The sequence below is a fragment of the Marinimicrobium sp. UBA4209 genome (assembly GCF_002381585.1).
Lineage (GTDB): Bacteria > Pseudomonadota > Gammaproteobacteria > Pseudomonadales > Cellvibrionaceae > Marinimicrobium > Marinimicrobium koreense.
The window spans coordinates 29,796-79,908 of sequence record NZ_DFTP01000107.1 but is presented as its reverse complement, the minus strand read 5'-3'; the positions used below and the strand labels follow the sequence as shown (position 1 = coordinate 79,908).

The following is a 50,113-nucleotide window of genomic DNA, read 5'->3' as shown; positions in this document are numbered from 1 at the left end:
TGATTGTCGAGCGGTTGCCGGAGGGGATACATCTGTTTCCGGAAGATCAGCTGACGGACAAAAGCTCGCGCTTCATGGCAGCAGAAATGGTGCGTGAAAAAATCACCCGCCAGCTGGGTGATGAGCTTCCCTATCAGATGGCGGTGGAAATCGAAGAGTTCAAAGACGATGGCCGGATTCTGCACATCTCCGCCGTGGTGCTGGTGGAGCGGGATGGCCAGAAGCGCATTCTGATCGGCGACCGTGGCGAGCGTATCAAGCAGATTGGTCAGCAGGCCCGACTGGATATGGAAAAGCTGTTTGATCAGAAGGTGATGCTCAAGCTCTGGGTCAAAGTGAAATCGGGTTGGTCCGATGACAGCCGCGCCCTGCGCAGTCTGGGTTACGACGACCTGTAAAGGCGGGGGCGCGATATGCGCATTGAGTTCCAGCCCGCCTATGTATTGCACACCCGTCCCTACCGGGATACCAGCCTGTTGCTGGATCTTTTGACGCCGGATTTTGGCCGGATTGGCGCCGTCGCCAAGGGGGTGCGCCGGGGTAAAAGCCAGCGTCGCCCCTTGCTCAACCCCTTCATTCCCATACTGGTCTCGCTCGGTGGCCGAAGCAGCCTGAAAACCCTCACGGCGGTGGAGGCGGATGGTATCGGTCATCGGCTGGCCGGCCTGTCGCTCTACAGTGGCTTTTACGTCAATGAGCTGATTGTGCGTCTGCTCGGAGAGCAGGACCCCAACCCGGATCTGTTTGACGATTACCGCTGGACGATGAATGCCCTGTCCACCAACCCGGCGGATGCCTCGCCGGAGCCGGTATTGCGTCAGTTCGAGTGGCGCCTGCTGGATGGGCTGGGCTACGGGATCAGCTTTACCGAGGAAGCGGACACCGGCGAACCGGTGCGCGCCGACGCTCTCTATCGCTTCGACCCCGAAGCCGGCTTCATTCCCACCTACAGTAGCCGTGACCCGCAGGAGACGCCCAAGCTGTTTGTGGGGTCGGACCTGCTGGCCTGCGCCCAGGCCGACTTTTCCGAGCCTCAGACTCTGATGACCGCCAAGCGCCTCAGCCGACTGATGCTGCACCCGCTGTTGGGGAGTAAGCCATTGAAAAGTCGGGACCTGTTCCGCCCGGCCTGATGGTAGCGGCATCGCTTTGGGCTGCTTTGCAACCGGTGCCAAAGCTAATTATTGTATTATAATAGGGCGTTTCGTAGAATGACCGGTACGAATAACGCTGATAACGACAACGATAGAAGGTATGGATTATGACGAGTATCTCTCCTCTGCGACAGCTGTTGGCCGGGGGCGCCCTGGTGGCTGCCGGACTGGGCCTGGTTGCCTGTTCCGAGGCGCCTGAGGAAACCTCCTCCGCCAACGCTAATGTCGACAACGGATTGCCTGAGTATCAGGTCCCCCTGGTCGAGTTCGGGGCCGATCCCTGGATTCATCGCACCGAAGACGGTCAATATTACTTTATTTCCACCGCGCCGGAGTTCGATCGGATCGAACTGGTCACTGCCGACACTCTCAATGGCCTGGCCGACGCCGAGCCCAAGGTGATCTGGCAGCGTCCGGACGAAGGACCCACGGCGGGGAACGTCTGGGCACCGGAGCTGCACCGTATTGATGGCGTCTGGTATGTGCACGTAGCGCTGGGTCACGGCGATCAACCATTCCGCATGCGGATGCATGTTCTGTCGAATCCCAACGAAGACCCGATGACCGGGGAGTGGACCGACGAGGGTGCTATCGAGACTCCCTGGGAGAGCTTCTCCCTTGATGCCACCACCTTTGAGCACAACGGCAAGCGCTATCTGATATGGGCCCAGAGTGATCAGCAGGGGCGCTACAATTCCGCGCTCTACCTGGCCGAAATGGACAGCCCTACGTCCATTACCGGACCGGTGATCGCCATTACCGAGCCCGAGCTCGATTGGGAGCAGGTGGGCTACAAGGTCAATGAAGGCGCGGCGGTGCTCAAGCGCAACGGCCGGATTTTCGTGACCTATTCCGCGGCGGCCACGGATCACAACTATGCGGTGGGTCTGGTATGGGCGGATGACGACGCCGATCTGACCGATCCCGCCTCCTGGAAGAAATCCCCCGAGCCGGTGTTCCACACCAACGAGTCTCTGGAGCGTTTCGGCCCCGGGCACAACAGCTTCACTGTGGCGGAAGACGGCGAGACGGACCTGATGGTCTATCACGCTCGCAGCTACAAGGAACTGAAGGGCAATCCGCTGACCGATCCCAACCGCCACGCCCGGGTGCGGGTGATCGGATGGGATGAGGACGGGTTTCCGGAGTTCTATCAGAACCGTCCGGACAACCACCACCTGAACTCCGAGCAGTACGAAGATTCCAGTGCGGACGCCTCTGAGTATGGCCGCGCCTACATCAGCAAGGAGTCGTTCGGCGAGCTGCCCGACGGCCGCGAAGTGATCCGTTTCACCCTGAACAATGGTGAAGGCATGGAGGTCAAGCTGATGAACTACGGAGGCATCATCACGCACCTGACCGTACCGGATCAGAACGGTGAGCTGGATAACGTGGTACTGGGTTTTGAGACGCTGAACGATTATCTGGAACAGAACCCGCCGTACTTCGGCGCGCTGATTGGTCGCTATGGCAACCGTATTGCCAACGGCCGTTTTGATCTGAACGGTGAGACCATCACGCTGGATCAGAACGACGGCGACAACCACCTGCACGGTGGGGTTGTGGGCTTTGATAAGAAGCTGTGGGACGCCAAGTTTGTCTCCGACGAGCGGGGTCTGGCGGTCGAGCTGTTCCTGCTGAGCGAAGACGGGGATCAGGGTTATCCGGGTAATCTGGAAGTGACCACCCGTTATGTCCTGACCGATGATAACGAGCTGATCACGGAATTCCGCGCGGAAACCGACAAGGCGACGCCGGTGAACCTGACCCAGCATACTTACTTCAATCTGTCGGGTGAAGGCAAGATTCTGGATCACACTCTGCAGATCAATGCCGATCGCTACACCCCCGTGGACAGCGGCCTGATTCCCACCGGCGAGCTGGCACCCGTTGCCGGTACCCCGCTGGATTTCACCGAGCCCAAGCCGATTGGCGAAGACATCAATGCGGATCATCCACAACTGATGCGCGTGGGCGGTGGTTTTGACCACAACTTTATTTTGAACCGCGAGGGTCAGGATGGGTTGATCGTAGCGGCTCGTGCCGAAGATCCGAACACTGGCCGGGTGCTGGAAGTGTTGACCGAGGAGCCGGCGATTCAGTTCTATTCCGGTAATTTCCTGGACGGCTCGCTGTCCGATGGCGAGCGCGAGTTTGTCCTCCACGGCGGCTTCTGCCTGGAGCCCCAGCACTATCCGGATTCACCCAACCAGCCGGAATTCCCGAGCACCATTCTGGAGCCGGGTGAGGTGTATGAAACCAGCATGAGCTTCCGGTTTGATGTGAAGTAAAACGTTCGAAAGAACGGAGCGCATGAACCGCCCTTGGCTGTAGGCCTTGGGCGGTTTTTTTATTAGGAGGTTTTTTTACAGGTGCTTCGTCGCGGAGTGCTGCGGAAGGGTACACCGCTTTGGGACACGCTGTGAATACATCCCTGTACGCTCGATCACCCGCCGTCCAGGCGGGTGACGGTCCCAAAGCGGTGTACCCTTCCTCCGCCAGTGCCGAATTAGGCCGTGTTAGAAATAGATCATTTGGAATGCTTGGCTCCCACCTCCTCATGCTGCGTAGGGCGGGTAAGCGAAGCGCACCCGCCGTTACCCTTGCGTTACGCCACATCAATGTTCTGTATGGGTGTCCAAGTGCGGGAACGGCGGGTGCGCGCTTTGCGCTTACCACGCCCTACGCAGCCTGAGGAGTTTAAAATCGACGACCTCGACCCTCTCTATTTCTAACACGGTCTAATCCGGCACTGGCGGAGGGAGGGTGTCCCCCTTTGAGACCGTCGCCTGCCTGGATGACAGGCGATCGAGCCCCCATGGATGGGTTTACGGCGTGTCTCAAAGGGGGACACCCTCCCGCAGCACTCCACGACGAAGTAACCAAACAAAAAAACGGCCCACCCCAAAAGGTGAGCCGTTTTCGGAATGTTCATCGGCATCCTTGCCGAACGTTCAATGCCTTACCAGAACCGCATGTAAATGAAGGCGGTGATGCCGAGAATGATAACGGTGTGGATGATATCCCACTTATCAATGCCGGCCTTGATTTCGGCACGCTGTTCCTTACTGATCGACCCATAGGTCAGGCCGGCCACCTGCTCATCGCTGGCCTGACGGGTGAAGAAGCTCACCCCGATGACCAGCAGCACAATGGCAATAAACAGGACCGAGCAGAAGTACAGCCAGTTCAGGTCAACCATGCCCAGCCAGATACTGCCCTCGGGCAGGCTGTCTTCGAAGATGGTCAGCACCAGGCGCGTCATGCCGATCACGAAACCGGCGACCAGACCGGTGATACCGGCGGCGGGGGTGATTTTGCGAGAGAACACACCCAGCAGGAATACTGCGGCAATACCCGGGGCAATCAGCGACTGAACCAGCTGCAGATACTCATACAGTACATCGGCGATGGACTGCATGATCGGAATCCACAGAATACCCAGTGCGACCACGGCTACGGTGGCATAACGGCCCACTTTCACCAGGTGCTGTTCGCTCGACTGGGGCTTGTACTTCTTGTAGAAATCGATGGTGAACAGGGTCGCCGAGGAGTTGAACAGCGAGGCCAGGGAGCTCATTAGCGCTGCGATCAGACCACCGATCACAATGCCCTTGATACCCGAGGGCAGCAACTCGGTTACCAGCGTGGCAAAGGCCTGGTCCGCACTGGCCAGGTTGATCTGGCCCTGCTCGTGCAGTGCGTAGGCGATCATGCCCGGGAACAGGAAGATGAATACCGGCAGCAGCTTCAGGTAACCGGCGAAGATGGTACCGCGACGGGCGGCCTGAATGCCTTTGGCGGTCAGCACACGCTGAACAATGTACTGGTCAGTACACCAGTACCACAGACCGATGATGATGGAACCGCCGATCACGCCCAGCCAGGGGAATTCCGGATCGTCCAGTGGCCGCATCAGGCTCATGCGCTCAGCGTTGATGCGCTCCAGCTCTTCCATGCCGCCGACTTTATCCATGCCCACAAACAGGATGACCAGAGAACCCAGGATCAGGATCGGCGTCTGAATGACCGAGGTGACCAGAATGGCCTTCATGCCCCCGGCGACGGTGTACAGACCGGTAATCAATACCAGGCCCATGGCCGCGATCCAGAAGAAGTCGATGCCCCAGAGGGAATCGATACCCAGTACGGTTTTCAGTACCACGCCACCGGCGTAGACCGTGACCGACACTTTGGTCAGAACGTAACTGACCAGTGAGATGAACGAGAGGAAGGTGCGTGAGCTACTGGAGTAACGGCGCTCCAGGTACTCGGGCATGGTGTAGACCTTGGCGCTCCAGTAGAAGGGCGCAAACACCCAGCCGAGAAGGATGATAATCCACGACTGCAGTTCCCAGTGGGCCATGGCCATGCCTGTCTGGGCACCGGCGCCGGAGAGGCCGACCAGATGCTCGGAGCCGATATTGGAGGCGAAAATGGAGGCCCCGATTACCAGCCAGCCCGCATTGCGGCCCGCCAGGAAGTAATCGGTGGTGTCTTTTTCCTTCTCCATGAAGGACCAGACCACTACCCCAAGAAGAATCAGGAAGAACAGGCCGAGAACGGCCCAGTCCAGACCACTGAATGGAATCATCGTTATCTACCACCCTGGTTTTTTTAGGCTAAGAAATAGCGTTATTGGATGGCTCCCAAGGAAGGAACCTACTTATTAAAGTATTATCATATCATTTAAAGCAGCGGTCTGAGAATCACCGATTGCGCCGGAATCGGTAAATTTACGGGTCGACGTCGAATAAAGCGCTGATATCCCGCTCGTAAGCCCAGCGTAAAATCTCGTCCACCTCATTGTCGAGCGCCCTGATCGGGCTGGCGACTTGATCATACTGACGGGCCTGCAGTATTTTGTCGAGAAGGCCGCTGATCCGTTTCAGGCGGGGCACGCCGCAGTAGCAGCAGCTACCGTACAGTCGGTGCACCAACTCTTCCAGCTGCTCGAAATCCTGGTTGTCGAAGGCCTGGTTGATGGCGTCCCGCTCACCACCCAGGTTCTTGACCAGCATTTCCAGCATGTCCCGGGCCAGGGTCGGCTTGTGGTTGGCGAGCTTGAGGCACAGGGGAATGTCCACCGGGCTGGGCTGTTCATCCTCGGCCAGTTCAATGGCGGGCAGCCTGGGTTGGGTCGGCGTGCCGTGAACCGGGCCCTCCACGGCCTGACGCCCATTGAGCGGTACCCAGCGATTGACGATATGGGCCAACTGGTTTTCGCTGACCGGCTTGCTGACGCAGTCGTCCATACCGGCGATCAACAGTTCCGCTTTTTGTTCGGTCATAGAGTGGGCGGTGAGGGCAATGATCGGGGTGCGCCGCCGGGGGTGATCGATGCGCAGCCGTTTGGTGGTCTCGATGCCGTCCATGCCGGGCATCTGGATGTCCATGAAAATCAGGTCGAATTCCTGTTTCCGACACCATTCCAGTGCTTCCTTGCCGCTGGTGGCCAGTACCACTTCGGTGTTCAGACCGCGCAGCAGCTCTCCGGCCAGTTGCAGGTTGGCGGGATTGTCATCGACCACCAGAATGCGGGCGGCGGGTTTGCCGCCGGCGTTCGGGCCTTTGCTCTGGGCGTCGCCCGGGCGCTTCAGGGGAATGTCCATCTGCCGCGCCAGGGTCTCCAGCAATGCCTCGTAGCTGATCGGTTTATTGATGAAGGTGGTGCTGCAGGTGTCCACGCCCTGGCGGAACAGGCGCTGGTGTGCCGGGGTGCAGCAGGCGATCAGAATGCAGTCGAATTCGCGCCGCAGCTGTTGGGTCAGGCTTTCCAGCAGGGGCGCCTGGAGCTTGCGCTCGCTCGGTGCGATATCCATGAACACCAGGCGAAACGCATCGTCCCGCTCCTGGGCTTTGCGCAGGGCCGGGAAGATATCGTGAATGGAGGAGATGGTGTCCGTGTCGGCCTGCCACAGGTGCAGCAGTTGCTCCAGTTGGTGGCAGGACGGGGGGTTGTCGCTGCAGATCAGGGCCCGTTCTCCCAACAGCAGACGTTCGGCCGGGGTCTCCGGCAGACTCTTGTCGATACCCAGACGGGCGGTGAACCAGAACCGGGCCCCCTGCTCGGGCTGGCTCTCAACGCCGATTTCGCCGCCCATGCGTTCCACCAGTCCCTTACAGATCACCAGGCCGAGACCGGTGCCACCGTATTCCCGGGTGCTGGAGGTGTCCGCCTGGTTGAACGCGCTGAACAGCCGCTCTTTCTGTTCGGCGGTGAGGCCAATGCCGTTGTCACTGACGCTGACCTTGAGGGTGAGCTGGGTTTCCTGGCGGTTGATCAGGGCGGTGTGCACGACAATGTTGCCCTGCTGGCTGAACTTGATCGCGTTGCTCACCAGGTTGGTCAGCACCTGTTTGAAGCGCAGCGGATCACCGAGCAGGTGCAGCGGCAGGTTGTCGTCGAGCAGGGTCACCAGTTGCAGGTTTTTCTCGTGGGCATCCGGCGCCAGAATGTGTACGGCTTCCTCCACAACTTTGCGCAAGGGCAGGGGGACATAGTCCAGCGTCAGTTTGCCGGACTCGATTTTGGAGAAGTCCAGAATGTCGTTGATCACGGTCAGCAGGTTCTGGGAGGAGTCCCGGATGGTCTCCAGGTACTCTTTCTGCTGTTCGTCCAGGTCGGTTTTCAGGGCCAGATTGGTGAACCCGAGAATGCCGTTGAGCGGGGTGCGGATTTCGTGACTGGTGTTGGCCAGAAACTCTGATTTGATCCGGCTGGCTTCCAGGGCCTCCTTGCGGGCCATGTTCAGCTCGATATTCTGGATCTCAATGGTTTCCAGGGTCTCGCGCAGGTCCTCGGTGGACTGGTCGATGTTCACCTGCATATCCCGGTGAGCCTGTTCCAGGGATTCGGCGGTGTCGTTCACCGCTCGGGCCAGCTCGTCCAGCTCACGGCTTCCCATACTCGGTAGGCGGCGGTCCATCTGGCCGCGGGCCATGCCCTGGATTGTTTCCCGGATCTGGTTCAGTGGGCGCGTTAAGTGCTTGTAAAGACGGGTGGAGAACCACGCACACAGCGCCAGGCACACCAGCGTCAGTACCAGGGTAATCAGGATGGTCTGGTAACGCAGCACCAGAAACGGTGAGGCCAGCAGCTCCACCTCGATCCAGCCGGGCGATGGCGCGCCGTCCCGGCCCGGGACCGGATGGGCAAAGCGGATCGATTTGGGGGTTTCCCGCTGTTGGGGCTGGCTCAGGTCCGCCGGTGCGGGATTGACCAGCGGCAGCATGCGAGGCCCGCTGTGAATGGTGGTGCCGCTGTCTTTGAGATACAGCTCGACGGCCCGGATGTAGGGCTCTTCCAGAGAGGCCTGAATGACCGAGCGCATTAGGTCCGGGTCATTCCGGCTCAGGGTTTCGGCGCTGATTTCGGCCAGTTTCTCACTCAACGCGCCTCCGCGCTGGCTGACAAACTTGTTCAATTGCGCCAGATACAGGTAGGTCAGAGTGAAGGCGAGGATCAGGGTGACACCCAGGGCGGGGAAGAGTACCAGGCGCCATATCTGGGTTTTGATGTCGGTCAGTCTCATGGGGCTTGTTATCGTTTCCGTTCCGTGTGCGGCCAAGTCCGCTGGTTTGGTTTCACCTTAGCATATTCAGCGGTAGAATAGCGGGCTTTTGCGGGGTCTGTGAAGCGGTTCCCAGCCCCGTCCCATCGATGGTTATGGCGTTCAGATTATGGCGGTATCCCCTTTTCCGACGATTGTGTCCTGTGTTGGCAATACACCGCTGGTGCGCCTGCAGCGGCTGCCCGGCGACACCAGCAACGAGATTCTGGTCAAGCTCGAAGGCAATAACCCGGCGGGTTCGGTCAAGGACCGGCCGGCCCTGTGGATGATCCAGCAGGCTGAGGCCCAGGGATTGATCCAGCCGGGCGATACCCTGATCGAGGCCACCAGTGGCAACACCGGCATCGCCCTGGCGATGGTGGCGGCGATCAAAGGGTATCGGATGATCCTGATCATGCCCGATAACAGCACTCAGGAGCGCAAGGATGCCATGACGGCCTACGGCGCCGAGCTGATTCAGGTGACCGAGGAGGAGGGCATGGAAGGCGCCCGCGATCTGGCGCTGAGGATGCAGGCCGAGGGGCGTGGTCGGGTACTCGATCAGTTTGGCAACGCCTCCAACCCCCAGGCCCACTACGAGACCACCGGCCCGGAAATCTGGCATCAGACCGACGGGCGGATCACCCACTTCATCAGCTCCATGGGTACCACGGGGACCATCATGGGGTGCTCCCGCTATTTCAAGGAGCAGAATCCGAACATCGAAATCATCGGCCTGCAGCCGGATGAAAACGCCAAAATCCCGGGGATTCGCCGCTGGCCGGAAGCCTATCTGCCGAAAATTTACGACGCGTCCCGGGTCGACCATATCGTCAATATGCCCCAGCAACTGGCGGAGGAGACCATGCGGGCCCTGGCCCGTCAGGAGGGCATTTTTGCCGGGGTCTCTTCCGGCGGTTCGGTGGCGGCGGCGCTGGAGTTGAGCCGACACGTCAGCAACGCAGTGATTGTGGCCATCGTCTGTGATCGGGGCGATCGCTACCTGTCGTCCGGCGTATACCGGGCATGAGCCGCCGGCCACCCGCGCGTCCCGGTCGGCGACCCCGCTCGGGGCGCAAACCCCGGTTCCAACCCCGACACCTGCCCGATGCCCTGACCGTGGAACGCCTGAGCCACGACGGCCGGGGCATTGTCCGCTGGCAGGGCAAGACCCTGTTTGTCGCCGGCGCTCTGCCGGGGGAGTCGGTCCGCGTGCTCCTGGAAGGGGAGCAGAGCCGGTACGCCGAGGGCTCCGCCGCCGAAGTGCTCGCGCCAGCACCGGAGCGGCAAACCCCGCCCTGTCCACATTTTCGGGAGTGTGGCGGCTGTCAGTTGCAGCACGTGCGGCCCGATACGCAGCTCACTTTCAAGCAGAAGGCCCTGCTGGACCAGTTGTCCCGGTGGGGCGGCGTCGTACCGCGCCAGGTCGCCCCCGCCATTGAATCCCCCAGCGAGGGCTATCGCCATCGGGCCCGCCTGGGCGTCTGGACGGACAAGCGCGGCCAGGTCACCCTCGGGTTTCGTCGACGGGGCCAGCGGGAACTGGTGAGTATCGGGCACTGCGATGTGCTGGCACCGGCGCTCAACGCCCTGATTGAACCGCTGAACCGGTGGCTGTCTGGCCTTCAGGCGCGCGGCGCCATCAGTCATATCGAGCTGATTCTGGCGAGTGAAGGGCCAGCGCTGGTTCTCCGGGAAATCAAAACGCTGAAAGACGCTGATTGCGAAGCGCTGGCCACCGCTTTGCCCGCCGTCCCGCCGGAGCGGATCTGGCGCCAAATCAACGACCAGAGCACGCTACTCACGTTGGGCGGAGAGCCCTGTGATCCCCGGCTGAGCTACGAGCTACCTGAGTTCGATCTCAGCCTGGCGTTTCATCCCCAGGACTTCACCCAGGTGAATGCCGAGGTCAACCGCCGCATGGTCCACCAGGCGATGGACTGGTTGGCCCCTCGGCCCGGAGAGCAGGTGCTGGACCTGTTTTGTGGCATCGGCAACTTTACGCTACCCTTGGCCCGCTCCGGCGCCCGGGTACTGGGGCTGGAGGGGGCCGCCAGCATGGTGAGCCGGGGCGAAGAGAACGCCCAGCGCAATCACCTGGAGGCAAGCTTCGCCCAGGCCAACCTGGCCGACCCCAGCCCCGCCATGCGCCGCCGTTGGGGCACGCCGGATGCGGTGCTGATCGACCCGCCGAGAGAAGGCGCGCGCGAGGTTCTGGACACAGTGATAAAACTCCGGCCGGGCCGCCTGGTCTATGTGTCCTGCAATCCCGCCACCCTGGCGAGGGATGCCGCCGAATTGGCCAAGTCGGGTTATGACTTGCAATCCGTCGGCGTGCTGGATATGTTCCCGCACACCGAACATGTGGAATCCATGGCGCTGTTCGAGCGCCGCTAACACCGACAGGACGATCTCCGGGCTTTTTGACGGCCGGGGGTCGAGGGTGAACAAGACCGATGGTAAAAGTTCGAGAAGACCATCCCGTTGCCGACGACGGCACCATTGACATTGACGCCTGGCTTGAGCGATTGCCCGGGGCGGCGGAGCGCTCAGAAGAAAGCCAGGCGCAGCTGCTCCGGGCCTGTGCCCTCAGCGCCGAAGCCGACCGGGTCAACACTCAGGTTGAGTATGACTGGGGCAGCAGTTGTCTGAGTATCGGGCTGGATATGGCCGAGTTGCTGGCGGATCTGCAACTGGATCAGGACACCCTGGTGGCGGCCATTCTCTACCGGGCGGTGCGCGAAGAGCGCCTCACCCTTGAGGCCGTCCAGAAAGCCTTTGGCGAGACGGTGGCCAAGCTGATCAAGGGCGTATTGCGCATGGCCGCGATCAGCTATCAGCGCGGCGATGGCGACGAGCGGGTGTTCGGTCGGCAATCCGAAGAGCAGGCGGAAAATATCCGCAAGATGCTGGTGGCCATGGTCGATGATGTGCGCGTGGCGCTGATCAAGCTGGCCGAGCGCACCTGCGCCATACGCGCGGTCAAGGACTCAGGCCCCCAGCGGCGGCGGCAGGTCGCCCGGGAAGTGGCGGACGTCTACGCCCCCCTGGCGCACCGCCTGGGCATTGGCCACATCAAGTGGGAACTGGAAGACCTGGCCTTCCGCTATCTGGAGCCGGCGGATTACAAGCGCATCGCCACACTGCTGGATGAGCGGCGGCTGGCGCGCCAGGAATACATCGACAACGTCCTGAAGGTGTTGCGCGATGAGTTGAAAGACGCCCATATTGACGGTGAGGTCACCGGCCGGGCCAAGCACATTTACAGCATCTGGCGGAAGATGCAGCGCAAGGGCATCAGCTTCTCCCAGGTGTACGACATTCGGGCCGTGCGCATACTGGTGCCCACCGTGCGCGACTGCTACACCGTGCTGGGTATCGTGCACAGTCAGTGGCGCAACATCCCCCACGAGTTCGATGACTACATCGCCTCGCCCAAGGAAAATGGCTACCGGTCACTGCATACCGCGGTCATTGGTCCGGACAACAAAGTACTGGAAATTCAGATCCGCACCTTCGCCATGCACGATGAGGCGGAGCTGGGGGTGTGTGCCCACTGGCGCTATAAAGGTACCGATACCGATGCCAGTGAAAAAAGCTACGAACAGAAAATTGCCTGGTTGCGTCAGGTGCTCGAGTGGCACGACGAGTTGGGCGGCGACGGCCAGCCGCTCAAGGAAGGCCTGCGCGCGGTAGATCAGGACCGCATCTACGTGTTTACCCCGGAAGGCCACGTGGTGGATTTGCCCAAAACCGCCACCCCGCTGGATTTTGCCTACCGCATTCACACGGATGTGGGTCATCGCTGTCGCGGTGCCAAGGTCAACAACCGTATCGTGCCCCTGAACTATCACCTGAATACCGCCGATCAAGTGGAAATTCTCACCGGCAAGCGGGAGGCGCCCAGCCGGGATTGGCTGTCGCCGGCACTGGGCTATATCAACACCGCCCGGGCCCGGGCCAAGGTGCAGCACTGGTTCAAGGTGCAGGCACGGGACCAGAACATTGCCGAAGGTCAGGCGCTGTTGGATCGGGAATTCAAACGGTTGGCGCTGCTGGATCTGGATTTCGAAGCCCTGGCCCACAAACTGAATATGCAGAGTCTGGACGACCTCTACGCCGCGGTAGGCGCCAGCGATATCGGTGTCGGTCAGGTACTGAGTGCCGCTCAGCGACTGCTCAAGGCCTCGCGCCCGGAAGAGCTGGTCATCCCGTTCAAGGCCAAATCCGGCAAACGCAAGAAAGATTCGGATGTCTACATCGAAGGTGTGGGCAACCTGCTCACCCAGATTGCCAGTTGCTGTAACCCGGTCCCCGGGGATGCCATTACCGGCTATATCACCCTGGGTAAAGGCGTGTCCATTCACCGACAGGATTGCAGCAACATCTTGCAGCTTCAGGCCGATGAACCCCAGCGGATCATCAAAGTGTCCTGGGGTGAGACGCCTCAGAGCAGCTACTCGGTGGATATCATCATCGAAGCCTACGACCGTCAGGGGCTGCTGCGGGACATCACCACACTGCTGGACAGCGAACGTATCAACATCAGCGCCATGCAGACGCTGTCCGACAAGCGCAAGAACACCGTGGATATGCTGGTCAGCGCCGAGATTCGAAGCATCGATGAACTGAGCCGAATCCTCACGCGCCTCAACCAGCTACCCAACATTGCCTCGGCCCGCCGCAAACACTAAGCGCTGGCACCAAAACAACCCGTAGGGCGGATAAGGCCAACGGCCGCATCCGCCGCAACCCAAACACTCGGGACCATCACAATCATGCCTCACACTGTAGACGACTTACTCTACCTCATGTCCCGCCTGCGCGAGCCCAACACCGGCTGCCCCTGGGACCTGAAGCAGTCCTACCGCACCATCGCCCCCTCCACCCTGGAAGAGGCCTACGAAGTGGTGGACACCATCGAGCGGGGCGACTATGACCATCTGCGCGAAGAGCTCGGAGATCTGCTGTTTCAGGTGATTTTCTACAGCCAACTGGGCAAGGAAGAGGAGCGCTTTGATTTCGGCCAGATCGTTGATGGCTTGGTGAGCAAACTGATTCGCCGTCACCCGCATGTCTTCCCCGATGGCACCCTGGACAGTCGCGTGGACGACCAGGCCTCATTGCCGGCGGATGTCAAACAGCGCTGGGAGGCCATCAAACAGCAGGAGCGGGAAGAGAAGGGCGTGCGGGGTGTACTCGACGACGTGCCCCTGAATCTCCCGGCCCTCAGCCGCGCGGCCAAATTGCAAAAACGCGCCGCCAACGTCGGCTTCGATTGGCCGGACGTCCGCGGTCCCCTGGGTAAAATCCGGGAGGAGACCGACGAGTTGACCGAGGCGCTGGAGGCCGGCGACCAGGCTCACCTGACCGAAGAGCTGGGCGACCTGCTGTTCGCCGTCACCAATACCGCCCGCCACCTGAAGATCGACCCCGAAGCGGCTCTGCGTCAGGCCAACCGCAAGTTTGAGCAGCGCTTCCGCTACGTCGAGCAGAATGCCGAGGGAAATCTGAACGATCACTCTCTCGAAGCCCTCGATACCCTCTGGAACCAAGCCAAAACCCAACCCCGTAGGTCGGATTAGCGCAAAGCGCGTAATCCGACAATCCCACCCGATCCCCACAACGTGGGCTTACGGCCTTCGGCCTAAACCAACCTACGAATCGGTAAGCCACTCCACCAATCGATTGCAACGCCATCTTATGACTCTGGCGCCGAAATCAGCCTTCTCCTTATAAACAAAAACTCTGTGACCACCCCAATGAAATCGGTTAACCTCCAATCCGTGAACTACAATAAAAGTGATGGAATCTCGGCCAGGAGAAGTAACGGTGAATTGGCAAGACGTCCAGCCGGATTCGATGGACCGGAGCACAAGCTCCATCAAAATCCACGTCTCCGAGCTCAGAGTCGGCATGTTCGTTTCCAAACTCGATCGGGATTGGCTCGATACGCCGTTCCTGGTGCAGGGCTTTATGATCGAAGGCCCGGAAGATGTCGACACCGTGGCCGAATACGCCGAGTATGTCTGGATCGACGCCGTGCCGACGAATTGGCGGCCCCCGGAACAGCGCACTGGCCTGAAAGCCGCCATCCGCCCCAAAACCACCTACATCAATAAAGTTTCGGCCCGGGAAGAGCACGGTCAGGCGATCAAGGTGTTTCGCCAGGCCCGCCAGCTCACCAAAACCCTGGTCGATGACATTCGCCTTGGGGGTGCCATCAATACCGAACAGGCCAAAGCCACGGTTCGGACCTGCGTCGACAGCATCCTGCGCAACCCCGATGCGCTCCTGTGGATGACCAAAATCCGCAATGAAGACGAATACACCGCCGAGCACTGCCTGAACGTCTGCATACTGGCCATCGCTTTCGGGCGGCACCTGGGCATGGAAGAGGCGGACCTGGAAAAGCTGGGTCTGTGCGGTCTGCTCCACGATGTGGGCAAGATGCGGGTACCGCCGGACATCTTGAATAAACCGGGCGCGCTCACCCCGAAAGAGTTCAACATGATCCGGGCCCATACCGTGCACGGCCGCAACCTGTTGCTGTCCACGCCGGGCATTTTCAACGTGGTGGTGGACGTGGCCTACACCCACCACGAACGCATCGACGGAACCGGTTATCCGCGCAAACTGCCAGCGGAAAAAATATCCCGCTTCGCCCGCATCATCGCGCTGGTCGACGCCTACGATGCCATGACCGCCAACCGCTGTTACGCGGAGGCCATTCCCACCACCTCCGCTCTGAAAAATATCTACAAGGATCGCGGCACCCATTTCGATGAGAAGCTCGCCCTGGAATTCATCAAAAGCATCGGCCTTTATCCCCCGGGCACTATCGTACAGCTGCGCAACGAGCTGGTGGGCATAGTGCTGGAAACCAGTAAGAAGTACCGCCACCTGCCCAAGGTGATTCTGATCAAGCGAGGCGAGCGACCACTCAAAAAAGAACAGGTCATTAACCTGGCGGATGTGGAGCGGGGTCAACTGAAAGACGATTTCCTGATTCAACGGGCCCTCAAAGATGGGACCTACGGCATCAGTGTGGCCGAATACCGGGAAAAGGGGCTGGTGTTTCGGGCGGCGACGCCATAGCGACAAGCTTCCCGGGTTTGCAAAAAATGTGAGATAGTGCACACTTTAGCCGGTGAATGGGCGGGCTTTGACGCAAAAATCCGCGTAAAGCAATAAACGTTTAAGGTAAAGATTTTTCTGGGCAGACCGGGGATATATGTCAATCTGACGTACTTAAACACGTCATTCTGACGCGATTAAGTACGTCAGATTGATGTTGAATATACTGTTATGGCAATGCTCAATCAAGAATAGGAAGCAACATCAATCAATTGGAGGCAAGATGAAGTTAGCGAAAGCACATATCAAAGAGTTCCGTAGTATTAACGACTCTACGGAGTTCGAAATTAATGATATCACTTGCCTTGTGGGGAAGAATGAGTCAGGGAAAACGGCAATTTTGCGAGCCCTGTACAAGCTCAATCCAATAATTGAAGAGGATGGTTATTTCGATGTTACGGATGACTATCCAAGAAGAGATGTTTCCGACTATGAAGAGGCTGTAGAAGAGGGCGAGCGTGAGCCTGCAGTAGTTGTCACTGCTACTTATGAGTTGGAAAACGAAGACATTTTGGCAGTCGAAGCTATCTATGGTGAGGAGTGCTTCGCCTCTAGCAACCCGATAGTATCACTTTCAAAAGACTACGATAATAAGCGAACATTCGGAGAGCTTAAGCTAAACCAAGAAAAGGCACTGCAATACCTGATAAAATCAACAGATTTATCCGCTACAGTAAATGAGCAAGCGCTGGCAGCTGGCTCTGTTACTGAGGTCTGCTCTATTATCGAAGTTGCTGAGCAAACAGATGCTGCACAGTCGTTGTTACGCAAGATTAAACCTATAAAGGAAAACGGACTTAGATACGTCGTTTACAACGACATATTAAGAAGCAGAATTCCCAAGTTCTTGTACTTCGACGACTATTACCAGATGAAAGGCCAAGATAATGTAGAGGCGCTCCAAAAAAGGCGTGCAGAGAATACGTTAATTGAATCGGATCACCCCTTGCTTGGCTTGCTCTCTCTTGCAAAGTTAAAACTAGACGAGCTTTCAGATCCAAAGCGCACCGAAGCGTTACTATCAAAATTAGAAGCAGCTGAAAACCAGCTTACCTCACGAGTGCTCAAGTATTGGTCGCAAAATAAGCACATACGGCTGAAATTTGATATTAGACCTGCTCAACCAGAAGACCCAGAAGGAATGAGATCCGGAACCAATATCTGGGGCCGTGTTGTAGACACCAAGCACATGGTTAGTACCCCTTTGCGGACTCGTTCGAGAGGTTTTGTATGGTTTTTCTCTTTTCTAGCCTGGTATTCTGATCTGAAAAGGAATAAGGAAAATCTAATTCTTCTTCTGGATGAGCCAGGATTATCCTTGCATGCAAAGGCGCAAGCAGATCTTCTGGAGTATTTTGAGAAAGAGTTGCGGCCACACCATCAGGTTATTTACTCGACGCATTCTCCGTTTCTTGTGGATTCCACGAGGTTTGATCGAGTTCGCATTGTGCAAGACATTAGTGTCGAAAAATCTGACGAATTAGTGCCTAAAGAGAAAGAGGGAACCAAGGTCACTACAGAAATTTTAGAGGCCACTGAGGATAGCCTATTTCCGCTACAAGGTGCTCTAGGCTATGAAATTCATCAAACATTATTTGTAGGACCAAATAATCTTGTAGTGGAGGGTGTTTCTGATCTTCTGTATTTGCAAACAATTTCGTCGTTGTTGCAGGAGAGCGGTGAGGACGGGCTTAGTGACCAGTGGACAATTACTCCAGTGGGCGGATCTGACAAGGTATCGACCTTTGTTTCGTTGATTGGCTCCCAGAGAAGTCTAAATGTTGCAGTTCTGATCGACTACCAAAAAAAGGATAAGCAAAGCATCGAAAATATATTCAAGAAAAAGCTTCTTCATAAGAAGTCCGTGCTTACTTATGCGGATTTTACTGATGGAGACGAGGCTGATGTGGAGGATATGTTTAACGAGGGGTTTTACCTAAAACTAGTAAATAAGGAATATGGAATAAATATATCTGTATCTGACCTAAGAAAAGGCAAAGGGCGAGTAGTAAAGAAAGTAGAGGAATATCTAGAAAAACACCCTCTACCAAATGGGATTAAATTCAACCACTATCGTCCTGCCAAGTATTTTGCGTCAAAGATTAGCGAACTAAAAAAGGATCTAAGCGATTCGCAGCTTGACAGGTTCAGACAGGCATTCGGCTCTCTCAATGACCTCATCTAGCCTTGGGAGGCCATAACAAGCGGCTGCTTTCCGACTGCCAATAATGTCACTCCTTTTGCTGTCGCAAAAACAGCGCCACTTTTGGCAGCCGCAGAGCCGAGCGTTAGGCGCCAGCCCAAAATCGGTGTATATCAATGAATGATGTAATAAAAACTGAGCAGGAATTGTTTGATGAGCTGGAGTCGCTATGCAGATCTCCGGGCTACCTACATGCTATAGCTTACTTTTGCTTTAGAGATAACACTATTCGGTATAAAGATGGCGAGATGGTTGTTGATGATGTGATTCAGCAATTTTCATTTGAAAGGCTTGTTCGTACTGAAATTTCGACATTAATAGGTTTGGCGTGTAAAGGCCAACTTAATATTACTCATCCAGGACCGAAAAGCATTCAGGAATATATTGATAAAACCGAATCTCTATTAAAAAGTTTGCATAAGGCTATGATGCCTCCACTAGAAGAAATATTTGATAAAAGCAAAATTGGAGACCCTAGCTTTAATCCTTTCAGGACAGGAAAAGCGTTGAGAGAATCGATATTCTATGGAGGAGAGGCCGCCTATAACTTTCAATATCGAGATCTCGCATTAATAAAGTATAAAAATGATAGCGATTGGTTCCAGAAGAATAAGGGGTATTCAATTCAAGAAGCAGAACAGATAGTATCTTCTTTGCTTCTTTTGCAAAACACTAAAATTAGCGATGTGATTCCCTCTCAACTAAAGACGCTATCGCCGGAAGATTGGACAATGCTTCCTGGATTCGTCTTTACCGATAAGGAATTGTCAGAAAAATCCGGTGTAGATCTAGAGGTCACGAAATTCTTTCTTGAGTCGTTTACTTGTCCGCCGGACATTGATAAAAATCAGTTCTCCGCTTTAGATGACTTCAACCCTATGAATGCTTACCCAATTATAAGGGTGAGCGAAAGTGAGTTCATTTTGTTTCAAAATTACGGACTGCTAGAGGCCTTGTATGAAACGCCTTTCTTTTGGTTCAATGCGGACAATAATTACAAAGTTAAAGCTAGAGAAAACAGAGGGTTATTCACTGAAAGTTTCTCAGAAGAAAGGCTTAATCTCGTATTTGGTAAAAATAGGGTTTTTACCAATATTGATATTTATAAAGATAAGAAAACTAGAGTTGGAGAAATAGATGTACTTGTTATTTTTGCCAATAGGGCAATTGTTCTTCAAGCAAAATCAAAAAAATTAACAATTGCCGCAAGAAAAGGGAACGACAATAGTCTTAAGGAAGACTTTAAAAAAGCGGTTCAAGATGCTTATGATCAAGCATACCAATGCGCCGAGTTCTTAAATGATGAAAGCTACCGGCTGCAGGACTCTTCTGGAAGCGAGCTAAAGATATATAGAGAATTTGAAAGCATATATCCTTTCTGCGTAGTCTCTGATCATTATCCCGCTCTTAGTTTTCAAGCACGTCAGTTTTTAACATATCAAACGACGAAAGAGATTAAGCCTCCATTTGTCATGGATGTTTTCCTTCTGGATGTTATGACTGAGATGCTACAGTCTCCACTACATTTTCTGAGCTATGTAAATAGAAGGGTCGAATACGCGGAAAGGATTTTATCTAATCATGAGTTAACAATCCTTTCCTATCATTTAAAGCAGAACTTATGGATTGATAGTGATATTTCTATGATCCAGTTAGGCGATGATATTTGTGCCGATCTAGACTTGGCTATGCTCACAAGGAGGAATGGTGCCCCAGGAATTCAAACCCCAGAAGGTATATTGACAAAGTACAAAGATACCACTTATGGCCGGCTAATAGCTGAAATTGATGGTCTAGACGATCCCGCGACCATTGATCTTGGCTTTCTGCTCCTTTCATTGAGTGGAGACACCATAGAACAAATTAATGACGGGATTGATCAGCTATGTAAATTACATAGTGTGGATGGAAAGCATCATGATTTAACCTTGGGTATAGATCAAGGTAAAACCGGACTAACTATCCATTGCAATGGTGACAAGGTAAATATTGCTGGTCCTAGGTTAAAAAATCACTGTGAAAAAAGAAAATACGCTTTAAAAGCCGATACTTGGTTTGGACTTTGCCTAGATCCTACAAGTAGAAAAATTAAATTCGGTCTTGAGATGAAATTTGACTGGGTGCAATCTGATGAGATGGATCAAGCAATTAAAGATCTTCCAAAGCCCCAGAATCTTAAGAATGGTGGCCGAGTGAACTTTTCGACAAAAAGGCGAAATGAAAAGAAGATAGGTCGTAATGATCCATGTCCCTGTGGTAGTCAAAGAAAGTACAAAAAATGTTGTCTGGTATAGGTATGGTCGGTGTATCGCCTAACAAGCGCATGTTGTCGGACTGGTTTTCCGCTGCGTGAACTTGCACCACTTTGACGGACATTAGCTTACTGCGCCCTAAGCGTAGCCCCGTCTCTGGCTAATCCCTCACCATGATAATGGCCGTGAAATCTACTCTGAGCCCCTTAATGGAATAAAACTCCCGCTAAGACGTTAACTGGTTGAAACCCAATCAGTAGGAGGTCTTAGTCATGAAAAAATCAACACTCGTTCTCGCAATCGCTTCTGTTTTGGCTCTGCCAAGCTCCGCTCAAACCTTCAATTCTGAGGCCGAGGCTGACGCTCGGGTTAGCGCCGATGCGCAGATGCAAACCTCAGGAACTCGTGACGCCGGTGAGCCGGCAGGTGAACAGGATCAGCAGAACGCGGCGTCTACAGAAGCCCGCGGCGATGCGGGCGGCTCGTCCACTGTGAGCCTGCGGTCCGAAGAGCCGTCTTCCCAGGATGAGCCCGCCGAAACGGGCAATGAGGTTTCCGATAACGGGGATGCTATCAACGACGATGCTGATGAAACATCCGGTAGCGCTTCCAACCTGACTGCTGAGTCCCGCACTCTGCTGGAAGGCACTGGCGAGGTTGCTACCTCGGCTGCACAGAATGTCGAGGGCGAAGCCAATGCCGGCGCCGAGGCGGGGCTGACCACGGCGGCGTCCGTCGGTGAGCAAGCCGGTGAGCGTATGGAACAGGGGCAGGGCACGGCCGAAGCCGCTGTTCAGGGTGGCGTTGATACCGCTGCAGAGGCTGGCGCCCAGGCAGAGGAGCAGGCCGCTGCGGCTGTGGAGTCGGCCAGCGTTACGGCGGCGGCTGGTGCCGATGTGGCCGCGGAAGTCAGCCAGGCGGTTGGCAATGAAGTGTCCAACTCGGTAAGCGCGGCAACGGCGACGGCGGTTGATGCGGAGGTTGCCCAGCAGGTGAGCGCAACGGTGGCCGACCAGGTGGCCGGCGAAGCGGCCGGGGCCGCTGAAGCCTCCGTCAAACAGGTACTCGATGCCAGTATCACCCGCTAACACCCACTTCCAGTCAGCACCGGCGGGCCTCAGTCCGACCGGTGCTTTTTTTCGGAGTCATTCCCATGAATATGAATACATTACCCCGAATGGTACTGACCGTTGCCGCCGTTTTTTCCAGTGTTCCCGCCCTTGCTCAGAATGATGGCACGTCGGATAAAAAGGCGGACTTCAACGTGAAACTCCAGGCCGGCGGTGCCTATGATTCGACGCTGTCGGTTGCGTCGCTGGACCAGACATCCAACCAGGGCGACTCGGCAAATGTGTTTTACGGCCGGGTCGGTGGTGAGCTTTATCCGACCGAGCGGATCACCCTGAAAGGCAGTTACAGTCTGTCCTCACGCCGGTATCACGAGGTCAGCGAATTCGACCAGGATCTGGGCATCGCTTCGCTTGATGCTGCCATTGATCTGGCGGGCATTACCTGGGGCCTGAGTCGGCATGTCGCGGACGCCGAGCTCGCGTCCGAGCCCTTGCTGGATCTGACCAGAGACAGCCTCTACGCCGCCAAACTGTTCAGCGAGGGCCTGTATGTTCGCGGTGCCTATACCGACAGCGAAAAACGGTTTGAGAACAACCGCGAACGCAACGCCGATGGCGAAGAACTGGCCGCCGATGTCTATTACTTTTTCAACGGTGCCCGTAGCTTCTGGTCACTGGGCGTGGGCCGCGAGGTGGAGGAGGCCCGTTCGCTGGCGTTCGACAATGCCGCTCTTAAACTGCGGGCTCGCTATTCCTACACAGGCTCGATAGCGGGTAAGGAAAGCCGGATACAGCTGGGTTGGCGGTATCAGGATCGGGACTACGACAACGTAAGCGACGGAGGCTTGCCCGGAACGGGTAGCGCCATGTCGCCGACCGGAACGGGCACTCGGCATGACCGCAGTCATGTGGTCGAAGCGATCTGGTCGCTGAGTTTTACGCAGTGGTTGGCGCTGGAAACCAAGGTCGAGCACGGTAATTACCAATCGAACTTCGACGCGGCGGATTACCGGGAAACCGGGGTGTCGGCGTTGCTGAGTGTGGAGTTCTGAGGTTAGCCCGCTACTCCAACAGGCCGTGGCCAAAAATCGGGTCGCGGCCTTTCTCTCCCAGATCTTTTGCCTGCCCGGCCAGATAGTGCACCACTTCTTCACTGGAGGCCCGTTGCTTGGCCAGGGCACAGGCCACATGAGCGGTCACCGTCGGCGCGGCCATGGAGGTGCCACTCTCGTGGCCAAATTCCCCATTGCCCCGGGTGGTGCGTACCGACACGCCGGGGCCGGCAAAATCGATGTGCTCTCCTCGATTGGCCCAGCGATACACCTGCCTGTCCGCATCCACGGCGGTAATGGCGATTACGCCGGGGTAGGCCGCCGGGTAAAGCGGTGAGGCTGCGGGCCCCTCATTGCCTGCCGCCGCGACCACGGCGGTTCCCCCAGCGGTGATCCGTTCCATGGCGGTGGCGAGTATGCGGTTGTCAGGCCCCGTCAGGCTCATATTGATCACGCTCACCTCCCGCTCGGCCAGCCATTCCAGGCCCGACAGCAGATGCATCATGGTGGCGCCCTGGGCGTATTGATTGCGGCTGTAGAACACGGAGGCGTTATAGAGCCTCGCCTCCGGCAAGCGTGCGGGAACGTCGTCAAAGCTCCCTACCATGAGCCCGGCGACCGCCGTGCCATGGCCGGTGGGCGGACCTTGCTCTCCGGTGCCCTCGGGGTCCGGTAAAAAGGCTTGTTCCACGATGCGGCTGTTGATCAGCCCCGGATGTTCCGTGGCGATGGCGGTATCGATCATGCCCACCTTCACCGGTTGTTCGCACAGCGGTTTGCGCGGGCGCTCGACAGGTGTCGACGATGGGTTGTCGGACTGGGGGTTGTAGATATGGTTGCGGTCCAGCCGTTCGGCCAAGTCGGCCGGCAAGGCTGTCTGCAGAGCGGCGTAGGAATCCAGTCGTGCCGGTACCCGAAAGCGCACCATCTCCAACCCCAGTTTTGGCAGACGCTTCTGCTCCAGGATTTCGACATTCAGCGGTTCCAACAGCGCCCGTTCTTCGGGCGCGAGCATCAGCAGCCACTCGCTCTGTACGGCGCGCCAGCCGTTTTCCACTTCCACCTCCATAAACAGGGTGGCGCCCCGGGAATCCAGTATCGGCAAGCGGCTCGGTAGGGCGCTCAGGGGTTCTTCCGGAGGGCGCAGGTTGTCTGGCAGTTGCTCCGGCAACGGGGCAGTGAACCGGCGCTCCAGGGCACTGGTGACATCGGGTAGGGAGTCCCGGCGCAGGCGCTCTACCGAATCAACGGAGCGCTCCACCCGGTCGGTCACCGCCGATGGCAAACCGATTTGAGCCTGGGCGACGCTGCCCAAGCCCAGCAGGCACAGCACCAGTGGGCGCAATCGGGTCAATCTGGCGGGTCGGCGTTTGGCTTTCATAATCGCATATCCGGTGAAGAAGCTAGTGGGGTACCTGTTACTATAACGGCCTCACCCGATAAAAAATTCCTGGGGCCGGGAATAAAAAAACCGCTGGCCCGTTAACAGGGTACAACAGAAAGGTGCTGTCTATGAAAAGCGAATTGACCGAGGTATTGCCTCAACTGAGGCGGTTTGCCTACTCGCTCACCGGGTCGATGGACGATGCCGACGACCTGCTGCAGAGCACGGTAGAGCGAGCGCTGAACCGCACGGTACCCGAAGGAGTGGAATTGACGAAATGGCTGTTCCGGGTTTGCCGGAATTTGTGGATCGACGGTTACCGCTCCCGGAAGGTCCGTCAGGAAGCGACCTTTGATCCGCAACTGCAGGAGCGCGAAATCGTCGATGGAGAGCGGGCCATGTCGAGCGAAGTCGAACTCGACCAGGTCAGCCGCGCAATGGATCAACTGCCGGACGACCAGCGCCTGGTGTTGTCGCTGGTGGCGGTTCAGGGCCTGTCCTACAAGGAGGCGGCCGCCACGCTGGAAATACCCCCGGGCACGGTGATGAGCCGCCTGGCTCGCGCCCGAACCGCTCTCATACAAAGCCTGAATTCACCTGTTGCGAGGACCAGCGCATGAACATCAACGATGAAACCCTGTCGGCCTTTCTGGACGGCGAACTGCCCCCGGCCGAAATGGAGCAGGTTCGCGCCCGGCTGGCCGAAGACCCGGCACTGGCAGACCGCCTCGCGGAGCTGAGTGCCGTGGACAAACGCGTACGCGAGCGCGCCCACGCCATTGATGAACGGCCGCTGCCGAGCGGTGTACAAAAGCTGTTGGCGGAGGACGACACCAAGGCCGAGTCCGCCCAGGTGATTGCCTTTCCCCTGTGGCGCCGGGCCCGTCAGGCCCTGAATGCGCAAACCGGTATTGCCGCTGCTATTGCGCTGGCGTTCGGGTTCGGACTGGCCGAGATCACCGACAACGCCGGGAATCCGCAGGCCGATGCGTTCCAGTCTGTCGCCGAGCGTCTGGAAACGCTGCCCAGCGGCACCAGTGAAACTCTGCCCGACGGTCGGGAAATCACTCCCCGCCTCACCTTCGTCAACCGCGATGGGCAGCATTGCCGGCAGTACTCGGTGACCGGTGCGGGAGAGCGTTCGGAACACATTGCCTGCCGAGCCCAACAGGCGGATGCCGGCTGGGAAGAGTTGGCCAGTGTTCGGCAGCCGGCCGCAGCGCCCGGCAGTTATCAGACCGCCAGCGGTGGTTCATTGCTGGACAGTGCGCTGGACCAGATGATGGACGACGGCATTATTGAACCGGAGCAGGAAAAACAATTGATTGAAGGCGATTGGCAGCCGTAGCCAGAGGCCATCGGGACAATCGTTAAAGCCCTTGACCAGATAACCGGGAGGTAGTGTATGGAAAAGCCAATACTCGCTTTGATGATGGCTCTGTTGATCAGTGCCTGCGCGGCACCTGAGGTCTACCAACCTGCCTCAGACGGCGGCTACGGCTACCGGGAAAGCCAGATTGCCGATAACCGCTACCGTGTGTCGTTTAAAATGCGCGGTGATACCCAATTCGAAGCCATGGATTACGCTCTGCTGCGGGCCGCCGAACTGACCCTGATGGCGGACCACGATTGGTTCGTCGTTGTTGATCGGCAGATGGATGGCGAGAAGCGGGAGTCAGGAAGCAAATTGGGCGCAAGCCGCACCCGGGAGTGGGAGCGCAGCTGCGGTCTGCTCGGCTGTTCCACTCGCTCCCGCCCCTCCACCACCTACAGTGCCGAGATTCGTTCGGGTGATCGAGCGGAGTCGGAGGTGATCCTGGAAATCCGCCTGGGTAAGGGAGTGCGTCCCACCGAAGGCGACAGCTACGATGCCCTGGAAGTGCGGGAGACTTTGCGCAAGCGGGAGAGTTAGGGAAGCGGCACAGGGAAGTGCACCAATAGGGCTCCGGGCTCGCGGGGCCCTACGGAAGCGCATCCTCATACGCCCGATATTCAATGGCCGCCACCCAGTACACCAGCTCTCCATGCTCCGGGGTGCGCACCACCACTTCATCGTCCACCCGCTTGCCGAGTAGCTGCCGGGCCAGCGGCGAGTCGACACTGAGCTGGCCCTTGCTGAGATCAAACTCGTCCGGCCCGACGATCTGGTAGGTGCGCTCTTCACCGTCTTCATCTTCCAGGGTCACCCAGGCGCCGAAGAAAATTTTGCTCCGGTCCTCCGGCAGGCGATCGACAATGGTCACGTTTTCCAGGCGCTTGCTCAGGTAGCGCACCCGGCGGTCGATTTCCCGCAGGCGTTTTTTGCCGTAGATGTAATCGCCGTTCTCCGAGCGGTCGCCGTTTTTTGCAGCCTCGTGCACGGTCTGGGTCACTTGCGGACGCTCAACCTTCCACAGCTGGGTCAGCTCTTCCTTGAGCCGACGGGCGCCCGTCGGCGTGATGTAGGGCGAGCTTCGGGGGGCGGGGGGACGCCAGCGGCCCATACTCAGTGAATCTCCTTCAGGTGAGCGATGGGCACCGGCTCGATTTTGTCGGCCGGCGTGAAACCGAAAACCTGGCCGTAAAAATACAGCTCGGCCTCCAGGGCTCGCTCAATGTTCGGGCCCTGGCGGAAGCCGTGGCCCTCTTCGGGAAACAGGACCAGCGCGTTGGCGATGCCCTTGTCGGTCAGTGCCTTGACCATGGCTTCGGCCTGGTTGGGGGGAACGATTTTGTCCTCTTCACCCTGCAGGAAAATCACCGGGCACTGGAGTTGTTCGATGTGTCTGATCGGGGAGCGCTCCTGATACACGGCTTGCTGTGCGGGGTAGGGGCCCACCAGGGTGTCGAGGTAGCGGGATTCAAACTTGTGGGTATCCCGAGCCAGGGCTTCCAGATCGCCAATGCCATAAAGGCTGGCGCCGGCCTGGAAAGTGTCGCGGAAGGTGAGGGCGGCCAATACCGTGTATCCGCCGGCACTGCTGCCGCGAATGGCGCAGCGCTCCGGATCCGCCAGCCCCTGTTGCGCCAGGGCCTCGGCGCCGCTGCTCACATCGATCACATCGGTCACACCCCAGTTGCCCTTGAGCCGCTCGCGGTAGCGTCGGCCGTAACCGGTGCTGCCCCGGTAATTGACATCCAGCACGGCAAAACCGCGGCTGGTCCAGAACTGGATTTTAAGGTTCAGGGCGGTCTGGGTCGCTCCGGTGGGGCCGCCGTGGCACATCACCAGCAGCGGCGGGCGTTCGCTCTCCGGTGCCACAAAGTCGGGATTGTGGGGCGGGTAATAGAAACCGTGCGCCTCTTCGCCATCGGCGGTTTCAAAGGTCATGGGTTCCGGGTTGGACAGGTAATGATGGTCCGGGTCCGTAGATGCTGAACGGGCCAGCGGCACCAGCGCCTCGGTGCCCTCGGGCCGGAAGGCCCAGAGGCAGGTGTTGTGCTGCGCGTTGGCCCCCAGAAAGAGCCCCTTGCCGCCGCCACAGCGCACGGAGCTGATGTCGGTCATACCGGTCTCGATCCGGGTCAGACTACCGTGGGTCAGGTCCAGCCGCGCCAACAGCCAGTAGCCTTCCTGGGTGTAGGTGCACAGTACGGTATTGGGGCCGAGGAAATCGTAAGTGGACATGCCAAACACCCACTGGGGCGTGGCAAACTCCGCGTCCAGGTGACACAGGGTTTCCGCATCCTCCCCGGTCCAGCGGTACAGGTTCCACCAGTTGTTGCGGTCCGAGACAAAATACAGCTCACCATCCGGGGCCCACTGCGGCTGAAACACTGACTCGTCCTCGCCCCCGGCGATCATCCGGACATTCTTCAGTGCCCCATCCTCGGATACCTCCGCCAGATGGCACTCGGTGCTGTCCCAGGGCATATTGGGGTGATTCCAGCACAGATAGCAGAACTGGGTTCCATCGGGGCTCAGGCGCGGGTTGCTGTAAAAATCCGCACCGGAGGCAAGCACCCGGGTTTCGCCACTGCCGTCCAGTGCGATGGCGACAATCTCCGCTTTCTCCTCGGTACCGCTGTCGGTGTGATCTTCACGCACACAGATCAGACGCTGACGCTCGCTATCCAGTGTGAGGTCGGCGTAGCGATAATCGCCTTCGGGGGAGATAGCGGTGAGCTCTTTGCCGATCAGCCGGTAGATGCGCTGATCGCTGTCGAGCACGCAGTAGACGACGCCGTCCTGCACGCAGTAGCTGCCGCCGCCATACTCGTTGGCGCGGGTGCGTACGCTGTGGGGATGGGGGGTAACATCCTGGCGCAGGCCTTGGGCGTTGAGCTGCACGAGTACGCTGCGGCCTTTTTCGCTGGGACGGGATTCGAGCCAGTAGATGTCGTCGCCGTCGATGGCGGGTTCGCTGAGGCGGACGGTGCCCTGGGTGAGGGTCTGGGCTTTGATGGGCGAGGCCCAACTTCCGTAGGGGGCGGTGGTAGCCATAGGAGTCCTGTCGCGGTTGGTTGAGTCGTTCGGTGGGTGGTCGTGGACAACCCCTAACCAAACGGTGACAATGCCTTCATTGTCAGTGATCGTTGGCGGTTTATCAATGTGGTTCGGTTTTGTGACTTCGAGGTTCTTGGAGCGTCCGGCCTCGGCAAGGTGAACCCTTTGGAGACCCGCCGTGAATACATCCCTGTAGGCTTCTCGTCGGCTCCCTGCCTCCGAGAGTCTCCAAACGGTACACCCGCCGAGGCCTAAGTGCCATAAATCTAACTGGGTGGTTCCTGCATCGCTATTTGTGGCACTGAGGTTCTGGAGGCGGTACAGTCTTTGGAGACTCTCGGAGACATGGATGTCGACGAGAAGCCCCCATGGATGGGTTCACGGCGGGTCTCCAAACGCTATCTGCCCCTCTGACGCCGGACTCCAAAAAGACCACCAAACAAAAAACTCAAGAGCCCAACAACCGCCGAACCCGATCCAAATCAAGCTCAGTATCAACACCACCAGGAACAGGCCGACAAGCCTCCGCAACGTGAATCGACTCACCTTGCCACATTACCCGCAACTGCTCCAACGACTCAAACCGCTCCAACGGCGCCTGATCCCAAGTCACAAACCGGTGCAACAACCCCACGCGATAAGCATAAATACCAATATGCCGCCGCGCCACAAAATCCTCCGGTAACGCCCTACCCTCACCCGCAAACGCATCGCGAGGATACGGAATCGGCGCCCGACTGAAATACAGCGCACGCCCATGGGCATCCATTACCACCTTCACAATATTCGGATTACAAAAATCCTCCACCAACTCAATCGGCTCACACAAGGTTGCCACACTGGCCGAACTATCACCCGCCAGATTCTGCGCCACCTGATTGATGACCGCGGGCGGAATCAGAGGTTCATCGCCCTGCACATTGACCACGATGGCATCGTCCGGCAATCCCAACTGACTGACCACCTCCTGCAATCGATCGGTTCCCGACTGATGATCCGCAGAGGTCATGCACACCGTCGCCCCGAACGCGCGGGCCGCCTGTTCGATGCGTTCATCATCCGTGGCGATAATCACCTGCGTGGCGGCACTCTCGCGGGCTCGCTCGTAAACGTGCTGAATCATCGGCTTGCCGGCGATGTCTTTGAGGGGCTTGGCGGGCAACCGGGAGGAAGCGTATCGCGCGGGGATGACAACGTAAAAGCTCATGGGATTGAATTCGTTTCAGGTGTGGATTTCAGGGATTCAATACGGTTCAGAAACTCGCTCCAGAACGCCTCCGGCAGTGTCGCACTGACACTCAGATACCACCAGTCCGGCTGGGCGAAGGGCTGGCATTTGACCGCATCTTTGGCGGTCATCACAACCGGAAAGGCCGGCTGGAAGACAAGCTCGCCCGGGCGGTAGTGATGATGATCAGGGAAGCGGTGGTGAACCGGTTCCAGGCCGAGTTCTTTCAGCGTGGAAAAAAACCGGTCGGGGTTGCCGATTCCCGCCACCGCGTGCACGGATGTCTGTGGGGCAAAATGGGTCAGCGATGCGCGGGTACCATCGGACACCCTATGCCAGGCATCCGGGGTCACCTTCATGGTGTACTGGACGGTGCGAAGCGTCGGGGCCTGTTGACGCACCTTGTCCTCTGAACCGTTGACCACCACCCAATCTACTTCGTTGAGCCGTTCGACCGGTTCACGCAATGGGCCCACGGGCAGACACCAGCCGTTGCCAAACGCGCGCGCGCCATCGACCACGGCGATTTCCAGGTCCCGGTCCAGGCGGTAGTGCTGCAGGCCATCATCGCTCAACACAATATCGCAGCCCTGCTCGCGCAGCGCTTGGGCCGCTTCCACCCGATCCGGGCTGACACACACCGCACATTGGGTGGCCCGTGCAATCGCCAGGGGTTCATCGCCACAATGCGTGACCGGGGTGTCTGCGGAAACCATGAGCGGATAGCGCGGGGCCTTGCCCCCGTAACCCCGACTGACCACGCCCGGGCAATAACCCGCCTTACGCAGACGCTGCACCAGGGCAATGAGCAACGGGGTTTTTCCGGTGCCCCCAACACTGATATTGCCGACGACGACCACCGGCACATCAAAGGCGACCGCCCGACTTTTGAGCCGGCTTCGACGCCGGCGCGCCAAAGCCCGGAACAGCCAGGCCAAAGGAGCGAACAGATACACCCAGCGGGCCTTACCGTACCAGGCATTTTCCCAGACCGAGGCCAGCGTCATGTCAAACGCCCCCGAATCACTCCCCGGACTCGGGGCGCCGGGTGGTGATACTCAGGTGCACAAAGCCCAGTTGGCCGGCGGCATCCATGGCCCGGACCACGCTTTCGTGGGGGGCTTTGGCATCAGCGGTAATGGTCAGAGGCAACTGATTGTTGCCCTCGGAGGCCTTTTCCAGGGCCGACTTCAAGGTCACCAGTTTACTGTTTACCAGGCTGCGACCATTGATCGAGTAGTCGCCTTCCGCGGTGATCAGAATATCCAGCGGCGCATCGGCGTCCTGCTCGCTCGCTTCACCTTCGGCTTCGGGCAGGTCAATGTTCAAATGGGTTTCTTTGGTAAAGGTGGTGGACACCATAAAGAAAATGAGCAACAGAAATACCACATCAATCAATGGTGTCAGATTGATGCTGTCATTTTCTCTGGATTGACGTCGAAATTGCACCCGCTTGCTCCTCGGTCAATCAGTTGGCTTTCACATCGACCCGACGGTCGCTGTGCAGGGCGTCCACAAGTTTTACCGCTTCCTCTTCCATGGTGACCACAATGGTGTCCACCCGGCGCTGGAAAAAGCGGTGCAGAATCATCGCGGGAATGGCGACGGTCAGGCCGGCGGCGGTAGTGATCAGCGCCTCGGAAATCCCGCCGGCCAGAACGCCGGCATTGCCAGTGCCCTGTAGCATGATGGCGGTGAACACCTTGATCATACCGATCACGGTGCCGAGCAGACCGAGCAGCGGTGCGATATTGGCAATGGTGCTGAGGATGGTCAGGTAACGCTCCATCTCGTGGATGACCTGACTGGCCGCTTCCTGAATACTGTCCTTCATGACTTCCCGGCCATGGCGGGAGTTACTCAGCCCCGCGGCCAGAATGCGCCCCAGAGGGGAAGACTGTTTGAGCTCGCGGAGTTTGCCCGCGTCCAACTGGTTGTTCTTGATCCAGCTCCACACCTGTGCGAGCAGATGCCGTGGGGCGATTTTTTTGGGATCCAGGGTCCAGTAACGCTCTCCACCAATGGCGATCACCAGGATGGAACAGAGAATAATGGGGACCATCAACCAGCCACCCGCGGTAATAATCTCAAACACTGAACTTTCCTCTTTTGAATCGTTGTCTGGCCAAGGCGCCTGACCATCAGGGGCGCAAGATAGCACAGACCATTTCCAGCGGGAAAACACCCGGTCACATTTTGCGACAGTCGCCAACGGCCACCGTCACCTTATTCATACCACCAACGTCTTGGCGCATACCGGGCATACCGCTCGGTGCGCCGCCCCTGCTCATCCCATTCGAACACAATGGCCCCCAGGCTCGCGGTATTGAGCACCTCAGCACCCCGGGAGCGATAGCGCTCTACCACCGTCTCATTCGGATGGCCATGCCGCCCCTGAAAAGCGGCGCTGACCACCGCGCGGGCCGGGCGGGTCTGTTCAACCCACTCGATCGACGAGGACGTGATGGCGCCATGGTGCGGAACCTGCAGCACGTCGATGGAGCCGTTGAGCTGATCCCGGCCGACCAACCGCCACTCCACTTCCCGTTCGATATCACCGGTCAACAGGAGCCGCTGCCCCGCGTATTCAATCTCGAGAACGCAGGAGCGATTATTGCCATTCACCTGCGCCGGGAAGCCGCCGTGCAGAAACCGGAATTTCACCTGATTCCACTGCCACGAAGCCCTCTGATGGCAATCCCGCCCGGGCATCGACGTGGACAGTGTCGCATCGCCCACCCAGAGTGCCTCGGTCGGGAGACTTTTCAGCACACTGGAAAGCCCTCCCGAGTGATCATCGTGACGATGACTGACCACCACCGCGTCCAACTGATGGACACCCAACTGCCGCCAATAGGGCACGATCACGCCAGAACCCGCATCCAGCCGCTCACTGTAGGTGGGGCCCGTATCATACACCAGCCGGTAATCCGGCGTCTGTACCGCCACCGCCAGGCCCTGCCCCACATCCAGAAACGTCACTCTCAAGGGGGGTACCGGTGGCCCCGGGAGCAACAGCGCCAACACTATCCCGGGGTAACCCAGCCACCGTCCGGGCAGCCCTCGTGGCAACAACATCAGCAGCGTGGCCAGTCCGGCCAGGGCCAGTGCCGGCCAGGACAGCGCCGTCTGAAACAACGTCATTGGCGCCACGTCCTCCAGCCACTCCAACCAGGCCAGAAGTGCGGACAAGCCCAGGTCCGCCACCACCAGCGAGAGGTCACTGGCCCAGGGCCAGAGGGCGCCCAGCAGCAGCGCCACAAGCAACCAGGGAACCACCATCAGGGTCACCAACGGAATCGCCAGCAGGTTGGCAATCGGCGCCACCAGGCTAACTCCGTGCACCAGTATCAGGAGCGGAACCATCAGCCCCAAAAACACCGCCCACTGAGACCGCACCACCGTTTGCCCCCACCACTGAGCACCCGCGCGGCGCCGCCCGCCAAGTGCCAGCATCAGGACCGCGACGGCGCTAAAGCTGAGCCAGAACCCGGTATCGTAAGGGGCGAGCGGGTCCCTGACCAGAACCGCCACCCAGGCCAACAGCAAGCCGGTGGCGGCGGGTAGACTTCCCCGGCGCAGCAGCACCCATTGCACCACGCCGATCATGATCAAGGCGCGCTGGGTCGGAATGCTGAATCCGGCCAGGGCGCTGTAGAAAAGCGCGAAGCCGAGCGCGAATACCTGACCCACCGCCGAGGCGGGTATCCGATGGCACAGCGCGTTGAGTCCGCGCCCCAGAATACCGCCCAGCCAGAGTCCCGCCAGCGCCACCATGCCCACATGTAATCCGGAGATGGCCAACAGGTGATTGGTGCCCGTGCGCTGCAGTCGTGTCCAGCGCTCGGGACTCAAGGTGGAGCGATCACCGATCAGCAGCGCCAGCATCAGGTCCCGGTGAGCCACCCCGGACGGATGGTGGTCGAGCCAGCGTCGAACCCGCTCCCGCCAGTGACTCAACGAGCCTGCCGCGGGTGCGCTCAACCTTCGATTATCCGCACTCTCCCGCACATAGGCCGTGGCATCCACGCCTTGGCGCATCAACCATAACTGGTAGTCGAACCCGCCGGGATTGACGAACCCCCGGGGCGGCTTGACCCTCAGCTTCAGTTGCCAGCGCTCACCGGCGTGTAGAGGCGGCCCGCCGTACCAACTGACCAGAATGTACCTGAGGGGCAGCGCCAGGGGATCGCCCTCGACCGACTCGACTTGCTCCACCCGCAGGCGGATACGCTCGCGGCGGGCATCGTGATCCGGCAGCCCGACCAGGGTCCCCTGGACCCGAATCTCGTCACCACTGAAGGAGGGGAGCAGTCGATGATCAAGCTGCCAGTGACCGAACAGCACGCCCCAGAACAACCCCAGGAGTACGAACGCCACACACTGACGCCAACGGGGCGCGCGCCAGAACAGACACGCGATCAGAGGCGCTGACAACCACAATGCAAATGGTGGCGGTAAACGGGGCGATTGGGAGGCGAGAATGATGCCCAGAGAAGCACTAAGCAGTGCAGCGTTGAGGGAGAAAGCCAGTCGTCGGCGCTTCAGCAGACGATGCACCGACTTTACCAGCGCCTGACGGCCTGGGCTTTGAACGGTTGGGGCTCCTTGAGAGGTCATCGCAGGTCCTTTGCGTAAGAGCGAAGCCCGATTATGCGCAAACCGGGACACACCACCAAGCTCAATAGAGGCTATACTGGGCTCGACTCTTATAACTGTGACAGAACCCACAGTTTTAACGCGGTATCGACAGTAATTTGACGCTTGCAGAGGGCGCGGAACAACAATGCTGGATTCGTTGACACTGACAACGATCATTCTTGGAGAGCTGGTCTTTTTACTCTCCCTGGGTTGCGCGCTGCTCGGTGTGCTGTTGCTGCGCGAGCGTCGCCATCAGAAAAAAATCATGGCTGCCTACCAGCGTCTGCGCAATACCGTACGTACCGAACGGGCCCAGAACCGCGCCGCCCCGCCGGAAGAGTCTTCAGCGGGCGACGCGGTGACTGAATACTTCTTGCGCGTGAAGGACGAAGCGCGGGATCGGTACCGGAACATTACCCAGACCAACCTGCCCCGACTGACACCGGAACACCCGTTTAACGCCAAAGTTGCCGCCCTGCGGTTCCTGTTCACCGAAGCCGAGGAGCGTGCCTACCGCAAGGAAAAAGCCTCCGGCGATGCCTGGGTCCTTCTGGAGAAGCAGCTTTATGATATCGCTCGCTGGGTGGTAGACCGACAGGAAAGCAAACCGGGACGTCAGCGCAACAATCAGGTCAAGTTACTCCAACAGCGGGTCGAAAAACTGAAAGGTTTTGAAAAACAGGCGCGGGATCTGCAACGCAAACTGGAACTGAACCGGCTCAAACGGGAGGAGTTGGAACAACTGCAGGAGGAAAACCGCCTTACCATTGAAAAGCTTCAGAAAATCAATGAAGCCTTGGGCCTTTCGGGGGATGCCGATGCCGAAAGCCTGCGCCGCCAGCTGCGCGACATCATGGATTCCGATGCACGCCCCCTGGTGGCACCACCTGAACGCCGTCTGACCAATATCGAACACTTCTCGGCCGACAACCAACGCCTGAACAGTGAGTTGGCTCGAGAGTTGCGCTCATACAACGCCGAGTTTCCCGATAACCGAAGCGATCATATGGAGCAGACCCTCAAGCGCCTGGAGGCGGAACTGTTCCGCTCTGAACAGCACATTCGGGAACTGAAGCAGCAGCGCTCGAACGCCGAGACCGAGTTACTAACCTCCACCAATGATGCCGACCGGTACCAAAGCAGTCCATGGCAGCAGACTCAGCAACGCGCCGAGTCCATGGAACAGATCGAGGAAACCCTCCGGGTGATCCACACCAACATGGCGGACAGCAGTCAGGCGCTGAATGTGGCGTCTGGCAGTGGCGGTCAGTCGCCCTACTCTCTGGCGGAGATCCAACAGCTGCGCCATAACAACACTCGCCAACGCAACCTGATCGTCGACCTGGAAGGTGAGATGCGTCGCCTGCGAGACACCATCCCCCACACCGAAGACGATAACGAGCGGGCGCAGCAAACGGAAAAACTGTTCAAGCTGGAACGACTGGTCAAGGAGTGTGAGCACTGCATTCTGGCACTGGAAAGCGAGGTCGATCTTCTTTATACACAGCTCAAAGAGCGCGAACAGCGCCAAACCCAGAGCTCCGGCCCCACGGATGAGGAAGTGTCACTTGAACAGTTGCAGTCCGAGCTCAGCGCCATGGCCAATCGGCTTGAAGACGTATTGCTGAACAGCGAACGGGATTCAATCCTGAGCCAGTTTGCCCAGGCGAGCGTGCGAGTCCAGTCCATTGAAGAGCTGGCCCGGTGCGTGATCAACGCCCTGAAAAGGGGTCAACTGACTGCCGGATTTTACCTTCAGTCGAAGCTCGGGCACGCGGAGTACTATCCGGCGAAACAGTTCAGCGAGCGCGAGCGGGCCATGATCCGTCGCACCACCATCAGTCAGAATGTGGCGTACCTGAACGAGGGCATCATGTTCGCGAGCGATCATATGCACCTGCTGCTCAAGGACCCTCATGCCGACGAGCTGGAATTGCAGAAAACCGAACAGCTTCTGCAGGCCCTGATGGACATTACCGGCGCCCGGGTAGACAGCCTGGAGATAGAACAGGCCGGTCAGCACCAGCGCCGGTACTTGCAGGACTGGTCCGATGGGGCTCACAACACGCTGGTCAATATGGAAATCCGTTACGCCTACCAGGTCGAAGAGACGCAGCGCCTGGTCGACGCCCTGGTTGAGCAGATGCAGAAGGCCTGTTCCGTTCTCGAGGCCAGCGAGGCCACCCGGGCGGTGATCGACAATGCCCTGAGCGAGTGTCAGCACCGGATCCGCAGTCTCATGACCCAGGACGACAGTATTGATGAGGGTTGTACCTGGTTGTTGAGCCACCTCGACGAGCTACCCAAGATTGCGAAATAAAGCGTCGTTTCACGGGTTTATCATCGTTTTTTCACCCGAGGACAGGCATAATGGCCCCTTTATTTTGGCCGTTATGTGATCGAGTATGGCACGCAAGCTACTACGGCGCTTTATCCCCAGCGCACACGCCATCAAGAGCAACCCCGCCCTGCATTTTCTCGGGGACCTGCTGCACGATCCCAACCTGTTTCACCTGAACCGCCACTCCGTTTCGGTCGCATTTTTTGTCGGTATTTTCGTCGCGTTCATTCCACTGCCAGGCCAGATGCCCATCGCGGCGCTGCTGGCGCTGCTGCTGCACTGCAACCTGCCTATCTCGGTGGCCCTGGTGTGGATCAGCAATCCCCTGACCATGCCCGCGATTTTCTTTTCAACCTACCAGTTGGGCCGCTGGCTGCTCGAGCTGCCTCCGGTTCAGGTCTCCCTCGAGCTGAGCTGGCACTGGCTGATGCATGAGTTCAGCCTGATCTGGAAACCGCTACTGGTGGGCTCGTTGCTCTCGGGGTTGGTTTTCGGCGTAATGGGCTATGTGGTGATGCAACTGTTCTGGCGCTGGACTGTGGTCAAAAGCTGGCAGCGACGCAAATTGAGACGCCGCTCATCACCGCCGAAACCCGACCGCTGAGCCCACTTACTCGAAGCGCAACGCTTCGGCCGGTTGCACGCGTGTTGCCCGCCACGCAGGGTAAAGACTGGCCACCAGGCTGAGCACCAGAGCCGTCCCGGCCACCTGGGCCACATCGGGCCAGTGCAGATCCGAGGGAAGGTAACTGATGGGGTAGACGTCAGACTGCAAAAACTGAACGCCCAACAGCCCCTCAAGCCATTGAACCCAGTCCGTCACCCAATAAGACAGCGTCACGCCAAGTGCGGTACCGATACCGGTTCCGACGACGCCAATCATCCCCCCCTGAATCATGAAGATACCGAGAATTTCCGCGCTGGACGCCCCAAGCGTTCTCAGAATGGCGATATCCCCCTGCTTGTCCACGACCACCATGATGAGGGTCGAGACCAGATTGAAGGCGGCGATGGCGATAATCAGGAACAGGAGCAGACCCACCAGCTGTTTCGACATGTGAATCGCCTGGTAGAGGTTACCGTGAGTGCGGGTCCAATCCGAGCTGTAGTAGCCACCGGGCAGATCGTACACCAGATCCCGGGCCACTTGCGGCGCGGAAAACAGATCGTGTACCTGGAACCGTATGCCACTGGCAGCCCCGGGGTGCCCGGTCAGTCCGGAGGCGGTCTCCAGGGCGGTGAGGGCCAGGTTATTATCCAGCTCGGTACCGGTGTCGAACACCGCCAGGACGGCCAGGGCCTGAACCCGGGGCGCGCCCTCCCCCGCCGGCACCACCAGAATCAACTTGTCATCAACCTTGACCGACAGGGACCGGGCCAGCCCGGCCCCCAGCAGCACGCCCCGGGGGTTGTCCGCGAGGCGGTTCCATATCCCCTCGGGGAGATAGTCAGAGAGCACCGCCAGGGAATCCCGCTGCTCCGGCGGTACCCCCACCAGGCCCACGGGTGCCACCTCACGCTTGTGGGAAAGCAGCCCTTCCAACTGAACAAAAGGCGTCGCCGAGGTCACGCCGGGATGGGCATTCACCCGCGCGGCCAGATCCCGGTAATCGGCCACTCCGTCCCGGTGATACAACGCGGCGTGAGGCATGATGCCGAGAATGCGATCGCGCAGCTCCCGGTCAAAGCCGTTCATGATCGCCAGCACGGTAATCAGCAGCGCCACCCCGATCACCAGGCCGACAATGGAGACCGAGGAAATGAACGAGACCAGATGGCTGTGCCTTCGGGACAACGCATAGCGACGTCCAATCAGCCCAATATAACCAGTGTTACCCATGCAGGGCTCCATCTTCCAGCGTCAGAGTCCGATCCATTCGCGCCGCCAGGCTCAGATCGTGAGTCACCACGACAAAACTGGTACCGCTGTCCCGGTTCAGCTCTGTCATCAGCGCCTGAATGGATTCCGCCGTATGGCTATCGAGATTACCGGTCGGCTCGTCCATCAAAACGCAGGCGGGCGAGGTCACCAGCGCCCGGGCAATCGCCACCCGCTGACGCTCACCGCCAGACAGTTCCGAGGGTTTGTGACTGGCCCGTTCGCTGAGCCCGACCCGTCCCAACATGGCGCGAGCTCGCTGGTGAGCTTCGCCTCGGGAGGACCGGCCGATCAACAGCGGCATGGCGACATTCTCCAGGGCGCTGAACTCCGGCAACAGATGGTGGAACTGATACACAAAGCCGAGCTTGCGGTTGCGCAGGCGACCCCGTTGGTCGGCACTGAGTGTGCGCAGCGACTGCCCCGCCACTTCCACATCCCCCTCATTGGCAAGGTCCAAGCCACCCAGAATGTTCAGCAGGGTCGATTTTCCGGAGCCGGACGCGCCGACGATCGCCAGACGCTCACCCGGAGCCACGGCCAGATTCACCGCGTTGAGCACCGACACCGTCTGCGGGCCCTGAGCGTAGGTTTTATGGACGTTGTGGCAGCGCAATACTGCGGTTGAATCACTCATAGCGCAAAGCCTCTGCTGGTTCGATTTTCGCCGCCCGCCAGGCGGGATAGAGCGTGGCCAGGAAGCTGAGGAACAGGGACACCGTACAGATGCTCAGAACGTCCTGCCACAGCAACTGTGACGGTAAATGACTGATGAAATAAACGGAGGGATCGAATACCCGAACGTCCAACAGGCCTTCCAGAGTCGTCACAATGGGACCGATATACAGTGCCAGCACACAACCGAGCAGTGCGCCCACCAAAGTACCGACAAAACCGACCGTTGAGCCCTGCACCACAAACACCGCCATGATCTGTCGGGCCGTCATCCCCAGGGTACGCAGGACGGCGATATCGCTGCGTTTGTCGGCCACCATCAGAATCAGGCTGGAAACAATATTGAAGGCGGCCACCGCAATGATGATACCGAGCAAAACGGCGATGACGATTTTCTCCATTTTAACGGCCTGGAACAGACTCCCCTGGGTCTGACTCCAGTCGCGCACCCGCAGCTCTCCAGGCAGTTCGGAGGCCAGCTCCCGCATCACCGGACTCGCCCGGTAAATGTCCTCCACCTGCACCTGAACGCCCTGCACCCCCTGATAGCGGAACAGTCGTCGGGCATCGTCCAGATGGATCAGGGCGAGCCGTTGATCCATCTGCGCCCCCACTTCAAAGACGCCGACCAGAGTGAACCGGCGCACACGGGGGTAAACACCGGCCGGAGTGACCCGAATATCCGGCAGGGTAATCGTGACCGAATCCCCCAGCGCCAGACCGAGTTGACGGGCGAGCAGACGCCCCATGACCACCCGGAACTCACCGGGCTGCAGCTCCATAGTGGAGCCAAGTAACATGCGGGACTCCACCACCGAGACATCAGACTGGTATTCCGGCGCAATGCCCTGAATCTGGACGCCTTCCGAACCACGGCCGTAATTGACCAGCCCGAAACCTTCGATATAGGGTGCAACGCCGCGCACCTCCGGGTGCTGTCTGACGTGGTCTGCCACTGCGCGCCAATCCGCCAACTCCGGCGTGCCATCGATGAAGCCGTGGGGCACCACACTGAGAATCCGCGATTTCATCTCGCGGTCGAAGCCGTTCATCACTGACAGAACGACGATGAGCGCCATCACACCCAGCGCCATGCCCAGCAGGGAAAAGGCGCTGATGAAAGAGATAAACTGTTTGCGGCGCTTGGCGCGCGTGTAGCGCAGACCGATATGTAGCGGGACGTTGATTGGCATGAGCGCATTTAACCCTATTGACCTGAACGCCACAAGCCCGGCAGGTGGATTTGCCGGGCCGCGCAGCGTCAGTGACGCCACAGAACGTCATAGTGGCGGGGCACACCGGCAACGCGGTATGCTATACCTTATTACAATGACAAAAGCCTGTTGCGGGACTGTTATGCCTGAACGACGACTCTATTTTCGCATCGACGACTACCTGGACCTGGAATACCTGGCCGTCGACGAAGACACGCTCCAGCACACGCCAGCCGAGAACCTGTTTCCCGGCGCGGCGGCGCTCAAGACTTACGCGGAGCTGAAGAAAATTGACAGCGAATCGAGCCAACTGTTCTATCAGATCAAGGATCGCGATCGGCAGATTGCCGATTACCTCTATCTGCTCAATCGGAAAATTGACCTGCTCGCCCAGCAGCTGATCAGCGAACCCCGGCTGCACGGGACCCATCCAACGGACCAGCGACGCGTCAACATCAGCGAAGGCGGACTGGCCTTCAGCAACCGGGAAGCGCTGACGATTGGCCAGGCGGTGGCCCTGAACCTGACGTTCCTGCCCACCTACGTCGGGTTGGCCATCTACGCCCGAGTCGCACGCTGTGAACCACTTCGCACCGGCGGCTACGAAATTGCGGCAGAATTCGAAACGCTGACAGACCCGCAACAACACCTTCTCAGCCAACAGATCATGCGCGCCCAGATGGCGGAGAAACGCCGCCTGCAGGATATCGATCCCGACGAAAAGGGCAACCTCTACTCCAAAGGAGCTTCTTCATGACGACGTTTCGATCCTACACCCTACTCGCCCTGGGTCTGACCCTGGGGCTGGGATTATCATCCGCCTCGATCGCCGACCGGGTGGAAATTCCGGTAGGCCAGCAAGGGGCCGAAAACGCGGGCGACGTGCCGACCAATGGCATGACCCAGGAGCGCGTCGAGTCGCGTTTTGGTGCGCCTCAGGAACGCCGTGCAGCGGTCGGCGACCCACCGATCTCCAGTTGGGTTTACGAAGACTACGTAGTCTATTTTGAGCACGACAAAGTGCTACGCACGGTATTGAAGCACCGCCCCCGGGCGGGGGCGGCACCCGCTAACGACGGTTGATGCGGTTGATGCCGTCCAACGCCGCCAGGCGATAGGCTTCTGCCATGGTGGGATAATTGAAGGTGGTATCGAGGAAAAACTGTATGGTGTTTCCCGCGCCACTCTGACTCATGATGGCCTGACCGATGTGAACAATCTCGGCGGCCTCTGCCCCAAAGCAGTGGACGCCCAGTATTTCCAGGCTGTCGACGTGGAACAGTATTTTCAACATCCCCACGTCTTCGCCACTGATCTGTCCCCGCGCAGTGTTTTTGAACAGCGCCCGGCCCACTTCATAGGGCACTCTCGCCGCGGTCAATTCGGTTTCCGTCTGCCCGATGGAGCTGATTTCCGGCAGGGTATAAATACCGGTAGGCACATTGGTGACCGGCTTGCAGGGCTCCCCGGTGATCACTGCCGCGACCGCCCGTCCCTGATCAAACGACGCACTGGCGAGACTCGGCCAGCCGATCACATCGCCGACCGCAAAGATGTTGTCCACCGAGGTTCGATAATCCTGGGACACCTTGAGATTGCCCCGGTAATCCACGTCCAGCCCGGTCGCCTCCAGATTCAGCTTGTCGGTATTACCACTGCGCCCATTACACCAGAGAATCGCATCTGCCTTGAGTCGCTTGCCAGACTTCAGACGCAGCGTCACGCTGTGATCATCGGCCTCAATGGATTCGTATTCTTCGCTGTGACGTACGGTCACATCGCTGTCGCGCAAGTGGTAGCTGAGCGCGTCGGAAATCTCGTCATCCAGAAATGAAAGCAGCCGATCGCGATTGTTGATCAGATCCACCTTCACCCCGAGACCGGAAAAGATGGACGCATACTCACAGCCGATAACGCCCGCTCCGTAGATGATCATATGGCGGGGAGTGTGCTGCATTTCCAGAATGGTATCGCTGTCGTAGACTCGTGGATGACTGAAATCCACATCCGCCGGCCGATACGGGCGCGAGCCGGTGGCGATGATGATCGACTCGGCGGTAATCGTTTCCTGGGCACCATCACCCGAGTCGACATTAACGGTATTGGCATCCACGAAAGAGGCCATCCCGGTATGCAGCGTCACGCGGTTGCGGATATAAAACTCCGTGTGCAACTCGACCTGCTTGGGAATCACCTTGGAGGCCGCCGCCAACACCCTGGGGTAGGACAGCCAGCGAGTATCCCCCATCTCCCGGAACAGACTGACACTGTTGTAGCGAATCAGTTGCTTAACCGCATGACGAAGGGATTTGGACGGAATAGTACCTTTGTGCGCACAGTTGCCGCCCACATGGGCCCGACTTTCAATTACGGCAACTCGCAGATTGGATTTTGCCGCCGACATGGCAGCGCTTTCACCCGCTGGTCCGGACCCGATTACCAGCACATCGTAGGTGTGATCAGCCACTAGGATTAATCTCCTGATTGGGTTTTGGAGGACGTTGCTCTCTCTTTACCCTCTGATGCCGCCCCCTGGCTGGCATCGTACGCCAAATCGTCGACGGGCAGACCCGCCTGCTGACGTTCGTTGATGGTTTTGCACTTTTCTTCGTCGTTACCACACAAATCACAGACGTAGTCTTTCTCGCCCAGGGCGGCGCCGACACCGCCACAGGAACCTTTGAGCGGCTGGCGGCCGAACAGAACGCCGACGGACATCCCTACCACCACCAGAAGCATGACCAACAGGGAAACCAGAACCATACCCATGTGTTACCTCACCTGCCCTTGGGGCTTTCGTTGTGCACGTTCACTGCTGACGCTCAGCGCCAGGGTGCGAATGCACTGGAATAGTCATCAGTAAAACCGTCATCGGTTTTGACAATCATATACACGGGGAGTTTTTCCCGCTCCGCCAGCGCCATACCCGCTTCCGGCCCCAGCACATTCAGTGCCGTCGCCCAGGCATCGGCCTCCGCAGAGGTTGGGGCCAGCACCGTAACGGAGGCCAGGCGATGGGCTATCGGCCGTCCGGTGCGCGGATCGATGGTGTGTGAGTAACGCACACCGTCGCGCTCATAGTAATTGCGATAGTCTCCCGAAGTGGCCATCGCAATATCCGTCAACGCCAGTGCCTTGCGGCCATCACCCTGAACCAGGCTGGGCTGCTCTACGCCAATGCGCCAGGCATCACCCCGGGGACTGCTACCGCTGAGCCGGACTTCGCCCCCGATTTCGACCAGATAATGCTCGTAGCCCTGAGCCTCAAGCCAATCGGCCAGATGATCCACGCCGTAGCCCTTGGCCACGGCCGAGAGATCCAGACGCACATCACTCAACCGACGGGCCCGCTGACCATCGAGCGCCACCTGGGCATAGCCCATCGCCGAACGGGCGGCCGCAATCGCCGCATCGCTGGGTACCTGTTCTGGCTCAGCCAGAGGGCCAAAGCCCCACAGGTCGACCAGCGGCCCCACCGTAATGTCGAAAGCGCCCTCACTGCGCTCACTGATGCGCCGGCTGATGGCCAACACCTCAGCCAGTGGTTCCGACAGCGACTGCCACTGCCCGACCTCCGAGCGATTGAACTGCATCAACTCGGAGTCATCGATGTAAGTCGACATCTGCTGATTGATCTGCGCCAGCTCCCGTTCCAGCCCAGCCTGAATCTTCGCGGCGTCCACCGGCGGAGACTGGTCGGTCACCACCAGGGTGACGTTGAACGTCGTGCCCATGGTGGGCCCGGAGAACCGGTGCGCCTCGTGTTCAACACGAGGCTCGCAGCCGCCCAGCAGCAAACCTAAAAACAAAAACGAGGCCAGCAGTACCGGCCCCGTTTTTATTGTTGTGAGAACCTTGAACAAATCCTGTCCTCTATTAACCGCCGAAGTCGTCCAGCATGATGTTCTCGTCTTCTACGCCCAAGTCCTTGAGCAGTTTGATGACGGCAGCGTTCATCATCGGTGGCCCACACATGTAGTACTCACAGTCTTCCGGCGCCGGATGATCCTTCAGGTACATGTCGTACAACACGTTGTGAATGAATCCGGTCGGCCCTTCCCAGTTATCTTCCGGCTGGGGATCGGACAGCGCTACGTGCCACTCGAAGTTCTCGTTCTCTTCCTGCAGCTGATCGTACTCTTCGTGGTAGAACATTTCGCGCAGTGAACGCGCACCATACCAGAAGGTGATCTTGCGATCGGTTTTGATCCGGCGCAGCTGATCAAAGATGTGTGAGCGCATGGGCGCCATACCGGCACCACCACCGATGAAGACCATTTCCGCGTCGGTGTCCTTGGCAAAGAACTCACCAAAGGGCCCGTAAACGGTGATGGTATCGCCCGGTTTCAGGCTGAACACGTAGGAGGACATGATGCCCGGCGGAATATCCTTGGAGCCCGGAGGCGGCGTCGCGATACGAATATTGAATTTCACGATACCGACTTCTTCCGGGTAGTTTGCCATGGAGTAGGCGCGCATGACCGGCTCGTTGACCTTGGATTCCAGATCGAAGAAACCAAAGCGCTCCCAGTCGCCACGGAATTTCTCTTCAATGTCGAAGTCCTTGAACTTCACATGATGCGGCGGGCACTCGAGCTGGACGTAACCACCGGCACGGAAATCGACGTTCTCGCCTTCCGGCAGCTTCAGTGTCAGCTCTTTAATGAAGGTCGCCACATTCGGGTTTGCCTCAACGGTGCACTCCCACTGCTTCACACCAAACACGTCTTCCGGCACTTCGATGACCATGTCTTCTTTGACCGGTGTCTGGCAGGACAGGCGCCACCCCTCACGGGCCTCGCGCTTGGTGAAGTGACCTTCCTCGGTCGGCAGCATGGCGCCACCGCCCTGCTCTACCACACACTTACACTGTGCGCAGGTACCGCCACCACCACAGGCCGACGGCAGGAACAGGCCCGCATTGGCCAGGCTCTGCAGCAGCTTGCCGCCGGCGGGGACCTGGATTTTTTTCTCGTGGTTGATCTCGATCGTTACGTCGCCACTGCTCACCAGTTTGGCGCGGGCGCTCAGGATGATTACCACCAACGCCGCAACGATGACGGTAAACATGACCACGCCCAATATAATTTCCAAATTCATCTAGCCTACCTCGCTGGTTACAGGTCGATGCCGCCGAAAGACATAAAGCCCAGGGACATGAGACCGACAGTAATGAAGGTAATGCCCAGGCCACGCAGGCCCGCCGGCACATCGCTGTACTTCATCTTCTCGCGAATACCCGCCAGAGCGGTAATCGCCAGGGCCCAACCGACGCCGGAACCGGCACCGAAGGCAACACTCTCGGCAAAGTTGTAGTCGCGCTCCACCATGAACAGCGAACTACCCAGAATGGCGCAGTTCACGGTAATCAGAGGCAGAAACACACCCAGAGCGTTGTACAGCGCGGGCATGAACTTATCCAGCACCATTTCCAGAATCTGAACCAGCGCGGCGATCACACCAATGTAGGTAATCAGACCGAGGAAGCTCAGGTTGACATTGGGCAGACCGGCCCACGCCAGGGCCCCATCAGCCAATACGTAGGTGTAGAGCAGATTGTTCACCGGTACGGTAATCAACTGCACGACCACGACCGCAATGCCCAGGCCAAAGGCGGCACTGATTTTCTTGGAGATTGCCAGGAAGGTACACATCCCCAGGAAGAACGCCAACGCCATGTTTTCAATGAAAACGGTCCGTACAAAAATACTCAGTAACTGTTCCACGATCAGGCCTCCTGCGGCTTGGTGTTAGGCGCCATCTTGAACTCTTCTTCCTCAACCTGCTCCGGCTTCCAGGCGCGGATGGCCCAGATAAAGAAACCGATCAGGAAGAACGCGCTCGGCGGCAACAGCAACAGACCGTTCGGCACGTACCAGCCACCCTCGGTCACCGGGGTCAACAGAGTGACGCCAAACAGGCTGCCGGAGCCGAACAGCTCGCGGATGAAGGCCAGACCCAACAGGATGACGCTATAACCCAGGCCATTACCCACGCCGTCGATAAAGCTCGGCAGCGGCGGGTTCTTCATGGCAAAGGCTTCGGCGCGGCCCATGACGATACAGTTGGTAATGATCAGGCCTACGAAGACCGACAGCTGCTTGCTGATGTCATACGCCACCGCCTTCAGTACCTGATCCACCAGAATCACCAAGGAGGCGATGATGGTCATCTGCACAATGATCCGGATACTGCCCGGAATGTGATTGCGCACCATGGAGACAAACAGGTTGGCAAATGCGGTTACCGCGGTCAGGGCGATACACATCACCACCGTCACGCTCAAACTGTTGGTAACAGCCAGAGCCGAACAGATACCCAGAATCTGCAGCGCAATCGGGTTATTGTCAAAAATCGGTTCAATCAGAAGTTGCTTGAGCTTCTTCATGGCTTAGGCCTCCCCTTCGCGCAAGTTCTTCAAAAACGGCTTGAAGCCCATATCACCCAGCCAGAACTCCACCAGGTTATCCACGCCCTTGCTGGTCAGGGTAGCGCCCGAGAGGCCATCCACCTTGTACTGGGCATTGGGGTCGGAGGAGTCGACACTGCCTTTGATGACCGACAGTTGGACCTCGCCATCGTCGCCGTAGACTTTTTTACCGTCCCACTGGGCCTTCCAGCTCGGGTTATCCACCTCACCGCCGAGACCGGGCGTTTCGGCGTGTTCGTAGAACGTAAGACCAGCAACGGTATTACCGTCGGCTTCGATTGCCATAAAGCCATAGAGAGTGGACCAGAGTCCGTACCCGCGAACCGGCAATACCAGTGTCTGCAGCTCGCCCTGCTCGTTCTCCACGAGGAACACCTCGGCGTAGCGTTCACGACGGGAAATGCCCGCGATGTCTTCATCACCGCTGAGGTCCATGGAGCGGCTCGGATCTTTGGCCGCTTTCCACTGATCGTAGCTGTCCGGGTCCACTTCATCGGTGAACTGGCCAGATTCGAGATCCACCACACGGGTTTTGATCCGTGATTCGAAAATCTCTTCGACGCTGCCCTCTTCCCCGCTGAGACCGGCCGCAGCAATGATATTGCTCTTGAAATCCAGTTCCTGGTTCATCTGCTGCATGGGGCGCAACAGCACGGCGGCTGTCGACACCACGACGGAGCAGACGATACACAGTGCCAGAGTCACTGTGATGGTCTTTTTGATCGTATCGTTATTAGCCACGTGCCAACCTCCGCTTGATATTCGCCTGTACAACAAAGTGGTCAATCAGGGGGGCGAACAGGTTGGCAAACAGAATCGCCAACATCATCCCCTCCGGGAAGGCCGGGTTGACGACGCGGATCAACACACACATGAGGCCAATCAGAGCGCCAAACCACCAGCGACCGGCGTGAGTCATGGAGGCGGATACCGGATCCGTGGCCATGAACATCATGCCGAATGCAAAACCGCCCACGACCAGGTGCCAGTACCAGGGCATGGCAAACATCGGGTTGGTGTCGGAGCCAATCGCGTTGAACAGTAGCGTGGTGGCGATCATACCCAGCATCACACCGGCCACAATCCGCCAGGAGGCAATACCCATGATCAACAGAATGCCGCCACCGATCAGAATGGCCAGTGTGGACACTTCACCAATGGAGCCGTGGATGTTGCCAATGAACGCGTCCATCCAGCTCATCTGCTGGTATACGCCGTCCATACCCTGCTGGAAGGCGACCGACAGAGCAGTAGCACCGGAGTAACCATCGACCACGGTCCAGACACTGTCGCCGGACATGGACGCCGGGTAGGCAAAGTACAGGAACGCACGACCGGTCAGTGCGGGGTTCAGGAAGTTCTTGCCGGTACCGCCGAACACTTCCTTACCGACCACAACACCGAAGCTGATACCCAGAGCCGCTTGCCACAGGGGCAGATCCGGTGGGCAGATCAGGGAGAACAGAACCGACGTAACAAAGAAACCTTCGTTCACTTCGTGACCGCGTACAGTGGCAAACAGGACTTCCCAGAAGCCGCCAACCACGAACACCACGAAGTAGATCGGGATAAAATAGGCCGCACCGTGCCAGAAAGAGGCCCAGATGCTGCTGGCGTCATAGCCGCCCATCATTTCAATAAAGGCACCCCGCCAACCTTCCACCGAGGCGATACCCATATCCGCCATGATGGTATTGGCCTGAAAGCCCATGTTGTACATGCCGTAGAACATGGCCGGGAAGGTGCACAGCCACACGGTGATCATGATGCGCTTGAGGTCGATGCCGTCGCGCACATGAGCGGTGGTTTTGGTCACACTGGCAGGGCGATAGAAAATGGTGTCCACCGCTTCGTACAGGGAGTACCACTTTTCCAGTTTGCCGCCCTTGTGGAAGTTCGGCTCGATCTTGTCGAGATAGTTGCGCAGAGCTTTCATACCTTAGCCCTCCTTCTCAATAGTGGTGAGATTGTCGCGCAGGATCGGGCCGTATTCGTATTTGCCCGGGCACACGAAGGTGCACAGGGCCAAATCTTCCTCGTCCAGCTCAAGACAACCCAATTGCTGGGCGGTCTCGGTATCCCCGACAATCAGGGAGCGCAGCAACTGCGTCGGCAGAATATCAAGCGGCATCACGCGCTCGTAGGCACCCACCGGCACCATGGCACGCTCACTACCACCGGTGGTGGTGGTGAAGTTGAACTGCTTGCCTTTGAACAGCTTGGAGATGTAAATGCCCATGACGGAAAAGGCATTGAAACCGGCGCGCAGGTAGTGAAGCATCGGGCGATCGTTGCCCTCTTCCAACACGGACACCTGCTGGTGGTAGCGTCCCAGGTAGGCCAGCGGGCCACGACCGTTACGACCACCAAAGACCGAACCGGAAATCAGGCGGTTCTCGGCAGGCTTGAGCTCGCCAGCGGTCAGTTCTTCGAGGTTGGCACCCAGACGGGTACGCAGCAGACGGGGCTTCTCGACCTGCGGACCACCCAGAGCCACCACACGACGGTTATCCAGCTTGCCCGTGGTAAACAGCGTACCAATGGCGATCACGTCCTGATAGTTGACGGTCCAGACCAGCTTTTTGTCGCTGACCGGGTCGAGGTGGTGGATGTGGGTGCCCGCATTGCCGGCCGGGTGTACGCCACCAAACTCTTCAGTGACAAAACGCTCGCCCGAGGCAGCGGGAATATCGGCGCCAGCGGCCTTACAGACAAACACCTTGCCCTCGGTCATCCGACTGAGCACAACCAGGCCCTGCTTGAACGCCTCGGCCTGCTCGGCAACGATCACCTCCGGGTTGGCCGCCAGCGGATTGGTGTCCATGGCAGTCACAAAGATGGAATTGGGCTTGCTGTCCAGAGCCGGGACCTTGCTGAACGGGCGGGTCCGCAGCGCGGTCCACAGGCCAGATTCGTTCAACAGGGCGCGGGCGTCCTCGTCAGACACCTGCGCCGGGTCCGTGCCCTTATAGGCCTCGAAGGTCTCGGCGTCGTCGCCTTCGACATCGATCACAACGGACTGCAGCACCCGGCGTTCGCCACGATTGATGGCCGCCACGGTACCGGAGGCGGGTGCGGTATAGCGCACGCCTTCCGTCTTTTTATCGGTAAACAGTAACTGACCGAGCTTGACCTTGTCCCCCACCTGGACCGCCATGGTCGGTTTCATACCGTGGTAATCGAAACCGATGACAGCCACAGAGCGGATTTTTGGACCCTCGCTGATGGCCTGCTCGGGCACACCGGATATAGGTAAATCCAATCCCCGACGGATCTTTATCATACGTCTCTGCCTAATCACTCGTTGGATAAACTGACCTGAAGGGGAAACATCCCCAACCGATCGGTGTCGTATGCCGGGCTAACGGATTGCACTTCGCACACTCAACCCCAGCGGCCCGACAGTAACTGGGTTGCGATATTCAAATGTGTGCGGATATATAGTTGTTAGAAGCGCAAGTTCCAGGTGCCTGA

At 58.3% G+C, this 50,113-nt stretch carries 41 protein-coding genes; 19 read left to right on the top strand and 22 right to left on the bottom strand.

Annotated features, from left to right (window positions below; genetic code table 11):
• The 3 genes from era to B3187_RS16080 form a co-directional block, all read left to right on the top strand.
• Positions 1–398 (top strand): GTPase Era (era, locus tag B3187_RS16090; protein WP_286807470.1); only part of this gene is annotated, 398 nt, incomplete at its 5' end.
• Positions 399–413: 15 nt separating this feature from the next.
• Complete coding sequence (gene recO, locus B3187_RS16085; protein ID WP_286807468.1) at positions 414–1,133, top strand: DNA repair protein RecO; 720 nt, start codon at positions 414–416, stop codon at positions 1,131–1,133.
• 128 nt (positions 1,134–1,261) lie between these two features.
• On the top strand, positions 1,262–3,445 hold the full coding sequence (locus B3187_RS16080) for a galactose-1-epimerase (RefSeq protein WP_286807467.1): 2,184 nt from the start codon (positions 1,262–1,264) through the stop codon (positions 3,443–3,445).
• Between the two features lie 671 nt (positions 3,446–4,116).
• Here the strand turns inward: B3187_RS16080 and B3187_RS16075 are convergent.
• Together B3187_RS16075 and B3187_RS16070 are read right to left on the bottom strand one after the other, a co-directional pair.
• Positions 4,117–5,748: a sodium:solute symporter gene (locus tag B3187_RS16075; protein WP_286807466.1), complete on the bottom strand. Its 1,632-nt coding sequence runs from the start codon at positions 5,746–5,748 to the stop codon at positions 4,117–4,119.
• A 142-nt stretch (positions 5,749–5,890) separates the two neighbouring features.
• A complete protein-coding gene (locus B3187_RS16070) occupies positions 5,891–8,689 on the bottom strand; it encodes a response regulator (protein WP_286807465.1) in 2,799 nt (932 codons plus the stop codon).
• Between the two features lie 148 nt (positions 8,690–8,837).
• On the opposite strand from B3187_RS16070, the gene cysM reads away from it, so the two are divergent.
• The 9 genes from cysM (at position 8,838) to B3187_RS16025 (ending at position 22,421) form a co-directional block, all read left to right on the top strand.
• Positions 8,838–9,737, top strand: coding sequence for a cysteine synthase CysM (gene cysM / locus B3187_RS16065; protein ID WP_286807464.1), 900 nt, complete (start codon positions 8,838–8,840; stop codon positions 9,735–9,737).
• Positions 9,734–11,104 (top strand): 23S rRNA (uracil(1939)-C(5))-methyltransferase RlmD, encoded by a 1,371-nt coding sequence (gene rlmD / locus B3187_RS16060; RefSeq protein WP_286807462.1) that lies wholly within the window; start codon positions 9,734–9,736, stop codon positions 11,102–11,104. The genes cysM and rlmD overlap by 4 nt, the downstream gene beginning before the upstream one ends.
• Before the next feature lie 59 nt (positions 11,105–11,163).
• Complete coding sequence (gene relA, locus B3187_RS16055) at positions 11,164–13,401, top strand: GTP diphosphokinase (protein WP_286807460.1); 2,238 nt, start codon at positions 11,164–11,166, stop codon at positions 13,399–13,401.
• A gap of 84 nt (positions 13,402–13,485) precedes the next feature.
• Positions 13,486–14,292 (top strand): nucleoside triphosphate pyrophosphohydrolase, encoded by an 807-nt coding sequence (gene mazG / locus B3187_RS16050; RefSeq protein ID WP_286807458.1) that lies wholly within the window; start codon positions 13,486–13,488, stop codon positions 14,290–14,292.
• 247 nt (positions 14,293–14,539) lie between these two features.
• The gene (locus B3187_RS16045) at positions 14,540–15,805 is read left to right on the top strand and encodes an HD-GYP domain-containing protein (protein WP_339619157.1); all 1,266 of its coding nucleotides are present in this window, start codon (positions 14,540–14,542) and stop codon (positions 15,803–15,805) included.
• Positions 15,806–16,067: 262 nt separating this feature from the next.
• On the top strand, positions 16,068–18,029 hold the full coding sequence (locus B3187_RS16040) for an AAA family ATPase (RefSeq protein WP_286807456.1): 1,962 nt from the start codon (positions 16,068–16,070) through the stop codon (positions 18,027–18,029).
• A 134-nt stretch (positions 18,030–18,163) separates the two neighbouring features.
• The gene (locus B3187_RS16035) at positions 18,164–20,341 is read left to right on the top strand and encodes an SEC-C metal-binding domain-containing protein (protein ID WP_286807454.1); all 2,178 of its coding nucleotides are present in this window, start codon (positions 18,164–18,166) and stop codon (positions 20,339–20,341) included.
• 344 nt (positions 20,342–20,685) lie between these two features.
• Positions 20,686–21,387 (top strand): hypothetical protein, encoded by a 702-nt coding sequence (locus B3187_RS16030; RefSeq protein WP_286807453.1) that lies wholly within the window; start codon positions 20,686–20,688, stop codon positions 21,385–21,387.
• A gap of 65 nt (positions 21,388–21,452) precedes the next feature.
• Positions 21,453–22,421: a hypothetical protein gene (locus tag B3187_RS16025; RefSeq protein WP_286807452.1), complete on the top strand. Its 969-nt coding sequence runs from the start codon at positions 21,453–21,455 to the stop codon at positions 22,419–22,421.
• Between the two features lie 10 nt (positions 22,422–22,431).
• Here the strand turns inward: B3187_RS16025 and B3187_RS16020 are convergent, their stop codons facing one another.
• Positions 22,432–23,802, bottom strand: a complete 1,371-nt coding sequence (locus B3187_RS16020; RefSeq protein ID WP_286807451.1) for a S8 family serine peptidase — start codon at positions 23,800–23,802, stop codon at positions 22,432–22,434.
• Positions 23,803–23,933: 131 nt separating this feature from the next.
• On the opposite strand from B3187_RS16020, the gene B3187_RS16015 reads away from it, so the two are divergent.
• Genes B3187_RS16015 through B3187_RS16005 form a run of 3 tightly spaced genes read left to right on the top strand, consistent with a single transcriptional unit; the run spans position 23,934 to position 25,717 of the window.
• Entirely contained in the window at positions 23,934–24,425 is a 492-nt protein-coding gene (locus tag B3187_RS16015) for an RNA polymerase sigma factor (RefSeq protein WP_024460518.1), read from the top strand.
• On the top strand, positions 24,422–25,153 hold the full coding sequence (locus tag B3187_RS16010) for a hypothetical protein (RefSeq protein WP_286807450.1): 732 nt from the start codon (positions 24,422–24,424) through the stop codon (positions 25,151–25,153). Before B3187_RS16015 ends, B3187_RS16010 begins: the two co-directional genes overlap by 4 nt.
• A gap of 57 nt (positions 25,154–25,210) precedes the next feature.
• Complete coding sequence (locus tag B3187_RS16005) at positions 25,211–25,717, top strand: CC0125/CC1285 family lipoprotein (RefSeq protein WP_286807449.1); 507 nt, start codon at positions 25,211–25,213, stop codon at positions 25,715–25,717.
• A gap of 49 nt (positions 25,718–25,766) precedes the next feature.
• Here B3187_RS16005 and greB read toward each other — a convergent pair whose 3' ends face one another.
• The 7 genes from greB to B3187_RS15970 form a co-directional block, all read right to left on the bottom strand.
• Positions 25,767–26,288: a transcription elongation factor GreB gene (gene greB / locus B3187_RS16000; protein ID WP_024460515.1), complete on the bottom strand. Its 522-nt coding sequence runs from the start codon at positions 26,286–26,288 to the stop codon at positions 25,767–25,769.
• A gap of 2 nt (positions 26,289–26,290) precedes the next feature.
• Positions 26,291–28,228: a S9 family peptidase gene (locus tag B3187_RS15995; RefSeq protein WP_286807448.1), complete on the bottom strand. Its 1,938-nt coding sequence runs from the start codon at positions 28,226–28,228 to the stop codon at positions 26,291–26,293.
• 451 nt (positions 28,229–28,679) lie between these two features.
• Positions 28,680–29,438 (bottom strand): 3-deoxy-manno-octulosonate cytidylyltransferase, encoded by a 759-nt coding sequence (gene kdsB / locus B3187_RS15990; RefSeq protein ID WP_286807447.1) that lies wholly within the window; start codon positions 29,436–29,438, stop codon positions 28,680–28,682.
• Complete coding sequence (gene lpxK / locus B3187_RS15985) at positions 29,435–30,466, bottom strand: tetraacyldisaccharide 4'-kinase (protein WP_286807446.1); 1,032 nt, start codon at positions 30,464–30,466, stop codon at positions 29,435–29,437. The genes kdsB and lpxK overlap by 4 nt, the downstream gene beginning before the upstream one ends.
• 16 nt (positions 30,467–30,482) lie before the next feature.
• A complete protein-coding gene (locus B3187_RS15980; RefSeq protein ID WP_286807444.1) occupies positions 30,483–30,908 on the bottom strand; it encodes an ExbD/TolR family protein in 426 nt (141 codons plus the stop codon).
• A 19-nt stretch (positions 30,909–30,927) separates the two neighbouring features.
• Entirely contained in the window at positions 30,928–31,554 is a 627-nt protein-coding gene (locus tag B3187_RS15975; RefSeq protein ID WP_024460312.1) for a MotA/TolQ/ExbB proton channel family protein, read from the bottom strand.
• Positions 31,555–31,685: 131 nt separating this feature from the next.
• Complete coding sequence (locus tag B3187_RS15970; RefSeq protein ID WP_286807443.1) at positions 31,686–34,079, bottom strand: DNA internalization-related competence protein ComEC/Rec2; 2,394 nt, start codon at positions 34,077–34,079, stop codon at positions 31,686–31,688.
• Between the two features lie 166 nt (positions 34,080–34,245).
• Here B3187_RS15970 and B3187_RS15965 point away from each other — a divergent pair, with 166 nt between their 5' ends.
• Positions 34,246–36,420 carry a hypothetical protein gene (locus B3187_RS15965; RefSeq protein ID WP_286807442.1) on the top strand — a complete coding sequence of 725 codons (2,175 nt, stop codon included), beginning with the start codon at positions 34,246–34,248 and terminating at the stop codon, positions 36,418–36,420.
• Positions 36,421–36,505: 85 nt separating this feature from the next.
• Positions 36,506–37,045 (top strand): DUF2062 domain-containing protein, encoded by a 540-nt coding sequence (locus B3187_RS15960; protein WP_123637480.1) that lies wholly within the window; start codon positions 36,506–36,508, stop codon positions 37,043–37,045.
• Positions 37,046–37,051: 6 nt separating this feature from the next.
• Here the strand turns inward: B3187_RS15960 and B3187_RS15955 are convergent, their stop codons facing one another.
• From B3187_RS15955 to B3187_RS15945, 3 genes are read right to left on the bottom strand one after another with little or no spacing between them, the layout of a single operon-like run.
• Positions 37,052–38,281 (bottom strand): lipoprotein-releasing ABC transporter permease subunit, encoded by a 1,230-nt coding sequence (locus tag B3187_RS15955; protein ID WP_286807441.1) that lies wholly within the window; start codon positions 38,279–38,281, stop codon positions 37,052–37,054.
• On the bottom strand, positions 38,274–38,957 hold the full coding sequence (gene lolD / locus B3187_RS15950; RefSeq protein ID WP_286807440.1) for a lipoprotein-releasing ABC transporter ATP-binding protein LolD: 684 nt from the start codon (positions 38,955–38,957) through the stop codon (positions 38,274–38,276). The genes B3187_RS15955 and lolD overlap by 8 nt, the downstream gene beginning before the upstream one ends.
• The gene (locus B3187_RS15945; RefSeq protein WP_286807438.1) at positions 38,950–40,188 is read right to left on the bottom strand and encodes a lipoprotein-releasing ABC transporter permease subunit; all 1,239 of its coding nucleotides are present in this window, start codon (positions 40,186–40,188) and stop codon (positions 38,950–38,952) included. Before B3187_RS15945 ends, lolD begins: the two co-directional genes overlap by 8 nt.
• Before the next feature lie 163 nt (positions 40,189–40,351).
• Between B3187_RS15945 and B3187_RS15940 the strand changes: the two genes are divergently transcribed.
• The gene (locus tag B3187_RS15940; protein WP_286807437.1) at positions 40,352–40,966 is read left to right on the top strand and encodes a PilZ domain-containing protein; all 615 of its coding nucleotides are present in this window, start codon (positions 40,352–40,354) and stop codon (positions 40,964–40,966) included.
• Positions 40,963–41,292 (top strand): hypothetical protein, encoded by a 330-nt coding sequence (locus B3187_RS15935; protein ID WP_286807436.1) that lies wholly within the window; start codon positions 40,963–40,965, stop codon positions 41,290–41,292. The genes B3187_RS15940 and B3187_RS15935 overlap by 4 nt, the downstream gene beginning before the upstream one ends.
• On the opposite strand, the gene sthA is transcribed toward B3187_RS15935, so the two are convergent.
• Genes sthA through B3187_RS15890 form a run of 9 tightly spaced genes read right to left on the bottom strand, consistent with a single transcriptional unit; the run spans position 41,279 to position 49,922 of the window.
• On the bottom strand, positions 41,279–42,676 hold the full coding sequence (gene sthA / locus B3187_RS15930) for a Si-specific NAD(P)(+) transhydrogenase (protein ID WP_286807435.1): 1,398 nt from the start codon (positions 42,674–42,676) through the stop codon (positions 41,279–41,281). The two genes, B3187_RS15935 and sthA, sit on opposite strands and share 14 nt — an antisense overlap.
• 5 nt (positions 42,677–42,681) lie before the next feature.
• Positions 42,682–42,978: a (Na+)-NQR maturation NqrM gene (gene nqrM / locus B3187_RS15925; RefSeq protein WP_123637486.1), complete on the bottom strand. Its 297-nt coding sequence runs from the start codon at positions 42,976–42,978 to the stop codon at positions 42,682–42,684.
• Between the two features lie 53 nt (positions 42,979–43,031).
• Positions 43,032–44,072, bottom strand: a complete 1,041-nt coding sequence (locus B3187_RS15920) for an FAD:protein FMN transferase (RefSeq protein ID WP_286807434.1) — start codon at positions 44,070–44,072, stop codon at positions 43,032–43,034.
• 13 nt (positions 44,073–44,085) lie between these two features.
• Entirely contained in the window at positions 44,086–45,309 is a 1,224-nt protein-coding gene (gene nqrF, locus B3187_RS15915) for an NADH:ubiquinone reductase (Na(+)-transporting) subunit F (protein WP_286807433.1), read from the bottom strand.
• A gap of 17 nt (positions 45,310–45,326) precedes the next feature.
• On the bottom strand, positions 45,327–45,935 hold the full coding sequence (gene nqrE, locus B3187_RS15910; protein ID WP_123637489.1) for an NADH:ubiquinone reductase (Na(+)-transporting) subunit E: 609 nt from the start codon (positions 45,933–45,935) through the stop codon (positions 45,327–45,329).
• 2 nt (positions 45,936–45,937) lie between these two features.
• Complete coding sequence (locus B3187_RS15905) at positions 45,938–46,597, bottom strand: NADH:ubiquinone reductase (Na(+)-transporting) subunit D (protein ID WP_123637490.1); 660 nt, start codon at positions 46,595–46,597, stop codon at positions 45,938–45,940.
• A gap of 3 nt (positions 46,598–46,600) precedes the next feature.
• Positions 46,601–47,380 carry a Na(+)-translocating NADH-quinone reductase subunit C gene (locus B3187_RS15900; protein ID WP_123637491.1) on the bottom strand — a complete coding sequence of 260 codons (780 nt, stop codon included), beginning with the start codon at positions 47,378–47,380 and terminating at the stop codon, positions 46,601–46,603.
• Positions 47,373–48,575: an NADH:ubiquinone reductase (Na(+)-transporting) subunit B gene (locus B3187_RS15895; protein ID WP_123637492.1), complete on the bottom strand. Its 1,203-nt coding sequence runs from the start codon at positions 48,573–48,575 to the stop codon at positions 47,373–47,375. The genes B3187_RS15900 and B3187_RS15895 overlap by 8 nt, the downstream gene beginning before the upstream one ends.
• 3 nt (positions 48,576–48,578) lie before the next feature.
• Positions 48,579–49,922: a Na(+)-translocating NADH-quinone reductase subunit A gene (locus B3187_RS15890; RefSeq protein ID WP_123637493.1), complete on the bottom strand. Its 1,344-nt coding sequence runs from the start codon at positions 49,920–49,922 to the stop codon at positions 48,579–48,581.
• Positions 49,923–50,113: the final 191 nt, after the last annotated feature.

What these genes read in the sequence shown, in the direction of transcription:
- recO (WP_286807468.1), top strand. Translation starts at nt 414, where the DNA reads ATGCGCATTGAGTTCCAGCCCGCCTATGTATTGCACACCCGTCCCTAC.
- B3187_RS16080 (WP_286807467.1), top strand. Translation starts at nt 1,262, where the DNA reads ATGACGAGTATCTCTCCTCTGCGACAGCTGTTGGCCGGGGGCGCCCTG.
- B3187_RS16075 (WP_286807466.1), bottom strand. Translation starts at nt 5,748, where the DNA reads ATGATTCCATTCAGTGGTCTGGACTGGGCCGTTCTCGGCCTGTTCTTC.
- B3187_RS16070 (WP_286807465.1), bottom strand. Translation starts at nt 8,689, where the DNA reads ATGAGACTGACCGACATCAAAACCCAGATATGGCGCCTGGTACTCTTC.
- cysM (WP_286807464.1), top strand. Translation starts at nt 8,838, where the DNA reads ATGGCGGTATCCCCTTTTCCGACGATTGTGTCCTGTGTTGGCAATACA.
- rlmD (WP_286807462.1), top strand. Translation starts at nt 9,734, where the DNA reads ATGAGCCGCCGGCCACCCGCGCGTCCCGGTCGGCGACCCCGCTCGGGG.
- relA (WP_286807460.1), top strand. Translation starts at nt 11,164, where the DNA reads ATGGTAAAAGTTCGAGAAGACCATCCCGTTGCCGACGACGGCACCATT.
- mazG (WP_286807458.1), top strand. Translation starts at nt 13,486, where the DNA reads ATGCCTCACACTGTAGACGACTTACTCTACCTCATGTCCCGCCTGCGC.
- B3187_RS16040 (WP_286807456.1), top strand. Translation starts at nt 16,068, where the DNA reads ATGAAGTTAGCGAAAGCACATATCAAAGAGTTCCGTAGTATTAACGAC.
- B3187_RS16035 (WP_286807454.1), top strand. Translation starts at nt 18,164, where the DNA reads ATGAATGATGTAATAAAAACTGAGCAGGAATTGTTTGATGAGCTGGAG.
- B3187_RS16030 (WP_286807453.1), top strand. Translation starts at nt 20,686, where the DNA reads ATGCAAACCTCAGGAACTCGTGACGCCGGTGAGCCGGCAGGTGAACAG.
- B3187_RS16025 (WP_286807452.1), top strand. Translation starts at nt 21,453, where the DNA reads ATGAATATGAATACATTACCCCGAATGGTACTGACCGTTGCCGCCGTT.
- B3187_RS16020 (WP_286807451.1), bottom strand. Translation starts at nt 23,802, where the DNA reads ATGAAAGCCAAACGCCGACCCGCCAGATTGACCCGATTGCGCCCACTG.
- B3187_RS16015 (WP_024460518.1), top strand. Translation starts at nt 23,934, where the DNA reads ATGAAAAGCGAATTGACCGAGGTATTGCCTCAACTGAGGCGGTTTGCC.
- B3187_RS16010 (WP_286807450.1), top strand. Translation starts at nt 24,422, where the DNA reads ATGAACATCAACGATGAAACCCTGTCGGCCTTTCTGGACGGCGAACTG.
- B3187_RS16005 (WP_286807449.1), top strand. Translation starts at nt 25,211, where the DNA reads ATGGAAAAGCCAATACTCGCTTTGATGATGGCTCTGTTGATCAGTGCC.
- greB (WP_024460515.1), bottom strand. Translation starts at nt 26,288, where the DNA reads ATGGGCCGCTGGCGTCCCCCCGCCCCCCGAAGCTCGCCCTACATCACG.
- B3187_RS15995 (WP_286807448.1), bottom strand. Translation starts at nt 28,228, where the DNA reads ATGGCTACCACCGCCCCCTACGGAAGTTGGGCCTCGCCCATCAAAGCC.
- kdsB (WP_286807447.1), bottom strand. Translation starts at nt 29,438, where the DNA reads ATGAGCTTTTACGTTGTCATCCCCGCGCGATACGCTTCCTCCCGGTTG.
- lpxK (WP_286807446.1), bottom strand. Translation starts at nt 30,466, where the DNA reads ATGACGCTGGCCTCGGTCTGGGAAAATGCCTGGTACGGTAAGGCCCGC.
- B3187_RS15970 (WP_286807443.1), bottom strand. Translation starts at nt 34,079, where the DNA reads ATGACCTCTCAAGGAGCCCCAACCGTTCAAAGCCCAGGCCGTCAGGCG.
- B3187_RS15965 (WP_286807442.1), top strand. Translation starts at nt 34,246, where the DNA reads ATGCTGGATTCGTTGACACTGACAACGATCATTCTTGGAGAGCTGGTC.
- B3187_RS15960 (WP_123637480.1), top strand. Translation starts at nt 36,506, where the DNA reads ATGGCACGCAAGCTACTACGGCGCTTTATCCCCAGCGCACACGCCATC.
- B3187_RS15955 (WP_286807441.1), bottom strand. Translation starts at nt 38,281, where the DNA reads ATGGGTAACACTGGTTATATTGGGCTGATTGGACGTCGCTATGCGTTG.
- lolD (WP_286807440.1), bottom strand. Translation starts at nt 38,957, where the DNA reads ATGAGTGATTCAACCGCAGTATTGCGCTGCCACAACGTCCATAAAACC.
- B3187_RS15945 (WP_286807438.1), bottom strand. Translation starts at nt 40,188, where the DNA reads ATGCCAATCAACGTCCCGCTACATATCGGTCTGCGCTACACGCGCGCC.
- B3187_RS15940 (WP_286807437.1), top strand. Translation starts at nt 40,352, where the DNA reads ATGCCTGAACGACGACTCTATTTTCGCATCGACGACTACCTGGACCTG.
- B3187_RS15935 (WP_286807436.1), top strand. Translation starts at nt 40,963, where the DNA reads ATGACGACGTTTCGATCCTACACCCTACTCGCCCTGGGTCTGACCCTG.
- nqrM (WP_123637486.1), bottom strand. Translation starts at nt 42,978, where the DNA reads ATGGGTATGGTTCTGGTTTCCCTGTTGGTCATGCTTCTGGTGGTGGTA.
- nqrF (WP_286807433.1), bottom strand. Translation starts at nt 45,309, where the DNA reads ATGAATTTGGAAATTATATTGGGCGTGGTCATGTTTACCGTCATCGTT.
- B3187_RS15905 (WP_123637490.1), bottom strand. Translation starts at nt 46,597, where the DNA reads ATGAAGAAGCTCAAGCAACTTCTGATTGAACCGATTTTTGACAATAAC.
- B3187_RS15895 (WP_123637492.1), bottom strand. Translation starts at nt 48,575, where the DNA reads ATGAAAGCTCTGCGCAACTATCTCGACAAGATCGAGCCGAACTTCCAC.
- B3187_RS15890 (WP_123637493.1), bottom strand. Translation starts at nt 49,922, where the DNA reads ATGATAAAGATCCGTCGGGGATTGGATTTACCTATATCCGGTGTGCCC.